Annotated in this window: 54 protein-coding genes and 2 pseudogenes; 24 read left to right on the top strand and 32 right to left on the bottom strand. The window is 67.9% G+C overall.

Annotated elements, in window-relative coordinates; translation table 11 throughout:
• A pseudogene (locus ACMZPQ_RS14900) lies at positions 1-99 on the top strand (IS481 family transposase); the annotation flags it as partial.
• Here the strand turns inward: ACMZPQ_RS14900 and ACMZPQ_RS14895 are convergent.
• Positions 94-258, bottom strand: a pseudogene (locus tag ACMZPQ_RS14895) (GntR family transcriptional regulator); the annotation flags it as partial. The pseudogenes ACMZPQ_RS14900 and ACMZPQ_RS14895 overlap by 6 nt on opposite strands.
• A 133-nt stretch (positions 259-391) precedes the next feature.
• Here ACMZPQ_RS14895 and ACMZPQ_RS14890 point away from each other — a divergent pair.
• The 3 genes from ACMZPQ_RS14890 (at position 392) to ACMZPQ_RS14880 (ending at position 3,214) form a co-directional block, all read left to right on the top strand.
• The gene (locus ACMZPQ_RS14890) at positions 392-1,258 is read left to right on the top strand and encodes a DMT family transporter (RefSeq protein WP_197580289.1); all 867 of its coding nucleotides are present in this window, start codon (positions 392-394) and stop codon (positions 1,256-1,258) included.
• 157 nt (positions 1,259-1,415) lie between these two features.
• Complete coding sequence (locus ACMZPQ_RS14885; RefSeq protein ID WP_197580288.1) at positions 1,416-2,297, top strand: SDR family NAD(P)-dependent oxidoreductase; 882 nt, start codon at positions 1,416-1,418, stop codon at positions 2,295-2,297.
• Positions 2,298-2,335: 38 nt separating this feature from the next.
• A complete protein-coding gene (locus ACMZPQ_RS14880; protein WP_197580287.1) occupies positions 2,336-3,214 on the top strand; it encodes a LysR substrate-binding domain-containing protein in 879 nt (292 codons plus the stop codon).
• 13 nt (positions 3,215-3,227) lie between these two features.
• Here ACMZPQ_RS14880 and ACMZPQ_RS14875 read toward each other — a convergent pair whose 3' ends face one another.
• A complete protein-coding gene (locus ACMZPQ_RS14875) occupies positions 3,228-4,127 on the bottom strand; it encodes a LysR substrate-binding domain-containing protein (protein ID WP_197580286.1) in 900 nt (299 codons plus the stop codon).
• Between the two features lie 106 nt (positions 4,128-4,233).
• On the opposite strand from ACMZPQ_RS14875, the gene ACMZPQ_RS14870 reads away from it, so the two are divergent.
• Positions 4,234-5,751, top strand: coding sequence for an MFS transporter (locus tag ACMZPQ_RS14870; RefSeq protein WP_197580285.1), 1,518 nt, complete (start codon positions 4,234-4,236; stop codon positions 5,749-5,751).
• 438 nt (positions 5,752-6,189) lie between these two features.
• Here the strand turns inward: ACMZPQ_RS14870 and ACMZPQ_RS14865 are convergent, their stop codons facing one another.
• Complete coding sequence (locus ACMZPQ_RS14865; RefSeq protein ID WP_197580284.1) at positions 6,190-6,594, bottom strand: GFA family protein; 405 nt, start codon at positions 6,592-6,594, stop codon at positions 6,190-6,192.
• Between the two features lie 172 nt (positions 6,595-6,766).
• Here ACMZPQ_RS14865 and ACMZPQ_RS14860 point away from each other — a divergent pair, with 172 nt between their 5' ends.
• Together ACMZPQ_RS14860 and ACMZPQ_RS14855 are read left to right on the top strand one after the other, a co-directional pair.
• Entirely contained in the window at positions 6,767-7,741 is a 975-nt protein-coding gene (locus ACMZPQ_RS14860; RefSeq protein ID WP_197580345.1) for an Lnb N-terminal periplasmic domain-containing protein, read from the top strand.
• Positions 7,741-9,762, top strand: a complete 2,022-nt coding sequence (locus ACMZPQ_RS14855; RefSeq protein ID WP_312647580.1) for an esterase/lipase family protein — start codon at positions 7,741-7,743, stop codon at positions 9,760-9,762. The genes ACMZPQ_RS14860 and ACMZPQ_RS14855 overlap by 1 nt, the downstream gene beginning before the upstream one ends.
• An 87-nt stretch (positions 9,763-9,849) precedes the next feature.
• On the opposite strand, the gene ACMZPQ_RS14850 is transcribed toward ACMZPQ_RS14855, so the two are convergent.
• Positions 9,850-11,271 (bottom strand): MFS transporter, encoded by a 1,422-nt coding sequence (locus tag ACMZPQ_RS14850; RefSeq protein ID WP_197583703.1) that lies wholly within the window; start codon positions 11,269-11,271, stop codon positions 9,850-9,852.
• 29 nt (positions 11,272-11,300) lie between these two features.
• Between ACMZPQ_RS14850 and soxR the strand changes: the two genes are divergently transcribed.
• A complete protein-coding gene (gene soxR / locus ACMZPQ_RS14845) occupies positions 11,301-11,735 on the top strand; it encodes a redox-sensitive transcriptional activator SoxR (protein WP_008267329.1) in 435 nt (144 codons plus the stop codon).
• A 42-nt stretch (positions 11,736-11,777) separates the two neighbouring features.
• Here the strand turns inward: soxR and ACMZPQ_RS14840 are convergent, their stop codons facing one another.
• Positions 11,778-12,380, bottom strand: a complete 603-nt coding sequence (locus ACMZPQ_RS14840) for a short chain dehydrogenase (protein ID WP_197583702.1) — start codon at positions 12,378-12,380, stop codon at positions 11,778-11,780.
• Positions 12,381-12,478: 98 nt separating this feature from the next.
• Here ACMZPQ_RS14840 and ACMZPQ_RS14835 point away from each other — a divergent pair, with 98 nt between their 5' ends.
• Entirely contained in the window at positions 12,479-13,354 is an 876-nt protein-coding gene (locus tag ACMZPQ_RS14835) for a LysR family transcriptional regulator (RefSeq protein ID WP_197583701.1), read from the top strand.
• A 59-nt stretch (positions 13,355-13,413) separates the two neighbouring features.
• Here the strand turns inward: ACMZPQ_RS14835 and proC are convergent, their stop codons facing one another.
• Both proC and ACMZPQ_RS14825 read right to left on the bottom strand, forming a co-directional pair.
• Complete coding sequence (gene proC, locus ACMZPQ_RS14830) at positions 13,414-14,235, bottom strand: pyrroline-5-carboxylate reductase (protein WP_197583700.1); 822 nt, start codon at positions 14,233-14,235, stop codon at positions 13,414-13,416.
• Between the two features lie 18 nt (positions 14,236-14,253).
• Entirely contained in the window at positions 14,254-14,931 is a 678-nt protein-coding gene (locus ACMZPQ_RS14825) for a YggS family pyridoxal phosphate-dependent enzyme (protein WP_197583699.1), read from the bottom strand.
• 87 nt (positions 14,932-15,018) lie between these two features.
• Between ACMZPQ_RS14825 and ACMZPQ_RS14820 the strand changes: the two genes are divergently transcribed.
• The 3 genes from ACMZPQ_RS14820 to ACMZPQ_RS14810 all read left to right on the top strand — a co-directional run bounded on the left by ACMZPQ_RS14820 (position 15,019) and on the right by ACMZPQ_RS14810 (position 18,466).
• Positions 15,019-16,056, top strand: coding sequence for a type IV pilus twitching motility protein PilT (locus ACMZPQ_RS14820; protein WP_004147099.1), 1,038 nt, complete (start codon positions 15,019-15,021; stop codon positions 16,054-16,056).
• Between the two features lie 100 nt (positions 16,057-16,156).
• Positions 16,157-17,299: a PilT/PilU family type 4a pilus ATPase gene (locus ACMZPQ_RS14815; RefSeq protein WP_197583698.1), complete on the top strand. Its 1,143-nt coding sequence runs from the start codon at positions 16,157-16,159 to the stop codon at positions 17,297-17,299.
• A 183-nt stretch (positions 17,300-17,482) separates the two neighbouring features.
• The gene (locus ACMZPQ_RS14810; RefSeq protein WP_197583697.1) at positions 17,483-18,466 is read left to right on the top strand and encodes an aldo/keto reductase; all 984 of its coding nucleotides are present in this window, start codon (positions 17,483-17,485) and stop codon (positions 18,464-18,466) included.
• Positions 18,467-18,541: 75 nt separating this feature from the next.
• On the opposite strand, the gene ACMZPQ_RS14805 is transcribed toward ACMZPQ_RS14810, so the two are convergent.
• Positions 18,542-19,441, bottom strand: a complete 900-nt coding sequence (locus ACMZPQ_RS14805; RefSeq protein WP_197583696.1) for a LysR substrate-binding domain-containing protein — start codon at positions 19,439-19,441, stop codon at positions 18,542-18,544.
• A 93-nt stretch (positions 19,442-19,534) separates the two neighbouring features.
• Between ACMZPQ_RS14805 and ACMZPQ_RS14800 the strand changes: the two genes are divergently transcribed.
• Both ACMZPQ_RS14800 and ACMZPQ_RS14795 read left to right on the top strand, forming a co-directional pair.
• A complete protein-coding gene (locus tag ACMZPQ_RS14800) occupies positions 19,535-19,747 on the top strand; it encodes a DUF4287 domain-containing protein (protein ID WP_197583695.1) in 213 nt (70 codons plus the stop codon).
• 111 nt (positions 19,748-19,858) lie between these two features.
• On the top strand, positions 19,859-20,566 hold the full coding sequence (locus ACMZPQ_RS14795; protein WP_197583694.1) for a YitT family protein: 708 nt from the start codon (positions 19,859-19,861) through the stop codon (positions 20,564-20,566).
• A gap of 73 nt (positions 20,567-20,639) precedes the next feature.
• Here the strand turns inward: ACMZPQ_RS14795 and ACMZPQ_RS14790 are convergent, their stop codons facing one another.
• Together ACMZPQ_RS14790 and ACMZPQ_RS14785 are read right to left on the bottom strand one after the other, a co-directional pair.
• On the bottom strand, positions 20,640-21,182 hold the full coding sequence (locus tag ACMZPQ_RS14790) for a DNA-3-methyladenine glycosylase I (RefSeq protein ID WP_197580853.1): 543 nt from the start codon (positions 21,180-21,182) through the stop codon (positions 20,640-20,642).
• A complete protein-coding gene (locus tag ACMZPQ_RS14785) occupies positions 21,179-22,975 on the bottom strand; it encodes a DUF4153 domain-containing protein (protein ID WP_197580852.1) in 1,797 nt (598 codons plus the stop codon). The genes ACMZPQ_RS14790 and ACMZPQ_RS14785 overlap by 4 nt, the downstream gene beginning before the upstream one ends.
• Before the next feature lie 80 nt (positions 22,976-23,055).
• On the opposite strand from ACMZPQ_RS14785, the gene ACMZPQ_RS14780 reads away from it, so the two are divergent.
• From ACMZPQ_RS14780 to ACMZPQ_RS14765, 4 genes are all read left to right on the top strand, one after another.
• The gene (locus ACMZPQ_RS14780) at positions 23,056-23,622 is read left to right on the top strand and encodes a YqgE/AlgH family protein (RefSeq protein ID WP_197580851.1); all 567 of its coding nucleotides are present in this window, start codon (positions 23,056-23,058) and stop codon (positions 23,620-23,622) included.
• Positions 23,615-24,109, top strand: coding sequence for a Holliday junction resolvase RuvX (gene ruvX, locus ACMZPQ_RS14775; protein WP_197580850.1), 495 nt, complete (start codon positions 23,615-23,617; stop codon positions 24,107-24,109). The genes ACMZPQ_RS14780 and ruvX overlap by 8 nt, the downstream gene beginning before the upstream one ends.
• Before the next feature lie 16 nt (positions 24,110-24,125).
• On the top strand, positions 24,126-25,076 hold the full coding sequence (locus ACMZPQ_RS14770) for an aspartate carbamoyltransferase catalytic subunit (RefSeq protein WP_197580849.1): 951 nt from the start codon (positions 24,126-24,128) through the stop codon (positions 25,074-25,076).
• Positions 25,077-25,344: 268 nt separating this feature from the next.
• Positions 25,345-25,836 (top strand): REP-associated tyrosine transposase, encoded by a 492-nt coding sequence (locus tag ACMZPQ_RS14765; protein WP_197580848.1) that lies wholly within the window; start codon positions 25,345-25,347, stop codon positions 25,834-25,836.
• Positions 25,837-26,003: 167 nt separating this feature from the next.
• Here the strand turns inward: ACMZPQ_RS14765 and ACMZPQ_RS14760 are convergent, their stop codons facing one another.
• From ACMZPQ_RS14760 to ACMZPQ_RS14685, 16 genes are all read right to left on the bottom strand, one after another.
• Positions 26,004-26,819, bottom strand: a complete 816-nt coding sequence (locus ACMZPQ_RS14760) for a carboxylesterase family protein (protein ID WP_197580847.1) — start codon at positions 26,817-26,819, stop codon at positions 26,004-26,006.
• Between the two features lie 71 nt (positions 26,820-26,890).
• On the bottom strand, positions 26,891-27,157 hold the full coding sequence (locus tag ACMZPQ_RS14755) for a hypothetical protein (RefSeq protein ID WP_053449002.1): 267 nt from the start codon (positions 27,155-27,157) through the stop codon (positions 26,891-26,893).
• A gap of 106 nt (positions 27,158-27,263) precedes the next feature.
• Positions 27,264-28,625: a magnesium transporter gene (gene mgtE, locus ACMZPQ_RS14750; protein WP_008266103.1), complete on the bottom strand. Its 1,362-nt coding sequence runs from the start codon at positions 28,623-28,625 to the stop codon at positions 27,264-27,266.
• 157 nt (positions 28,626-28,782) lie between these two features.
• Positions 28,783-30,552 carry a phosphoenolpyruvate--protein phosphotransferase gene (gene ptsP / locus ACMZPQ_RS14745; RefSeq protein WP_197580846.1) on the bottom strand — a complete coding sequence of 590 codons (1,770 nt, stop codon included), beginning with the start codon at positions 30,550-30,552 and terminating at the stop codon, positions 28,783-28,785.
• Between the two features lie 2 nt (positions 30,553-30,554).
• Positions 30,555-30,824 (bottom strand): HPr family phosphocarrier protein, encoded by a 270-nt coding sequence (locus ACMZPQ_RS14740; RefSeq protein ID WP_005408385.1) that lies wholly within the window; start codon positions 30,822-30,824, stop codon positions 30,555-30,557.
• Complete coding sequence (locus ACMZPQ_RS14735) at positions 30,817-31,209, bottom strand: PTS sugar transporter subunit IIA (RefSeq protein ID WP_197580845.1); 393 nt, start codon at positions 31,207-31,209, stop codon at positions 30,817-30,819. The genes ACMZPQ_RS14740 and ACMZPQ_RS14735 overlap by 8 nt, the downstream gene beginning before the upstream one ends.
• Before the next feature lie 409 nt (positions 31,210-31,618).
• Positions 31,619-32,503: an RNase adapter RapZ gene (gene rapZ / locus ACMZPQ_RS14730; protein WP_197580844.1), complete on the bottom strand. Its 885-nt coding sequence runs from the start codon at positions 32,501-32,503 to the stop codon at positions 31,619-31,621.
• A gap of 25 nt (positions 32,504-32,528) precedes the next feature.
• Positions 32,529-33,479 (bottom strand): HPr(Ser) kinase/phosphatase, encoded by a 951-nt coding sequence (gene hprK / locus ACMZPQ_RS14725; RefSeq protein WP_004147299.1) that lies wholly within the window; start codon positions 33,477-33,479, stop codon positions 32,529-32,531.
• Entirely contained in the window at positions 33,476-33,928 is a 453-nt protein-coding gene (locus ACMZPQ_RS14720) for a PTS sugar transporter subunit IIA (protein WP_312647323.1), read from the bottom strand. The genes hprK and ACMZPQ_RS14720 overlap by 4 nt, the downstream gene beginning before the upstream one ends.
• A 21-nt stretch (positions 33,929-33,949) precedes the next feature.
• Positions 33,950-34,267 (bottom strand): ribosome hibernation-promoting factor, HPF/YfiA family, encoded by a 318-nt coding sequence (gene hpf, locus ACMZPQ_RS14715; protein ID WP_005415556.1) that lies wholly within the window; start codon positions 34,265-34,267, stop codon positions 33,950-33,952.
• 58 nt (positions 34,268-34,325) lie between these two features.
• The gene (locus ACMZPQ_RS14710) at positions 34,326-35,747 is read right to left on the bottom strand and encodes an RNA polymerase factor sigma-54 (protein ID WP_197580842.1); all 1,422 of its coding nucleotides are present in this window, start codon (positions 35,745-35,747) and stop codon (positions 34,326-34,328) included.
• Positions 35,748-35,787: 40 nt separating this feature from the next.
• Positions 35,788-36,507 (bottom strand): LPS export ABC transporter ATP-binding protein, encoded by a 720-nt coding sequence (lptB, locus tag ACMZPQ_RS14705; RefSeq protein WP_197580841.1) that lies wholly within the window; start codon positions 36,505-36,507, stop codon positions 35,788-35,790.
• Positions 36,507-37,076, bottom strand: a complete 570-nt coding sequence (gene lptA / locus ACMZPQ_RS14700; RefSeq protein WP_197580840.1) for a lipopolysaccharide transport periplasmic protein LptA — start codon at positions 37,074-37,076, stop codon at positions 36,507-36,509. Before lptA ends, lptB begins: the two co-directional genes overlap by 1 nt.
• 101 nt (positions 37,077-37,177) lie before the next feature.
• Positions 37,178-37,753, bottom strand: coding sequence for an LPS export ABC transporter periplasmic protein LptC (gene lptC / locus ACMZPQ_RS14695; protein WP_197580839.1), 576 nt, complete (start codon positions 37,751-37,753; stop codon positions 37,178-37,180).
• The gene (locus tag ACMZPQ_RS14690) at positions 37,750-38,298 is read right to left on the bottom strand and encodes a KdsC family phosphatase (protein WP_197580838.1); all 549 of its coding nucleotides are present in this window, start codon (positions 38,296-38,298) and stop codon (positions 37,750-37,752) included. Before ACMZPQ_RS14690 ends, lptC begins: the two co-directional genes overlap by 4 nt.
• Positions 38,299-38,364: 66 nt before the next feature.
• Positions 38,365-39,366: a KpsF/GutQ family sugar-phosphate isomerase gene (locus ACMZPQ_RS14685; RefSeq protein WP_197580837.1), complete on the bottom strand. Its 1,002-nt coding sequence runs from the start codon at positions 39,364-39,366 to the stop codon at positions 38,365-38,367.
• Between the two features lie 54 nt (positions 39,367-39,420).
• Between ACMZPQ_RS14685 and ACMZPQ_RS14680 the strand changes: the two genes are divergently transcribed.
• The 3 genes from ACMZPQ_RS14680 to ACMZPQ_RS14670 are packed head-to-tail and all read left to right on the top strand — an operon-like array spanning position 39,421 to position 41,255.
• A complete protein-coding gene (locus ACMZPQ_RS14680; protein ID WP_021202589.1) occupies positions 39,421-39,651 on the top strand; it encodes a BolA family protein in 231 nt (76 codons plus the stop codon).
• A 21-nt stretch (positions 39,652-39,672) separates the two neighbouring features.
• Positions 39,673-40,944 (top strand): UDP-N-acetylglucosamine 1-carboxyvinyltransferase, encoded by a 1,272-nt coding sequence (gene murA, locus ACMZPQ_RS14675; protein ID WP_197580836.1) that lies wholly within the window; start codon positions 39,673-39,675, stop codon positions 40,942-40,944.
• Entirely contained in the window at positions 40,941-41,255 is a 315-nt protein-coding gene (locus ACMZPQ_RS14670) for an EF-hand domain-containing protein (protein ID WP_197580835.1), read from the top strand. Before murA ends, ACMZPQ_RS14670 begins: the two co-directional genes overlap by 4 nt.
• Positions 41,256-41,375: 120 nt before the next feature.
• Here the strand turns inward: ACMZPQ_RS14670 and ACMZPQ_RS14665 are convergent, their stop codons facing one another.
• The 6 genes from ACMZPQ_RS14665 to purM form a co-directional block, all read right to left on the bottom strand.
• Positions 41,376-42,059 (bottom strand): DUF3108 domain-containing protein, encoded by a 684-nt coding sequence (locus tag ACMZPQ_RS14665; RefSeq protein WP_197580834.1) that lies wholly within the window; start codon positions 42,057-42,059, stop codon positions 41,376-41,378.
• A 2-nt stretch (positions 42,060-42,061) separates the two neighbouring features.
• Positions 42,062-42,883 carry a DUF3108 domain-containing protein gene (locus ACMZPQ_RS14660; RefSeq protein ID WP_197580833.1) on the bottom strand — a complete coding sequence of 274 codons (822 nt, stop codon included), beginning with the start codon at positions 42,881-42,883 and terminating at the stop codon, positions 42,062-42,064.
• Positions 42,884-42,950: 67 nt separating this feature from the next.
• On the bottom strand, positions 42,951-43,604 hold the full coding sequence (gene purN / locus ACMZPQ_RS14655) for a phosphoribosylglycinamide formyltransferase (protein WP_197580832.1): 654 nt from the start codon (positions 43,602-43,604) through the stop codon (positions 42,951-42,953).
• Positions 43,601-44,038, bottom strand: a complete 438-nt coding sequence (locus ACMZPQ_RS14650; protein ID WP_197580831.1) for a hypothetical protein — start codon at positions 44,036-44,038, stop codon at positions 43,601-43,603. Before ACMZPQ_RS14650 ends, purN begins: the two co-directional genes overlap by 4 nt.
• Before the next feature lie 7 nt (positions 44,039-44,045).
• Positions 44,046-44,537 (bottom strand): hypothetical protein, encoded by a 492-nt coding sequence (locus tag ACMZPQ_RS14645; RefSeq protein ID WP_197580830.1) that lies wholly within the window; start codon positions 44,535-44,537, stop codon positions 44,046-44,048.
• A 21-nt stretch (positions 44,538-44,558) separates the two neighbouring features.
• On the bottom strand, positions 44,559-45,617 hold the full coding sequence (gene purM, locus ACMZPQ_RS14640; RefSeq protein WP_197580829.1) for a phosphoribosylformylglycinamidine cyclo-ligase: 1,059 nt from the start codon (positions 45,615-45,617) through the stop codon (positions 44,559-44,561).
• Positions 45,618-45,729: 112 nt separating this feature from the next.
• On the opposite strand from purM, the gene ACMZPQ_RS14635 reads away from it, so the two are divergent.
• The 3 genes from ACMZPQ_RS14635 to hda are packed head-to-tail and all read left to right on the top strand — an operon-like array spanning position 45,730 to position 48,730.
• Entirely contained in the window at positions 45,730-46,857 is a 1,128-nt protein-coding gene (locus tag ACMZPQ_RS14635) for a DUF2066 domain-containing protein (protein WP_414486225.1), read from the top strand.
• Positions 46,854-48,023 (top strand): AI-2E family transporter, encoded by a 1,170-nt coding sequence (locus ACMZPQ_RS14630; RefSeq protein ID WP_197580827.1) that lies wholly within the window; start codon positions 46,854-46,856, stop codon positions 48,021-48,023. Before ACMZPQ_RS14635 ends, ACMZPQ_RS14630 begins: the two co-directional genes overlap by 4 nt.
• Complete coding sequence (gene hda / locus ACMZPQ_RS14625) at positions 48,023-48,730, top strand: DnaA regulatory inactivator Hda (protein ID WP_197580826.1); 708 nt, start codon at positions 48,023-48,025, stop codon at positions 48,728-48,730. The genes ACMZPQ_RS14630 and hda overlap by 1 nt, the downstream gene beginning before the upstream one ends.
• Positions 48,731-48,788 lie beyond the last annotated feature (58 nt).

The raw sequence follows: 48,788 nt of genomic DNA, 5'->3' as shown, positions 1-48,788 counted from the left end.
CTGCATCACTACAACTGGCACCGACCCCACATGGGGATCGGCAGCCAACCGCCTATTTCCAGAATCCCGCTGAACAACGTGGTGGGTTTACACAGCTAGGCGCTCGTAAGCCTCGACCACGGTGGAGACCGATACGCCCATCGCCGCCGCCTGCGCGCGCACCGACGGCAGGCGCGAGCCGGGGCCATCCACGCGCGCGCTGATGCGGCTGCGGACGCTCTGGATGACCGATTCGATGCGGGTAGGCGGCTGCGGCATGGCGGGACTGTAGTGGACGTGTGGGCAGTACAGTTACTTGCGACTGTACTGGATTGTAGCTGGGGCGCACCCGGCGATGGATGTTCCCATGCAGTTTCCGCCGGGCGATGCCCGGCATGACAGGAATACAGGTGTGGAACGGTCAGCGAGCGGTTGGATCAATGGCTTCATCGGTGTGGTGATCTTCGCCGGCTCGTTACCGGCCACCCGCCTGGCGGTGCTTGAACTGGACGCCGGGTTCGTCACCGCCGCACGCGCCACCATCGCTGCAGTGCTTGGCCTTGGCCTGTTGCTGCTGTTGCGCCAGCCCTGGCCGCGGCGCAGTGACCTGCCGGGGCTGGTGGTGGTCAGCTTGGGCGTGGTGGTCGGTTTTCCGCTGCTGACCGCGTTGGCGCTGCGCCATGCGTCATCGGCGCACACCATCGTGTTCGTCGGCCTGCTGCCGCTGAGCACCGCACTGTTCGGGGTGCTACGCGGCGGCGAGCGTCCGCGCCCGGCGTTCTGGCTGTTCTCGCTGCTGGGCAGCGCCTGCGTGGTCGGCTACGCGATGCGCAATGGCATCGAGGCCTCGCTGCAGGCCGACCTGCTGATGCTGGCCGCGATCCTTGCCTGCGGGCTCGGCTATGCCGAAGGCGGCCGGCTGGCCCGCCATCTCGGCGGCTGGCAGGTGATCAGCTGGGCACTGCTGCTGGCCTTGCCGGTGATGCTGCCGCTGAGCGTGGTGATGCGGCCGGCCTCGTTCGCCGCGGTGGGCGCGCCTGCGTGGTGGGCGCTGGGCTACGTGGCGGTGTTCAGCATGCTGGTCGGCTTCCTGTTCTGGTACCGCGGGTTGGCCCAGGGCGGTATCGCCGCGGTCGGCCAGCTGCAGCTGCTGCAACCGTTCTTCGGCCTGGCGCTGGCGGCGCTGCTGCTGCTGCACGAAGCGGTCAGCGCCGGCATGGTGCTGGTAACACTGGGCGCGGTGGTCTGCGTGGCAGGCGCGCGCCGCTTCAGCCGCTAGAAAAAAGGGGACGGAGGGGATTAAGTCGCTATTGCCCCTTGTGTGCCTGAAACGACTTAATCCCCTCCGTCCCCTTTTCGGGTGATAGCGCGGGCGTATCGTAGGGTGTGGTCAACGGTATTGGCAGGTGCCCCCGCCCGTGGTTGAAGCTGTGCGGATGCAACCTGTTTCCCGAATTTCCTTTGAAGGCCAAGTGGGGCTGGTGACCGGTGCCGCCGGTGGACTGGGCCTGGCCTACAGTCGCCTGCTGGCCCAGCGTGGTGCGCACGTGGTGATGCATGACATCGGTGCCGGCACCGATGGGCGTGGTGCCGACCCGCAACGCATCCAGCGCAGCGTCCAAGCGCTGCAGGGGCAGGGCCTGCCGGTGCAGGCAGCAGGCAGCCGCATCGATCATCGTGCCGGTTGCCACGCCCTGGTACAGGAGATGCTGCAGCAACATGGCCGCATCGATTTCCTGATCCACAACGCGGGCTGGGTGGAGTACCAGGCGTTGGAAGACATCGAGGATGACGCGCTGGAGAAGATGCTGTGCCTGGCCGCGAAGACACCGCTGTGGCTGGCGCAGGCCGCGTGGCCGGCGATGCGTTCTGCGGGCGGTGGGCGCATCGTCATCACCACGTCTGATCGCGCGTTGTATCCGCAGTACGCGCAACGCGGCCTTGCCGCCTATGCGATGGGCAAGCTGGCCGCGCTCGGCCTGGCCAATGTGCTGGCGCTGGAAGGCGCCGGGCACGGCATTGTGGTCAACGCGGTCTCGCCGGTGGCGAAGACGCGGATGTGGGGCGTCGACGGGGAGCCGGACGAACTGCATCCGGAAACGGTCGCGCACGGCGTGGCCTACCTGGCCTCCCGGCGCTGCCTGCAGGGCGGTTGGGCACTGCGTGCGAGCAATGGCCAGTTCCACGCGCTGCGACTGCAGGAGGCCGAGCACGTGGCCTACCCGCGCGATCTGCGCGCAGTCACTGCCGACAGCATTGAATCAGTCGCCCTGCAGTGGCCGGCGATTGCACGCGCCAGCGTCGATATGCGCAGCTGAGCGCGTACCCTAGGCAGGTTTCCACTGCCTGCATCGAGATGATCGACCTGCGCCTGCTCCGCCAGTTCGTGGCCGTGGCCGAAGAACTGCACTTCCACCGTGCCGCCGCCCGGCTGCACATGTCGCAGCCACCGCTGACGGCGGCAATACGTCGGCTGGAGGATGTGCTGGGCAGTGAGCTGATCGTGCGTGGCAACCGCACGCTGGGCCTGACTGTCGCCGGGCAGACCTTGCTGGTCGAAGCGCGCGCGACGCTGCAGCAGGCCGAACAGGCGCTGCAGCGCACCCGTGAAGCCGCCGCAGGGCAGAGCGGCAGCCTGCAGGTGGGCTATGTCGGCAGCGCCTTGTACGGTCGGCTGCCCGGTTTGATCCGCCGCTTCCGCCAGCAGTATCCGCAGGTGCGGCTGCATCTGCAGGAGGCGACCTCACGCCAGCAGCAGCTGTGGTTGAGAGAGCAGCGCATCGATGTGGGGGTGTTGATTCCACCGATTCCTGCCGCCGAACTACAGCTGCACGACTTCGACCACGACCATCTGGCGATTGCGCTGCCGCGTGCGCATGCGCTGGCCGCGTTGCCCGAAGTGAGCGTGGCGATGCTGGCCGATGAACCCTTCGTGTCGTGGCCAGCGGGCGAGGGCATCGGCTTCCACGCACAGGTGCTGGGCCTGTGCACCGCTGCGGGATTCACTCCGCGCGTGGTGCAGGAGGCGCAGGGCATGCATGCGGTGCTGTCGCTGGTGGCGGTGGATGCGGGCGTGGCGATCGTGCCGGCCAGCATGAGTAGTTTCCGTCCGGAGGAGATCGTCTACCGGACGGTGGCCGGCGACGCAGCGCGCTTCGCCCTTCAGTTCTGCACGCGCCCGGAGCAGCCGTCGCCGGTGCTGCGCAATTTCCTGGAGGCCGCGAACGCGAGCTGATCCTGCTGGCCGCTTAGGCGTGTTCGCCCTGGAACAGATGCGCCACGGCGTAGTCGATGAATACCCGCAGCCGCGCGCTGGGGTGGCGTCCACCCGGCCATAGCAGCGAGAACTGCCCCTGGTGCGTGGGCAGTGCAGGCAGTACCCGTTGCAGGCGGCCATCGGCCAGCGCGTCGGCGGCAAGGAAGTCCGGCATCCAGGCCAGGCCCATGCGCCCGATCGCGGCGGCCAGCAACGCTTCCATGTTGTTGCAGGTCATCGCCGTCGGCAGGCCCGCTCCGGCATCGCCTTCGATGCCTGGCAGCTGCCACGGATGCAGCTTCCCGGTGGTCGGGTAGCGGAAGCGGAGCGCGGTATGCCTGCCCAGGTCGCCCACCGTGCCGGGAGTGCCATACGCCTGTAAATAGCCGGGGGCCGCACAGAGCATGAAACGAAACCCGCCCAGCCGCCGCGCGGTCATGCTGGAGTCGGCCAGCTCACCGCTGCGTATCACCGCGTCGAGGCCTTCGCTGACCACATCGACGATGCGGTCATTGAAATCCAGTTCCAGCTGTACCTGCGGATAGCGCTGCTGGAAACCGGGCAGCACCGGCAGCAGGAAGCGATAGCCGATGGTCGGCAGCCCGATGCGCAGCAGTCCACTGGGCGCGTGCTGTCGCTGCGCCAGGTCCGCCTGCGCTTCGGACAGCTCGTCCAGGGCACGCCGGCAGCGTTGCAGGAGCAGATCGCCCTCATCGGTGAGGTGTACGCGGCGGGTGGTGCGATGGAACAGGCGCGTACCCAGGTCCTGCTCGAGGCGGGCGATGCGCTTGCCGACCGCCGACGCGGACAGGCCGAGCACGCGGGCGGCACCGACGATGCTGCCCGCCTCCGCAGTGCGGACGAAGGCGAGCAGGGCAGAGATGGAGTCCATGCCCGAATGATTGCGGAACATCAGGCCGCAATCAACGTCCATGGAGCCTGTTTTTCATGAATAACGGCCTGTCCATCATCAATGCCCCTGATGGATGGAGGCCCGTATGGCCCCGGTTTCGATGCTCCCCTTACCTGTCCGTGCGCAGCAGCGCTGGACGCTGCTTGCCGTCTGCCTGGCCGCGCTGGCGTTGCCGTTGTCCTTCTCGGCCGGTGCGGTCGCGGTGCCGGTGCTGGGGCGTTCCGCGGCGGCGTCTCCCACCGCGCTGGCGTGGGTGACCAATGCGTTCATGCTCACCTTCGGCAGCCTGCTGCTTGCTGCCGGTGGCCTGGCCGACCGCTATGGCCGGCGGCGGCTGTTCCTGCTGGGCACGGTCGGGTTCACCGCCGCCACAGCCGTCGTCTGCGTGGCTCCCACGCTGCTGTGGCTGGACCTGGCGCGCGGGCTGCAGGGCGTTGCCGCTGCTGCGGCGCTGGCATCGGGCACCGCTGCGCTGGCGCAGGCCTGGCAGGGACCGGCACGCACCCGCGTCTTCGCCCTGCTGGGCACGACCTTCGGTGCAGGGTTGGCACTGGGGCCGCTGCTTGCCGGCCTACTGCAGCAGGCACTGGGGTGGCGCAGCGTGTTCGCGGCCGGGGGTGTGCTGGCGTTGGCGGCCTTCCTGCTGGGCGCGCGCGTGTTGCCTGAAAGTCACGGCGAGCGCGGACACCTGGACCTCGGCGGCATGCTCGGCTTCAGCCTGATGCTGGCAGCGCTGACCCTGTCCCTGCTATGGCTGGGAGAATTCGGCCTGCAGGCCCTGCGCGTGCAGCTGGCGCTGCTGGCGACGCTGTTGTTGGGGGGGGTGTTCGTCTGCATCGAACGGTTGCACCACGCACCGCTGCTGGACCTCTCATTGTTCTCGCAGCCGGCGTTCCTCGGTGTCCAGCTGCTGCCGGTGGCCACCTGCTTCGGCTACGTGGTGCTGCTGGTGGTGCTGCCGCTGCAGTTGCTGGGGGGGCACGGGCAAAGCGCGACCGCGGTCGGATTGCAGATGCTGGCCCTGTCCACGCCGATGCTGGTACTTCCGATGCTGGCCGCGCGCTGGGCCGAGCGCATCGGAAGTGCGCGGCTGTGCACGCTGGGCCTGCTGGTCTGTGCCCTCGGCCTGTACCTGCTGTCGCGCCACGCGTCGCACCCGTCGCCCTCGCAGTGGGTGCCGTTGCTGATGCTGATCGGTGCCGGAACGGCGTTGCCGTGGGGCTTGATGGATGGTCTGTCGGTCAGCGTGGTGCCGGTGCAGCGTGCGGGCATGGCCGCCGGCATCTTCGGAACGGTGCGGGTGGCCGGTGAAGGCATCGCCTTGGCCGCAGTGACCGCCTTGCTTGCGCTGCTGATCGGCCAGCGGCTGCAGGGCGCGTCGCCCGCGTCGCTGGCCAGGGCCGGGGCCTATCTGGCGACCGGTGCGCATGCGCAGGCGCAGGCGCTGCTTCCGGCGATGCGCGGCGAACACCTGCAGCAGGCCAGTGCCGAAGCGCTGGCGATACTGCTGCGGGTGCTGGCGCTGCTGACCGCTGCCTGTGCCGTGCTGCTGCACGGACTGCTGCGGCGGCCAGCGTTGGCTGCGGTCAGAACCGATAGGTGATGGTGCCGGCGCCCCCGTGGGTAGCCTACGTCGGCCAATGCGGCGTGCGCGACGAGGCTGCCGGGCAGGGCGAGGGCAAGCGAGAGCCGGGTGCGGCGGGCGGGCATGGCGGTCGGTCCACGGAAGATCGCCGCGGATTATCGGGACTGCAGTCCGTTGTTGCAGATGATTCGCAATAACGTGTCATCGCCGAGACTTCGTCGCCTCACGCCCCCTATGCCGGCCAGCGCCTAGTCTCGATCGTCCCCGTCCCCCACGGAGACCCGCCATGTGGCTGCTCGATCATCTCTGGCCCGGCCGTAGACCCCTTCCTCCCCCGGTCGCTGTCGAGCCGCAGGCAGCACCCCGCCGGCCCTGGCTGAAGCGCCCGGCGCGGGCCGGTCGCAGCGGCATGGCGCCCTGGCAGAAAGTGGCGGCACCGCTGCGACGCACGCGGCACTAGGCGATGCGGTCGGCCGGGTGGTTGACCCCGTCGTTGACCGGGATCACCCCCAGCGCGAACGGGTCGATGCCCTCCAGGCAGGCCACGTTGTAGCCGTACTGCTCGGGATTGGAACGACGGCGGTGGTGGGTGTAGATGCCACACACACCGCAGAAGTAGTGCTCGGCCACATGCGTGTTGAACTGGTACAGCCGCAGGTGATTCTGCCCGCGCACGACCTGCAGGCCCTCGCAGGTCACGCTGGCGGCGATGGCGCCACGGCGCCGGCACATCGAGCAGTCGCAGCGGCGTGGGTCGACGATGCCGTCCGGCAGATCCAGCAGCAGTTCGACCGTGCCGCAGTGGCAGGTTGCGCGGTGCTGGGGTTGGACCGGAACGCCGGCCACGGAGGTGATGCCCATTGTTGCTCCTGTGTGGTGGAACGCGGCTGCATGGGCCGCCAGCGGCCCTGCGGCGACCCGCCTGAACGGACCGTAGATGCCACGCTGATGCGGCTTGTGGCTAACTATGCGGCTTGAATACCGCCACAGGATGCCAGTGAACACCGCAGGACGTTGGATGACAGGAAGTGCCATGGCGCTGGCGGCGCTGTGGGTGACCGGGCTGCTGGCCTACCAGTTGCCGGGGCCGGGTTGGCTGGCGACCAGTGTGGCCCTGCTGTGGCTGCTGGTTGCGCTGTGGGCATCGTGGCGGGTCGCACGCGGCCGAGGCAATCGCCGGCTGGGCCTGGCGTTCGGTGCATCGCTGGCGCTGGCCGCGCTGTGGTGGCTGCTGCTGGCGCCGCGCCAGGATCGCGTGTGGGCCGATGATGTGGCCCAGCGCCTGCACGTGGTGTCCTTCGACGGCCGCCATGTGGTGCTCGACAACGTGCGTGATTTCACCTGGCGCAGCGAAACCGACTATGACGCGCGCTGGGTGCGCCGCGAGTACGACCTGGACCAGCTGCGCTCGGCCGATATGGTGCTGTCGTACTGGATGGGCCCGGCGATCGCCCACACGCTGATCTCGTTCGGCTTCGACGATGGCCGCCACGTGGTGTTCTCGCTGGAGATCCGCAAGGAGCGGGGTGAATCGTTCTCGGCGCTGGGCGGCTTCTTCCGCAAGTTCGAAATGACCCTGGTGGCGTCCGAGGAGACCGACATCATCCGCACCCGCACCAATGCGCGGGGCGAGGATGTCTATCTGTACCGCCTGCACGGCATGGACCGCACGCAGCTGAAGGAACTGTTCGCCGCCTACATCGAGCAGGCGCGCGAACTGGATGCAAAGCCAGGCTTCTACAACACGCTGACCAGCAACTGCACCACCATCGTCTTCGACTTGGCCCGCCACATCGCCCCGCGCCTGCCGCTGGACTATCGCCTGCTGCTGTCGGGCTATCTGGCCGAGTACGCGCAGGAGGTCGGTGCGCTCACCCCGGGCGTGCCGTACGCCGAGCTGCACGACAAGGGCCGCATCACCCAGCGTGCGCTGGACCTGGGCGATGGCCCGCACTTCTCCACCGTGATCCGCCAGGGCGTGCCCGGCACCGAGCAGGACCCGCAGTAATGACCCACTTCTTCTCGCCCCGCTGGCAGCGCCTGCTGCCGGTGTTGTTCGCCGCCTTCCTGCTGCTGGGCAGCAGCGGCTGCGCGATGGTTACCGTGAAGCAGGTCACGTCCAGTGATTCGCTGGTCAACAAGCGCGCCGACGTGCTCAACACCGGCAAGCTCAGCCCCGCCGCGCGCGAGACGCTGAGCGCGGCAGGCCTGGACGAATCGCAGTGCGAGAAGGACTTCCTGGTCTGCCGCAGCACGCTGCTGATGACCGACGACCTCAATGTCGAGCAGCGGCTGTCGGCGCTGTCCGAACTGTGGGTGAAGGCGGCACTGGCGCTGACCCCGAAGAAGACCGCGGCCGGCGATCCGCCGATGAGCGATGCCGCACTCGACGCCTGGCTGGAAGCGGCCCGTTACGCCTATGCCTACCTGTTCTACAGTGGTCGTTCGCCGTCTGACCGCGCCTTCGAGGACCGGCAGACGCAGGTGCGCGACTACTACAACTACGCAGCCGAAAAGGCGGCGGTGGTGCTGTTCGTGCGCGCGCGTGCGGCGGCACTCGCCGGCGAGGACTACACCAAGCCGGTCTCGGTCGGCAGCTGGTCGCTGGCCTCCAACTACCAGCAGTTGAACCTGAAGAGCATCCCGGCGCAGCTGGTGCCGGCCGGCACGGTCAGCTTCGTTGGCCTGCGCAGCACCTATCGCCGCGATGGCTTCGGTGCCGAGCTGGTGATGGTGATGGACCCGCCAAAACTGGTTGCGCCGGTGATCGCACCGGATGGCCCGAAGGCTGAAACCGCTCCGGATGATGAGGATGACGCGCGTCGTGGCCGCCGCCATCGCCATGACGATACGGTGCCCGAGTTCAGCGAGATGTCCTCGATCAACGTTACCGCGCTGCTGCGCTTCGAGGGCAGCAGCCTGGACGACGTGATGCGCACGCGCCGGGTCGAGCTGGATGCCTACTCGCCGGAAGCCACCGAGCGCATCACCCTGCACGGCGAGCAGGTGCCGTTGGCCGGCAATTTCACCGCCGCCTACGGCCTGTGGCTGGCGCAGAGCGGCTTTGCCCGGCAATCGCTGCGCACCCTGTTCGGCATGAGCGAGGGTATCGGCGAGCCGCATATCTACCTGATGCAGCCGTGGGATCCGAACCGCCGCATCATCTTCATGCTGCATGGCCTGGCCAGCAGCCCGGAGGCCTGGGTGAACCTGGCCAACGAGATCATGGGCGACCCCGAGCTGCGCCAGCAGTTCCAGGTGTGGCAGGTCTATTACCCGACCAATGCACCGATCGCACTGAATCGCTATGAGATCGCCACTGCGTTCAATGACACGCTGAAGCACTTCGACCCCGATGGCAGCACGCGGGCATCGAAGGACATGGTCTACATCGGGCACAGCATGGGCGGCGTGCTGGCGCGCCTGCTGGTCAGTGATTCCGGCGATGTGCTGTGGAATGACCTGCTGGCCAACTACGACCTGAAGGGCGAGCGCCTGAAGCGCGTGCAGACCAAGCTGGGGCCGCTGCTGCATTTCAAGGCGCAGCCGAACGTGGAGCGCGCGATCTTCATCGCCGCACCACACCAGGGCACCGATATCGCCGGCAACAAGGTCGGCCGCCTGATCGGCCGGCTGGTGCGCCTGCCGCTGACGATTCTCGGCAAGTTCGAGGATGTGTTCATGGCGCTGGCGCAGGCCGAGCAGCAGGTCGATGGCACCGCCAAGCCGAAGATTCCCAACAGCATCGACAACCTCAAGGCCAGCGATCCATTCGTGAAGGCGGCCGCGCAGCTGCCGATCGAGACCGGCTTGAAGTACCACTCGATCATCGCCCAGCGCAAACCGGAACTGCCGGTGGAGAAGTCCGATGACGGGCTGGTGCCGTACTGGAGCGCGCACCTGCCGGGCGCGCTGTCGGAGAAGGTGATCATATCCGGCCACAGCGTGCAGGAGACCCCGCAGGCGGTGCTGGAAGTGCGGCGCATCCTGCACCGGGACATCGACGACGTGGGCACCGGTAGCCGGTAGTGCCGGCCGCTGGCCGGCAGCTTTCACGCACACAGGAATGCCGTGGTGATGCCGGCCAGCGGCCGGCACTACCGGAATCCCGGCGGCCTACACCCGTCGCGCGATTACCGTCGCCAGCACCGCCAGCCCGCAGGTGATCGCCAGGCACAGGACATAACCGGTGTGCGGTGCGGTTTCCACGAACAGCGCGAACAGCGCGCCGGACACCGCCAGCGCGGTGGTCACCGACAACGCCTCGCTCAGCTGCAGGGCCGAGGTGTTGGCGCCCTGTTCATGCGGCGCCGACAGCGAAAGCGTCAGCACCGACAGGCTGGCGTAGATCATGCCCATGCCGAAGCCGGTCATGGCCCAGCCGACCAGCGATACCGGCAATGGCACCCCGCTGAACAGCACCGCCAGCGTGGCGACGATGCCGACGGTCATCATCACCGTGCCCACGCGCAGCAGCTGCTGGCGTGACCAGCCGCGTTGCTGGTGGCCCTGCAGCCATGAGCCAGCGAACCATCCCAGCGCGCCGAGGCTGAGCACCGCGCCGGCCCAGCTGGGCGAGAGCCCGCGCTCGCGTTGCAGCAGCAACGGCAGATAGGCCTCGCAGGCGAAGAAGGCCGCAGCGGCGATGCCACGCAATGCGATCACACTGGGCAGGCCACGGCGCAGCACCAGCGTTCCGGCCGGAAGCAGGCGGTGCACGCAGAACAGCAGCGCCAGCATCGCCGCGCCGATGCAGAACAGCGCCGGCAGGCCCTGCTGCTGGCCGCCGAAATACAACAGCAGCGCAGCCAGCGAGGCACCGCTGGCCCAGCGCACCACGTTGCCGCGCCCATCGTCGCTGTCGCCGGCGACGGTGGACTGCATGCGCGCCAGTGCCGGGCGCAGCAGCAGGGCAGCGGGAACCGCCAGCAGCGGCACTGCCAGGAACACCCAGCGCCAACCCAGATGCTGCACGATCAGCCCGCTCAGCGCCGGGCCGATCATCGACGGCACCACCCAACCCGCGGAGAAGGCCGCGAAGACCTTCGGCCGCAGGTGCTCGGGGTAACTGCGGCCGACCATCACATACAGCGAAACCGAGATCGCGCCTGCACCCAGCCCCTGCAGCAGGCGCCCGGCGACCAGCATGCCCATGCGCATTGCAAAGCCGGCCAGCAGCAGGCCCAGCACGAAGCAGGCCAGGCCGTACCACAGCGGTCGCGCCGGACCGTGGCGATCGGCCCAGCGCCCGGCCAGGGTCATGCCGATCACACTGGTGGCGAGGGTGCCGCCGAACGCCAGCGCATACAGGCGCAGGCCATCGAGCGCTTCGGCCACGGTGGGCATCGCAGCGGCCACGGCCAGCGCCTCGAAGGCGTGCAGCGCGACCAGCGCGACCATGCCGATGGTGGTGGCGCGGTAGCGGGGGGACAGGATCGAAGTATCGGCCGGCACAGGGGTATCGGCAGGGGAGAGCATGGTAGTCATACGGATGGGCTGCGGGCCGCGCTTGTCAACCGGCGGCGAAGATAGCAGCATGACACCTCAACCGTAGTTGAGGTCAAGTGATGGCGTCCCAGGAACTGAGCGTTGGTGAAGTCTCCCAACGCAGTGGCGTAGCGGTTTCCGCGCTGCACTTCTACGAGCGCAAGGGGCTGATCAGCAGCCTGCGCACCTCCGGCAACCAGCGTCGCTACAGCCGTGACGTGCTGCGCCGGCTGGCGGTGATCCGCGTGGCACAGCGCGTGGGCATGCCACTGGAAGCGGTGGGCCGTGCCTTCGAGAGCCTGCCCGAGGGCCGTGCGCCGACCAAGGCCGACTGGGCCAAGCTGTCCGCGCGCTGGCGGACCGAGCTGGAAGCGCGCATCCACATGCTGCAGCTGCTGCGCGATGAACTGACCGGCTGCATCGGCTGCGGCTGCCTGTCGCTGAAGCGCTGCCGCCTGGCCAACCCGGAAGACATCCTCGGCGAACGCGGCGACGGCCCGATGCGCTGGGAATGAAAAGCGGAACGGAGCAGGTGCCGACCTTGGTCGGCACGCGTGTTACCAGACGGTGATCGTCTCGCCGCTCTGGATGCCTTCCACCGCGCGCTGGAAGGCCAGCGCGGCGCGCTGCGCGCTCACCGGCTCGAAGCCGGGGAAATAGGGTGCGTAGGCGGCCATCGATTCGGCCAGGACATTGGGGCTGACCACATTGATGCGCAGCCCGCGCGGAAGAAGCTCAAGCGCGGCCGCACGCACGAAGCCCTCCAGCGCTGCATTCACCGACGTGGCATTGGCACCGTCGCGGATCGGCTGGGCGCTGATGATGCCGCTGGTGAGCGTGATCGAGCCGCCGGCGCTGAGGTGATGCTGCGCGGCGAGCGCCAGCCGTACCTGGCCCAGCAGCTTGTCCTGCAGGCCGGTGTTGAACTGCGCCGGAGTCATCTCCCGCAGCGGGCCGAAATGCACGGCGCCGGTGGTGGAAATCACCGCATCCACTGCACCGGTACGCGCGAACAGCTCGGCGACGCTGGCGTCGTCGGTGAGGTCCACGCGCAGTTCACCACTATGGCGACCGGCGGCGAGGATCTGGTGTTTCTGGCCAAGCTGGCGGGCGACTGCCTGGCCGAGGGTGCCGTTGGCACCGACGAGGAGGATCTTCATGGCCGTTCCTTGCAGGAGGGGATGAGCGCAGTCTGCGCGCTCACGGCGTGGTTAGGTAAGTGGCGTATGCTTCGCACATTCCTAACCCTGGTTTAGCAATGGACACCTTGCGCTGCATGCAGGCCTTCGTCGCCGTGGCCGAGCGCGGCAGCTTTGCAGGCGCCGCAGAACAGCTGCAGGTGTCGGCGGTGATGGTTGGCAAGTACATCCAGCAGCTGGAGGCGCACCTGGGCACCGCGCTGCTGCAACGGAACACCCGCCGCCAACGCCTGACCGAGGCCGGCAGCGCCTACCTGGCCGGGTGCCGGCAAGTGCTGGAACAGGTGCAACAGGCTGAGGCCGATGTGGCCGGGTTGCAGGTGCAGCCCCGCGGCCTGCTGCGGGTCAGCGCGCCCACCACCTGGGGCAGCTGCGTGCTGGCGCCAAGGTTGGCCGGGCTGCTGCGCGCGCAGCCGCAGTTGAACATCGAGCTGGACCTCAGCAACCGCCGCGTGGACCTGATCGAGGACGGCTTCGACGTGGCGATCCGGGTCGGCCCGCTGCCGTCGCAGGAGGTGGTGGCGCGGCCGCTACCGCCGTACGCGATGAGCCTGTGCGCGGCGCCGTCGTACCTGCGTCGGCGCGGCACGCCGCGTACGCCTGCCGACCTGGAAGGGCATGATTGCCTGAGCCATCTGGCCTGGCGCGGTGGCCATGGCTGGCAGCTGTCCAACGGCGAGCAGGTGGACTGGGAAGCGCGCCTGACCTGCAATGATGGTTTCGCATTGCGCGAAGCTGCCGTGGCCGGAGCGGGCCTGGTGCTGCAACCGACGGCGCTGCTGGCCGGAGAAATCGCCGCCGGGCGCTTGAAGCCGCTGCTGCGCGACTACCTGCCCGAACCACGGCCGATGCACCTGATCTATCTGCCGGATCGACGGCCGCGGCCACGGTTGCAGTGTTTCGTCGATTTCGTCATGACCACATTGGGGCATTGAGCATCCACGCCATGCGTGGATGACGGTGGGTGCCGACAATGGGTCGGCACACATCGAGATCAATCATTCGCCGCAGACAACTGCTGCCCACGCACCTGCGCGGCACGCAACGCCTTGTCCACCAGCGCTTCGAACCCCCCAGCCTGGAAGCTCTCGATCGCGGCCTGGGTGGTGCCGTTTGGCGAAGTCACGCGGCGGCGCAGTTCGGCCGGGCTTTCGCCGGCTTCATCCAGCATGCGCGATGCCCCCAGCAGGGTCTGCACCACCAGCGCACGCGCGGCATCGGCCGGCAGGCCTTGCGCGATGCCCGCCGCTTCCATCGCTTCGGCCAGCAGGAACACATAGGCCGGCCCGCTGCCTGAAACGGCGGTGACCGAATCCATCAGCGCCTCGCTGTCGATCCACACCGTGCGCCCGGCACTGGCCAGTACCTGTTCGGCGCGCGCGTGCTGCTGCGCATCCACCGACGGCGTCGCGTACAGGCCAGTCACGCCGGCACCGAGCAGGGCGGGGGTGTTGGGCATCGCCCGCACGACTGCCAGATCGCCGCCCAGCCAGCGCTCCAGTTGCGCGCTGGTGATGCCGGCGGCGATCGACACCACCAGCGGGCGATCAGCCTGTGCCAGCGCCTGCAGCGACTGGCAGACCTCGCGCAGTACCTGCGGCTTCACCGCCAGCAGCCAGGTGCGGCCCTGCGCGGCGGCATCGGCGGCGTTGTCATGCACCTGCACGCCGAAGTCGGCGGCCAGCGCCTGGCGCAGTTCGGCCACCGGTTCGGCCACGTGGATGTGGGCGGCGGGCATGCCCTGGCGGATCAGGCCGGCAATCAGGCTGCGGGCCATGTTGCCGCCGCCGATGAAGGTGATGGAATCAGCTGCCATGGAAGTCTCCTTGGAAAGTCAGGCCGGGCGCGGCCGCGCGCCGAACAGGGCGGTGCCGATGCGCACCAGGGTGGCGCCCTCGGCGATGGCCTCGGCGTAGTCGCCGCTCATGCCCATCGACAGGGTGTCGACCTGCGCGTACTGGGCCGCCAGCGCCTGGAAAAGTGTGCGCATGCGCACGAATGCGTCGCGGCGTCGCTCGGCCTCGGGCCATGGCGCGGGAATCGCCATCAGGCCGCGCAGGCGCAGCCCAGGTTCGACGGCAATCGCCGCAGCCAGTGCATCGACCTCGTCCGGCACGCAGCCGTGCTTGCTGGATTCGTCGTCGATGTTGACCTGGATCAGCACGTTCAGCGGGCCGCGCGCGGCCGGACGATGGCGCGCCAGCGCGCTCACCAGCTTGAGCCGGTCCACGCTCTGCACCCAGTCGAAGTGGCTGGCCACGGCATCGGCCTTGTTCGACTGCAGGTGGCCGATCAGGTGCCATTCCAGCGCCAGGTGCTGCAGCGCCTGCATCTTGGCCAGCGCTTCCTGCACGTAGTTCTCGCCGAAGGCATGCTGGCCCTGCGCGGCCAGCGCAGCCACGGCTTCGGCCGGCTGGGTCTTGGACACTGCCAGCAGGCGTGGGTCGGGCCTGCCAGCGGCCTCGGCGGCGGCATGCAGGTTGCTCAGGATCTGGGGCAGGGGAGTGGCCACGTAACGCGTTCCGTTGAATCAGGAGGCTATACTGCCGCCCGGGGAAAGATCCTTCCAGTCGAAGCCGTTATTGGGGAGTAGCCGCTCATGGATATCGCCGAACTGCTGGCGTTTTCCGTAAAGAACAAAGCGTCCGACCTGCACCTGTCCGCAGGCCTGCCGCCGATGATCCGCGTGGACGGCGACGTGCGCCGGATCAACATTCCAGCCCTGGACCACAAGCAGGTCCACGCGCTGGTGTACGACATCATGTCCGACAAGCAGCGCCGCGACTACGAGGAATTCCTCGAAGTGGACTTCTCTTTCGAGATTCCGTCGCTGGCGCGTTTCCGTGTCAACGCGTTCAACCAGAACCGTGGCGCCGGTGCGGTGTTCCGTACCATTCCGTCCGAAGTGCTGACCCTGGAAGACCTGGCCTGCCCGCCGCTGTTCCGCGAAGTGATCCAGCAGCCGCAGGGCCTGATCCTGGTGACCGGCCCGACCGGCTCGGGCAAGTCGACCACGCTGGCGGCGATGATCGACTACATCAACAAGAACGAATACGGCCACATCCTCACCGTCGAGGACCCGATCGAATTCGTGCACACCTCGCAGAAGTGCCTGATCAACCAGCGCGAAGTGCACCGCGATACGCACGGCTTCAACGAAGCACTGCGCTCGGCGCTGCGTGAGGACCCGGACATCATCCTGGTCGGCGAGTTGCGCGACCTGGAAACCATCCGCCTGGCACTCACTGCGGCGGAAACCGGCCACCTGGTGTTCGGCACCCTGCACACCAGCTCGGCGGCCAAGACCATCGACCGCATCATCGACGTGTTCCCGGCCGGCGAAAAGCCGATGGTGCGCTCGATGCTGTCCGAGTCGCTGCGCGCGGTGATCTCGCAGGCGCTGCTGAAGAAGGTCGGCGGTGGCCGTACCGCAGCGTGGGAAATCATGGTCGGCACCCCGGCCATCCGCAACCTGATCCGCGAGGACAAGGTGGCGCAGATGTATTCGGCCATCCAGACCGGCCAGCAGTACGGCATGATGACCCTTGACCAGCACCTGCAGGACCTGGTCAAGCGCAGCCTGATCACCCGCAACCAGGCCCGCGAGTACGCCAAGGACAAGCGTCTGTTCGAGTAAGCCAGGGTAGCAACGGAACGGCGGGCGCCCACGCGCGGCCGTTCCCGTGTTGTCTCCTGCACCGACCATCAGCTGCTACACGCCTTTCCGGGAGCCCGCCGTGAACACCACCGCGACCACCATCGATTTCACTTCATTCCTCAAGCTGATGGCGCACCAGCGCGCCTCGGACCTGTTCATCACCGCCGGCATGCCGCCGGCGATGAAGGTCAACGGCAAGATCTCGCCGATCACCCAGACCCCGCTCACGCCGCAGCAGAGCCGCGACCTGGTGCTCAACGTGATGACCCCGGCGCAGCGCGAGGAATTCGAGAAGACCCACGAGTGCAACTTCGCCATCGGCCTGTCCGGTGTCGGCCGCTTCCGTGTCAGCTGCTTCTACCAGCGCAACCAGGTCGGCATGGTGCTGCGTCGCATCGAGACGCGCATTCCGACCGTGGAAGAGCTGAGCCTGCCGCCGATCATCAAGACGCTGGCGATGACCAAGCGCGGCATCATCCTGTTCGTCGGCGCCACCGGCACCGGCAAGTCGACCTCGCTGGCGGCGATGATTGGCTACCGCAACCACAATTCGACCGGCCACATCATCACCATCGAAGATCCGATCGAATTCGTGCACAAGCACGAGGGCTGCATCATCACCCAGCGCGAAGTCGGCATCGATACCGACAGCTGGGAGGCTGCGCTGAAGAACACCCTGCGCCAGGCGCCGGACGTGATCATGATTGGCGAGGTGCGCACCCGCGAAGGCATGGACCACGCCATCGCCTTCGCCGAAACCGGCCACCTGGTGCTGTGCACGCTGCATGCCAACAATGCCAACCAGGCGATGGACCGCATCGTCAACTTCTTCCCGGAAGACCGCCGCAACCAGCTGCTGATGGACCTGTCGCTGAACCTCAAGGGCGTGGTCGCGCAGCAGCTGGTGCCGTCGCCCGATGGCCGCTCGCGCAAGGTGGCGATGGAGATCCTGCTCGGCACGCCGCTGGTGCAGGACTACATCCGCGACGGCGAGATCCACAAGCTGAAGGAAGTGATGAAGGATTCGGTCCAGCTGGGCATGAAGACCTTCGACCAGAGCCTGTTCGAGCTGTACCAGGCCGGTGAGATCAGCTATGAGGACGCGCTGCGCTACGCCGATTCGCAGAACGAAGTGCGCCTGCGCATCAAGCTCAGCCAGGGCGGCGATGCGCGCACCCTGTCGCAGGGGCTGGACGGGGTGGAGATCTCCGAGATCCGGTGATCCACCGATCTGTAGAGTCGAGCTTGCTCGACTACAGGAACAGTCGAGCAAGCTCGACTCTACGAGCACAGTCCGGGCGCGCGGGCGATTGATGAATTCCAGTCATGACCGACTGCCATCCCGTCGGTTCAATCCTGCGCCCGTGCAGGCGTATCGTCAGCGCTCCCCCTCTGGAGCACGACGATGCAGACACGTGAACTCGGCCGCAGCGGCCTGAAGGTTTCCGCCCTGGGCCTGGGCTGCATGGGCCTGAGCCATGGCTATGGCCAGCCGGTCGAGCGCAGCCAGGGCATCGCCCTGCTGCAGGCCGCCGTCGAACGCGGCGTGACGTTCTTCGACACCGCCGAAGTGTACGGCCCGTACACCAATGAAGACCTGCTCGGCGAGGCACTGGCGCCGTACCGCGACACGCTGGTGATCGCCACCAAGTTCGGCTTCAAGGATGCGCGCGTCGACACCGGGCTGGACAGCCGCCCGGAGAACATCCGGGCAGTGGCCGAGGCCAGCCTCAAGCGGCTGCGCACCGACCACATCGACCTGTTCTATCAGCACCGCGTCGACCCGAACGTGCCGATCGAGGATGTGGCCGGCACCGTGCGTGACCTGATTGCTGAAGGCAAAGTCGGCCACTTCGGCCTGTCCGAGGCCAGCGCGGCCACCGTGCGGCGTGCGCATGCGGTGCAGCCGGTCACCGCCGTGCAGAGCGAGTACTCGCTGTGGTGGCGCGAACCGGAGCGCGAGCTGCTGCCGACCCTGCAGGAACTGGGCATCGGCTTCGTGCCGTTCAGCCCGCTGGGCCGTGGCTTCCTGACCGGCGCGATCAACGCCGACACTACCTTCGACCCCAACGATTTCCGCAACACCGTGCCGCGTTTCGAAGTGGAGGCACGCCGCGCCAACCAGGCGCTGGTCGATCGCATCAGCACGATTGCCGCCGCACGCGGTGCGACCCCGGCGCAGGTGGCGCTGGCCTGGCTGCTGGCGCAGGCACCGTGGATCGTGCCGATTCCGGGCACCACCAAGATCCACCGCCTGGACGAAAACCTGGGCGCGGCCGCGCTGCAGCTGGCGCCGGAGGAACTGCAGCGCATCGCACAGGCGCTGGACGAAGTGTCGATCGTCGGCGAGCGCTACAACGCGCAGCGTGCCGCCCAGGCCAAGGGCTGACCACCCGGTGGGTGCGGACCATTGGTGGTGGGTGCGGACCGTTGGTGGTGGGTGCGGACCGTTGGTCCGCACTCATCAACTGGCCATCGGCCCACGCAGCGCATCAAGCACCGTGCGCATCGCCACGGTGACGTGGCGGCGCGACGGGTAATACGCGTAATAGCCGTCGAAATGCGGGCACCAGTCGTCCAGCACCGACTGCAGCCGCCCGTCGTCCAGCATCGGCTGCACCTGGTCTTCCGGCAGCCAGGCCAATCCGCTGCCGGCCAGCGCGGCGGCACGGGTCATGCCCATGCTGTTGAAGATCCACTGGCCACTCACGCGTACGCTCAGTTCGTTGCCGTCCTGGCCGAAGTCCCACGGCATCAGGCCGCCATGGGTGGGCAGGCGCAGGGTCACGCAGTTGTGCTCGGCCAGGTCGTGCGGATGCCGCGGTACCACGTGCTGGCGGAAGTAGGCGGGCGCACCGACCACGCGCATGCGCAGCGGCGGGCTGATCGGCACCGCGACCATGTCGCGTGCCAGGCGCTCACCCAGGCGGATGCCGATGTCGTAGCGTTCGGCAACGATGTCGGCCAGCCCGTAGTCGGCGGCCAGCTCCACCCTCAGCTCCGGATACTGCTGCAGCAACGGTGCCAGCCGCGGCCAGGCGATGTACTCGGCGGCATGGCCGGTGGCGTTGATGCGGATGGTGCCGGCCGGGCGTTCGCGGTACTCGGCCAGTGCGGCCAGCCCGTCCTCGATCTCGGCCAGGCGCGGGGCGAGCGTCTCCAGCAGGTGGGCGCCGGCTTCGGTGGTGGACACGCTGCGGGTGGTGCGGGTCAGCAGGCGCACGCCCAGGCGCTGTTCCAGGCCGCGCATGGCATGACTGAGCGCGGACTGGGAGACACCGAGCTGGGCGGCGGCCTTGGTGAAGCTGCCCACGCGGGCGACGTGGACGAAGGCCTGCAGGTCGTTGAGGTTTTCACGGGGCATGAGGGGATGATACGGCCGCCGGATTGAACGGCGCTGTCGATTTCCAGCGCCCCGGTTCGTTGTACCGGTACATCCAACAGAAGGAGCTTGTGCATGAGTACTGACACCACGCCGAAAGGCCCGGCCTCGTACTTCCCCTCCATCGAGAGGACCTACGGCCAGCCGGTGGCGCACTGGCTCGGTCTGCTGTCGAAGAAAAAGGGGCTGAAGCACATGGAACTGGTCAGCTTCCTGAAGAGCGAGCATGGGCTGGGCCATGGCCACGCCAACGCGCTGGTGGCGCACCATCTAGCCGGAAAAGGGTGATCCGCGGCCGGCCTGGCGCAGGGCGGGGTGCATTCAGCTGAACGATTTCATCTGCAACTGTCATGCAGATCGTGTCTAATACCGCTCCCCACCCGCTGTTCCCCCACCTGCATGTCCCTTGAATCCCATGGCCCCGCGCCGTGCGACGACGCTGACGGCCACCTGGTCACCGCCGGTCCGCTGACTCCGCCGCCCGACAGTGCCGGTACCACCGCCGACGAAAAAGCGCTGCGCCACTCGATCGCCGAGGACGTGCAGGGCATGGTGCTGGCGACGATGGTGGCCTCGCTGGGCCTGGCGATCTTCGCCAAGGGCGGGCTGATGATTGGTGGCATGGCCGGCATGGCCTTCCTGCTGCACTACGCGATGGGCTGGAACTTCGGCCTGGTGTTCGTGCTGGTCAACCTGCCGTTCTACTGGGTGGCACTGCGCCGCATGGGCTGGGAATTCACCCTGAAGACCTTCGCCGCGGTCACCGCCTGTGGCCTGCTGACCGACCTGTTGCCGCGCTGGATCGACTTCTCGCACATCAATCCGCTGTACTCGGCGATCGTCGGTGGCGCGTTGTCCGGCCTGGGCATCCTGTTCTTCATCCGCCATCGTGCCAGCCTCGGCGGCATCGGCATCCTGGCGGTGTACCTGCAGCGCACGCGCGGCTGGAGCGCAGGCAAGGTGCAGATGTCCTACGACGCCTGCCTGATGGTGGCGGCGTTCTTCGTGTTGTCGCCGTCGAAGGTGCTGTACTCGGCCATCGGCGCGGTGGTGCTCAGCCTGGTGCTGATGTTCAACCACCGTCCCGGCCGTTACATGGGCGTATGACGATTCGGCGGTAGTGCCGGCCGCTGGCCGGCAACACCTGAGGCCTTCGGAGGCTGCCGGCCAGCGGCCGGCACTACCTGGAGGCCTGCATCCACGGCGGCGACAGCGCCAGCAGCCGCGCCTGCACCGGACAGTCCGCCGCGTGCGCGCCGGGCAGGTAGCCCAGGCTCATCAGGAACTCGCCGGTGATCTCGCCACCGGTGAAGCGGAACGTCTTCTTGAACAGCTTCACCCAATCGGCCTTGCTGCGCGGGTGATGCGCGTCCAGCCAGCCGGCGAAGCTGCCGTGGCTGGCCCGCAGCTGCTGGATCACCTGCGCGTTGTGGATCGCCGCCAGTACCTTCAGCCGGTTGCGGATGATGCGCGCATCCGACAGCAGCCGCTCGATGTCCTGCTCGGCGTAGGCGGCGACACGGTCCACATCGAAGCCGTCATAGGCCGCGCGGAAGCCCTCGCGCTTCTTCAGGATGGTCTCCCAGCTCAAACCGGCCTGGTTGATTTCCAGCACCAGCCGCTCGAACAGTTCGCGCTCGTCGCGCTGCGGGAAGCCGTACTCGTTGGCGTGGTAATAGTCATGCACCGGGTGGCCCGGGGCGATGAGGCAGTATCCGCTCATGGGGCAGCCGCCTCCTCGCGGCCTTCGTCTTCATCAAGGGAAAGCTGTGCAGGCACGCCGAGCAGGCGCATTTCGGGCCAGCGCGGTGGCCGTGTTTCCAGCCGGCCCTCGCGCAGTGCGCGGGTCAGCGTCTGCGCCTCCGCGCTGCTGTGTCGTGGGAACGATACGCTTCCCGCCGAACGCCATGAACCGTCCTGCAGCACGTGCAGTGCGCAGTCGGGCGGCAGATAGGGCGAAATCCGGCACAGCAGCACCTCGTCCTGGCCATCATGATCGAGGTCGCGGCGCACCGCGAGGCATTCTTCATCGCGGTCCAGGCAGCGATCGGCACTGATTGCGCGGGACTGCAGCAGGGCCTGCCACCAGTCAGGGGCGGGGGCTGCACTTCCCTTGACCACGATGATGCGTGCATGCAGCTGGTCCAGCGAGCGCGGGGCAGAGGGGGCAGGCACATCGTGGCCCCAGCTGGGACGCGGCAGCGCTTCGGCAAGCACGCTGCGCGCGTGCGGGTCGGCAATGACGCCCGGCTGCTGCTGCAGTTCGCGCAGCGCGCGCACACCGCGTATCCCCAGTTCGTAGCGCAGCATGCTGGCATCGCCACCGGTGATCTGGTCGGGCTGTGCGCTCAGCCGCGGCAGCTGGCTGGCCAGGGTCAGCCGTATCGGGTCCAGCAGTGGCGAGCAGCCCAGCACCGCTACCGCCAGTACCAGCCCGCACATCCAGCGGTTGACCGGTTCCAGCCAATGCAGCCACCGGCCACGCCGCTGCAGCACGGCCAATGCATAACCCACGGCGTAGCCACAGATGAGCAGTGCCGTCGCCAGGCCCCAGAAACGCTCCACGGTCAGGCCATGCTGGCTCAGCCGCAGGCCGATGGCGTACAGCGCCAGCGCCGCATACACCGGCAGTGTCAGCAGGCCGGCGTCCACCAGTCGGCGCACCCAGCGCGGATAGACCGCGGTGTCGCCGTCGTGCTGGTAGACCGCATTGGCGAAGGCGATCAGCAGGATCGCCATGGCCAGCAGCAGGCTGGCCGCCGAACGGGTGCCCCACAGCGGCGCCAGGCCGGTGAAAGGGAGCGCGGACACGAACAGCAGCGCGATCAGCGCCAGCAGTGGCAACAACCCGCGACCGACCGCGAACAGCACCTGGCGGGTGATCTGGATGGCACGGTGCTGGGTGCGGCCGAGCAACAGCCCGAACCCGGCCAGCAGACCGGTGGCCAGAGCAAGGAACGCCGGCTGCTGGAACAACTGCTGGAAGAAGTCGACGCGAAGCAGGGTGAACAACGCCGCGCACAGCCACAGCAGTGCCCAGGTCAATCCGGTGAATGCGGCCGCCAATGCCAGCGTAAGCCCATTCTGCCAGGCGCGCTCGAACAGCGCGGCGTAGCTGGCATGCCAGTGCCCGTACTGCAGGCGGAACTGCCACCAGGGCAATGAGATGAACACGCCGATGCCCACGCAGATGGACAGCGGCATCAGCACCGGCGTCGGGTTGAGTCCGGACGCACCGCGCAGATTCCACCCCGCCCACGCCCCCAGTCCAAGGACCAGTAGCGACGCCAGCCCGGCATGCAGCCACAGGCGGCGGTCCTTGACCTCGACCACGGTCAAGGCCAGTGCCGAGGGAATGCTCAGCACCCAGACATACGCGCAGTAGCGCCAGACGCCATCGTGGACCGGCCAGCGCTCGGCCAGCTCCTGCAGTACATACAACGCCAGGCCCTGCAGCAGCGCGATCAGCACGATCATGCGGCGCGTGGCCCGGGCCAAGGGCACGTCCTGTTGCATGGGTCATCCTCCTTGAAAGGGCGCCATCCTAGCCGATCCCTTCGCGCCCGCGTCCCGGTCGCAGCGGGTAGAATGGGGCCATGCCTGTAACGCCGACCTCTCTCGCCGATCACCTGCTCGTCGCGCTGCCGTCGCTGCTCGACGCGACCTTTGCCCGCAGCGTCGCGCTGATCTGCCAGCACGACGAGAACGGTGCGATGGGCGTGCTGGTCAACCAGCCGTCCGAATACACCCTGGGCGAGGTGCTCGCGCAGATGGATATCGACACCGGCGATGGCGACCTGCAGGCCCGCGTGGTGCTCAATGGTGGCCCGGTGCACCCCGAGCGTGGCTTCGTCATCCATGACGACGCACGCGCGTGGGATTCCAGCCTGACCGTGGGCGAAGGCCTGTACCTGACCACCTCGCGCGACATCCTCGAAGCGATGGCGCGTGGCCATGGCCCGGCCAATGCCGTGGTCACCCTCGGCTGCGCCGGGTGGGGCGCCGGCCAGCTGGAGAGCGAACTGGCCGAAAACAGCTGGTTGACGGTGCCGGCCGATGCCGAACTGGTGTTCCAGCTGCCGCTGGAGCAGCGCTGGCAAGGCGCGGCTTCGCGCATCGGCGTCGATCTGTTCCGGCTGACCGATTACAGCGGCCATGTCTGAGCCGGCCGTCCCCGCTTCTGCCGCGCCTGCTCCTGCCATCCGCCGTGATGGCACCGTGCTCGGTTTCGACGTCGGCTCGCGACGGATCGGCGTGGCCATCGGCAGTGCGTTCGCGGCACATGCGCGCGCGGTGGCGGTGGTCGACGTGCACGGCAACGGGCCGGACTGGGCGTCGATCGAGCGCCTGCTCAAGGAATGGAAGCCTGATGGCCTGGTGGTCGGCGATCCGCTGACCCTGGATGGCCAGGACCAGCCCAACCGCAAGCGTGCGCAGGGCTTCGCCCGCCAGCTGCGGGAACGCTTCAAGCTGCCGGTGGTGATGATCGACGAGCGTTCCAGCTCGGTCGAGGCCGCCCGCCGCTTCGCTGTCGAGCGCGCCGAAGGGCGCAAGCGCCGCCGCGATGCGGCCGCCCTCGACGCCGTGGCCGCGGCGGTGATCATCGACCGCTGGCTGTCGTCGCCGGACGACGCCACCCCCATTCCCTGACTGCACGACTCCCGCCATGACTGCCCAGCAAATCGATGCCTCCGGACGCCTGCGCCACCTGCTGACCCTGGAGGGCCTGCCACGCGAAACCCTGCTGCAGCTGCTCGACCGGGCCGGACAGATCCGCGACGCCGCCGTGGGCCGCGTCGGCAACAAGCGGCACGTGCTGGCCGGTTCGGCGGTGTGCACGCTGTTCTTCGAGCCGTCCACCCGCACCCGCAGCTCGTTCCAGCTGGCCGCGCAGCGCCTGGGCGCCGACGTGCTGAACTTCGATGCCTCCACCTCGTCCACGCGCAAGGGCGAAACCGCCTGCGACACCCTGCGCAACCTGGAAGCGATGGGCGTGCGCGGCTTCGTGGTACGCCACCCCGATGATGGCGCCGTCGCCGCACTGGCTGAAGCGGCGGGCGAGGGCACCGCACTGATCAACGCCGGTGACGGCCGCAGTTCGCACCCGACCCAGGGCCTGCTGGACATGCTGACCCTGCGCCAGGCCAAGGGCCCGGATTTCTCGAAGCTGAAGGTGGTGATCGTCGGCGACGTGAAGCATTCGCGCGTGGCGCGCACCGACCTGCATGCGCTGCGCACGCTGGGCGTGGGCGAGATCCGCGTATGCGGCCCGCAGTCGCTGCTGCCGGACGACGAGACCTTGAAGGGCTGCGTGGTCGGCGATGATTTCGACGCGATGCTGGAAGGTGCCGATGCGCTGATGATGCTGCGCCTGCAGCGCGAGCGCATGGAAGAAGGCCTGGTGCCGTCGCTGGAGCAGTACCACGCCGAGTACGGCCTGACCAACGAGCGCCTGGCGCGCGCCGGCAAGGATGCTGCGGTGCTGCACCCGGGCCCGATCAACCGCGGCGTGGAAGTGACCGACGAGGTGGCCGACGGCCCGCAGTCGTGGGTACTGCGCCAGGTCGCCAACGGCGTCGCCGTGCGCATGGCCGTGCTGGAAACCCTGCTGGGCTGATCTGCCGGGTGGGTGCCAACCTTGGTTGGTACTGCTGGTGCGGTGGGTGCCAAGCTTGGTTGGCACTGCTGGTGCGGTGGGTGCCAACCTTGGTTGGCAATGCTGGTGCGGTGGGTGCCAACCTTGGTTGGCACTGCTGGTGTGGTGGGTGCCAACCTTGGTTGGCACTGCTGGTGTGGTGGGTGCCAACCTTGGTTGGCACTGGCCTACCCGGGCGAAGGTGACTTCCCGATGTTCAGGGAACATGCGCCCGCCCATGCTCCTCCGCATGAACAGCACCCGCCTCCTGCTAGGCCGTCATTCCAGTATCGGCCAGAGCTACGTCCTCACGACGAACGTGCATGGCCGGGCGGCTCTGTTCGCCAATGACGCCGTTGCGGTTACCGCCATGCAGGAGTTCCAGCGTCTGGATCTGGAAGGTCTGACCCATTCGATCGCCTACGTGGTCATGCCGGATCACGTCCACTGGTTGATGCAGCTGCGCGCGGCATCGCTCGACGTTGTCATGAAGCGCTTCAAGTCGCGTACGGCGGTGTACGCAAACAGGGTACTGGGCAGGGTAGGGCGCTTCTGGCAGTCCTGCTATCACGATCACGCGATCCGCTCTGATGAATCGCTGTACCGGCACGCAATGTATGTGATGGCAAATCCGATCAGGGCGGGGTTGGCAACGCAGCTTGGCGAGTACCCGCATGCCTGGTGCGAGTGGGAACTTGAAGGTTCCTGTGCCAAGGCGGAGTTCATGGGGGCGGACAGATAGTGCCAACCAAGGTTGGCACCCACCGAAAGCAGGTTCCAACCTTAGTTGGCACCCACCGAAAGCAGGTTCCAACCTTAGTTGGCACCCACCGAAAGCAGGTTCCAACCTTAGTTGGTACCTACCCAAACCAGGCTCCAACCAGGTTGGCAGCTACCAGAAGCGGCGGCTTACCGCTTCTGCGCGAACAGCCACGCCCACAGGGCCGGGTCGGCATAGGTGGCATCCCAGGCGTTGTGGTTGCCGTCGGGATACTCGGTATAGCGCACGTCGCGTGCGCGGGCGGCCTGGAAGGCACTGTGCAGCCTGCGGTCGTCGTCCGGCGGCACCACATCATCCAGTGCGCCGTGGAAGATCCAGATCGGTGCGTGCTGCAGGCGCTCGGCGATCACGGCATACGGATCGGACTCATGCGCGACCTGCTCGACAAACAGGGTTGGCCGCTTCGCGCGTGGAGCCAGCACAGCACCGCAAACCGGCACGATCGCGGCAAAGCGGTGGGGGTCGTCCAGCGCGATGTTCCAGCTGCCGTAGCCGCCCATCGACATGCCGGTCAGGTACTGGCGTGCCGGGTCGGCGCCGAATTCGGCGACGGTCGCGTCCAGTGCAGCCAGCGCCGTGCGGTTGTTGCGGCCACTCCATTCGGAATGACGCGGTGCCTGCGGAAACACCACCAGCGCCGGGAAATCCGGATGCTCGCGCAGATAGGGCCCCAGCCCCGAGTAGGTCTGCTTGACGCCATCGACGCCGCGTTCGCCCGAGCCGTGCAGGAACAGGATGACCGCTGGCCCGCCTTGCGTGGCCGCGCTACCCGCGGCGGAGGCGCGGGCGCCGGCAGGAATGAACACCTGGTAGTAGGTGGTCTCGCCATCCACCTTCACCGCGCGGCCCTCGAAATGCCCGCGCGCGTTGTCCGGCACCGAAGCGCAACCGGCGATCATCAGAACGGCCAGCAGCGGCAGCCAGCGCGACATCGAACGGACCATGGGACATCCCGAGGCAATGGGGTCACCTGCATCGTAGTCCGCGCGGGGTCAACGCGGCATCATGCGCCGCGTCACTGCGGGCGCGGGAAACTGGCGATGATGTCCAGCTGCTCCTGTGCTTCGGCATTGCCCTCAGCGGCGGCGGCCTGCACCTGCGCCATGTCCGGGTGCAGCACCACCAGCAGTGGGTTCTCGCAGACCGGGCAGTCGTACTCGGTAGCGTCCTCGTCCAGTTCCATCTCCATGCCGCGCGAGCTGCCCTTCCATTCGCAGGCCGGGCAGGTGTGCTGCTGGTCGCGCCAGCCGGGCTGGAAGTAGTTTTCGATCGTCGTCGCCATGGGGGATCCAGTTGGGATCGGGTCAGGGCCCCGCGCAGCGGGGATCCGACCCTGGGTTTGGAGTGGGCCGGAGCTCCGCGTTGCGGGGGATCCGGCCGGGCAGGGATCAGTGCAGCAGCACCAGGGTGGCGAGGCCGAGGAAGGTGAAGAAGCCCATCGAGTCGGTCACCGCGGTCAGGAAGATGCCGCTGGCCAGCGCCGGGTCGAAGCCGAAGCGTTTCAGGGTCAGTGGCACCAGCACGCCGGCCAGCGCGGCGAACAGCAGGTTGCAGGTCAGCGCGATGGCAATCACCGCGGAAAGCCCGGGCGAGTGGAACCAGGCCAGCACGATCAGCCCCAGCACCGAACCCAGCATCACGCCGTTCAACAGGGCGACCCGCACTTCCTTCCACAGCAGCGTGCGCGCGTTGGAGGCGCCCACCTGGCCCAGCGCCAGGCCGCGCACCATCAGTGCCAGCACCTGGGTACCGGCGTTGCCGCCCAGCCCAGCCACGATCGGCATCAGCACGGCCAGCGCCACCAGCTTGTCGATGGTGCCTTCGAAGTGGCCGACCACGCTGGAGGCCAGGAAGGCGGTGCACAGGTTCACCGACAGCCACATCAGGCGCCGGCGCATCGCGCGCCAGACCGGGCTGAACAGATCCTCGTCCTCGTCCAGGCCGGCGGCGCCCAGCGCCTGGTGCTCGGCCTGGCCGCGGATGATGTCGACCACGTCATCGATGGTGATGCGGCCGATCAGGATGTTGTTGTCATCCACCACCGGCGCGGAAATCCAGTCATGGTCGGAGAACTGGCGGGCGACTTCCTGGTCGCTCTCGCCGACGTCGATGGCCGGCTGCTCATCGTCGATCAGGCGGTTGATCGGGGTGGTGTCCTCATGGGTGACCAGCGCGGCGAGTGAGACCCGCCCGAGGTACTGGTGGCGGCGGCTGACCACGAACAGGTGGTCGGTGTGGTCAGGCAGTTCGCCGCGCAGGCGCAGGTAGCGCAGCACCACATCGACGTTGACGTCGGCGCGCACGGTCACCACGTCCGGGTTCATCAGGCGGCCGGCGCTGTCCTCGGGGTAGGACAGCACCTGTTCCAGGCGCTCGCGGTTCTCGCGGTCCATCGACTTGAGGACTTCGTCGATGACCGTGTCCGGCAGGTCTTCGACCAGGTCGGCCAGATCGTCGATGTCCAGGTCTTCGACCGCGGCGATGATCTCGTCCGGGTCCATGTCCGCGAGCAGGCTTTCGCGCACGTCCTCGCCGACGTGGACCAGCACCTCGCCGTCATCTTCCGGATCGACCAGGCCCCACACCACCTCGCGCTTGCCCGGCGGCAGCGATTCGAGCAGGTTGCCGATCTCGGCCGGGGCCAGGGTGTTGACCAGCCGACGCACCGGACCCAGCCGGCCGCTGTCCAGTGCATCGGACAGCATCCGCAGTTGGCGCGCAGTCTTGTCGTGGCGTACAGCTTCAGCCATCGCAGCTCCCGCGGGGATAAGAAAAGCCGCGATCCCGGCAAGGATGCGGCAACAGGGGTGTTCAGCGCGTCATTATCGCAAGGGGATGTTTCACTGCACAGTCCGGGGGGATCTGACCCCACGCGTGCCGGCCAGCGGCCGGCACTACCCTGGGTGCTCAGGGCGTATCGGCCACCAGTGCCAGCCAGCGCTCGATGGCGCGGCGGTCGCGCGCGGCCAGCAGCTTCGGCGCGCGAGCGCGCAAGGCACCCAGGTCGGCCTCGCGGATCGCACGGCGCACCTCCAGCAACGTACCGGGATGCAGGCTGAACTCGCTCAGGCCCAGCGCCAGCAGCAGTGGCGCCATCCGCGCATCGCCGGCCATCTCGCCGCAGACCGCCACCGGGATGCGGTGGCGCGCGCCGGTGTCGATCACCATCTGCAGCAGCCGCAGCACGGCCGGGTGCAACGGCGAGTAGAGCTCGCCCAGCGCCTCGTTGTTGCGGTCGGCGGCGAGCAGGTACTGCACCAGATCGTTGGTACCGATCGACAGGAAATCGACCAGATCGATGAAGCTCTCCAGCGCCAGTGCGGCCGCGGGGACTTCGATCATCGCGCCCAGCGGCACATGCTCGGACACCATATGGCCCTCGCCGCGCAGCTGTTCGGTCAGCTTGAGCATGCGCCGGCGCACCGCCAGCAGCTCCTCGCGGGTGCTGACCATCGGTACCAGCACGCGCAGCTTGCCGTAGGCCGATGCACGCAGGATCGCGCGCAGCTGGGTGTCGGCCACCTTCGGCCGCGCCAGCGACAGGCGCACGCCGCGCAGGCCCAGCGCCGGATTCTCTTCGTTGCTCAGGGTCAGGCCGGTGCGATCGGCCTTGTCCGCGCCCAGGTCGAGCGTGCGGATGGTGACCGGACGCCCGCTCATGCCCAGCGCGGCATCGCGGTAGGTCTGGAACTGTTCTTCCTCGTCCGGCAGTTCGTTGCGCTGCAGGAACAGGAATTCGGTGCGGTACAGGCCCAGCCCCTGCGCGCCCAGCGCATGTGCCTGGGTCACGTCCTCCAGCGATTCGGCGTTGGCGAGCAGGGCGATATCGATCTGGTCGCGGGTGCGGCTGGGCTTGCTGCGCAGGCGGCCCAGCTCGCGCTGTTCGCGCGCATGCTCTTTCAGCCGCGCGCGGTAGTCGCGCAGGTTGTCGGCCAGCGGGTTGGCGGTGATGCTGCCATCGGCGCCGTCGATGATCAGCACGTCGCCGTCGGCGATGCGGCTGAGCAGCTGCGGCACGTTGACGATCAGCGGCAGGTGCAGGCTGCGCGCCAGGATCGCGCTGTGCGACAGCGCGCTGCCGGCGGCGGTGACGATGCCGACCACGCCCTGGGCCTGCAGCTGCGCCAGTTCGGAAGGCGCGATGTTGTCGCAGACCAGGATCTCGCCGGCCAGGCCCTTCATCGCCGGTGGGCGTTCCGGTTGCAGGAAGGCGTGGATGCGGCCGATCACATGGTCGAGGTCGTCCATGCGGCTCTTCAGGTAGGCATCGTCCATGCCATCGAAGACCTTGGCCAGCCGGTCACGTTGCAGGCGCAGCGCATAGCCGGCGCTGTACGGGCCGCTGCGGATCAGTTCGTCCAGGCCATACAGCAGCTCGGGGTCGTCCAGCAGCAGGGCGTGCAGGTCGAGGAACTCGCCCACTTCCTGGTTCAGTGCGCCATGCAGGCGCTGGCGCAGCTCATGCATTTCCGTGCGCGCCGCATCCACCGCACGGTGCAGGCGGGCCAGCTCGGCCTCGACCTGGTGGATCGCGATGCGTTGCTCGGCTACTTCCAGTGCATGCGGCAGCCGCACGCGGGCGCGGCCCATGGCCGTGCCACGGGCAGCACCGTGGCCGGCCAGCAGCTGCACCGGCCGTTGGCCGGAGGGAAGCTGGCCGGCGCGTGCGCGTGGCACGCTCAGCTGTCCTCGTCGAAACGGCGTTCGAACAGGCCCACCACCGCCTCCATCGCGGCAGCTTCGTCCTCGCCGTTGATGCGCACGGTGACCGGGGTGCCCTGGCCAGCGGCCAGCAGCATCACGCCCATGATGCTCTTGGCGTTGATCTCACGGCCCTTGGCGGCCATGGTCACGTTGCAGCGGAACGGCGCCAGGGTCTGCACCAGCTTGGCGGTGGCCCGGGCATGCAGGCCCAGGCGGTTGCTCACGGTGAGTTCTCGTTCAAGCATCGTCGACTATCGCTCCATTACGGGTACCCGCCGCGGCTGTGGCGGGCAGTTGATCCAGTCCCTGTTCCGGATAATTCATCACCCGCAGCAACATCGGCAGGCTCAGCGCCGACACCCGGCGAACCGGGGTCCCCAGCCGGGCCAGCTGCCCGGCAAGGTTGGCGGGGCTGGCGCCGTACAGGTCGGTCAGGATCAGCACGCCATCACCGCCGTTGACCCGCCGCAGGGCGGCCGAGGCAAGCGGGAGCAGGGCGTCCAGGTCTGCGTCGAACGGTACTTCGAAAGCTTCGGTTTTCAGCGGCAATTGCCGCAGGAGCCGGGTCGCCACGTCAAGCAGGGCGGTCCCGACCCCGGGATGTGTTACGAGGAGAATGCCACAGGTCATTACCGCACGTTAACAGGTCAAGGTGAATCGGCGATAGCAGCAGGAGAGGGGCACTGTGTCCCGTATTCAGCGTTACCGGGGTCAGAGCCCTTTTCCCCTGGAAAAGGGCTCTGACCCCACGCGTTTTTCGATGCCTGACAGAAATTCATCCACGCATGGCGTGGATCTACCGTGTCGACCAAGGTCGACACCCACCAACAGCACACGGAATCTGTCAGAGGCGGGGCGGTGTGGGTAGGCAGGACCGTTGGCGCCATGGATGGCGCCATCGAGCCCCCAAGGACGGGTTCACGGCGTGTCCTGCCTACCCACACCGCCCTGCCATTCCACGGAATGCCGCTGTTGCTGTTGCTGCTGCCGGCCAGCGGCCGGCACTACCGCGGGTGCCGGGCGCAGTCCGGCCGTCCCCTCAATCCTGTTCGCGGTGGTACGTTGCCACGTCTTCCCAGCCCATTTCGCGCGCGTGGCGGGCCATGCGTTCGGCCAGGAACACCGAGCGGTGCTTGCCACCGGTGCAGCCGAACGCCACGGTCACATAGCTGCGGGTGCCATCGCCGAGCTTCGGCAGCCAGGTATCGAGGAAGTCCATCAGCTGGGCCAGGTAACGCTGCACGTCCGGTTGTGCTTCCAGGTACTCGCGTACGCCGGGCTCGCGGCCACTCAACGCGCGCAGCTCCGGGTCCCAGTGCGGATTCGGCAGCACCCGCGCATCGAACACGAAGTCCGCCTCGGCCGGCACGCCACGCTTGTAAGCGAACGATTCGAACAGCAACGACAGACGGGTGGCATGGTCCAGGGTGAACTCGGTGATGATCCGGCGCCGCAGCTGGTGCACGTTCAGCGCACTGGTATCGATCACCGTGTCGGCCTCGCGCCGCAGCGGGGCGGTCAGTTCGCGTTCGCGGGCGATCGCTTCGGGCAGCGACAGGCCCAGCTGGCTCAGCGGATGGCGGCGGCGGGTGTCGGCGTAGCGCTTGAGCACGGCTTCGTCGCTGGCCTCGAAGAACAGCACCTTCACTTCCACGCCGGCATCGCTGGCCAGCTGCCGCCAGTCGCCCAGCTGGCTCAGGTCCGCCTGCCCGCGCACGTCGATGCCCACTGCCAACCGGCGCGGTGCACTGCCGTCATGGTTGGCCAGCAGGCTGCGCACGAAGTCGGGCAGCAGATTGATCGGCAGGTTGTCCGAGCAGTAGTAATCCTGGTCCTCGAAGGTCTTCAGCGCGACGGATTTACCCGAGCCGGACAGGCCGCTGACGATGATCAGGGTCGGGGCGGAAGGGTTGACGGTGCTCATGGACAGGCTCTTCGAAAGGCAGGGGTCAGGGAGTTCGCCGTTCCAGCAGGTTGCTGTGGCGGGCGATGAACATCGCCGCAGGATCGATGCCCTTGGTGCGCAGGATATGCAGGCGGGTGGCCGCCTCGGTCAGCACGGCCAGATTGCGGCCGGGCATCACCGGCAGGGTGATCAGCGGCACATCCAGGTCCAGCACATGGCGGGTGCCGGAATCGCCGGTGAGGCGTTCGTAGCCATGCGGGGTGGGTTCGGTCATCGGCTTGGTCAGGTGCACGATCAGCCGAAGGTACTTGTTCTTCTTTACAGCGGTGTCGCCGAACATCTCGCGCACGTTCAGCACGCCCAGGCCGCGCACTTCCAGCAGGTCCTGCAGCAGTTCCGGGCAGGTGCCATCGAGCACGTCGGGGGCGATCTGGGTGAATTCGGGGGCATCGTCGGCCACCAGGCGATGGCCACGGCTGAGCAGTTCCAGCGCCAGTTCGCTCTTGCCCGAGCCGGCCTCGCCGGTGATCAGCACGCCGATGGAGTAGATCTCCATGAACACGCCATGCAGGATCACCCGCGGCGCCAGCGTGCGCGCCAGGTGGTAGGACAGGTGGTTGAGCAGTTCGTGGCCACGCTTGGGCGACAGCCACAGCGGCGTGCCGGATTCATCGGCCGCCGCGCGCAGGTCTTCCGGGCAGGGCTGGTTGCGGGTCAGCACCAGCGCCAGCGGATGCGACTGCATGATCTTTTCAATGGTTTCCCAGCGCTGGCGCGGTTCCAACGCATCCAGCCAGGACAGTTCCTCGGTGCCGAGGATCTGCACCTTGTTGGGGTAGATCGCATTGAGGTAGCCGGCCAGCGAGGGGCGCCGCGAGACCGTGTTGCCGGCTTCGAGTTCGCGTTTCTCGCCGGACTTGCCTGCGGCCCAGCGCAGACCCAGCCGCTCGCGCTGCTGTTCGAACAGTTCACGGGCAGTGATGCTGGTATTCATGCGGCACTCGCAGGCGGGGTCATGTCCAGCGCTGCACGCAGCGCCTGCGCATCGCGCGCATCGCGCAGCGCCTGGCGGATGTCCGGCGCGGAGAACAGCTCGGCCAGCTCGGACAGCAGCATCAGGTGCTGGTGGGTGTAATGGGCGGGGACGGCCATCGCGAACACCAGGTCCACCGGCTCGTCGCCACCGAAGTCGACCGGGCTGGCCAGGCGCAACAGGGCGCCGCGGGGGCGATCCAGGGTGGGCGCACGGCCATGTGGAATGGCGATGCCGTAGCCGATCGCGGTGCTGCCCAACGCCTCGCGCTGGCACAGGTTCAGGTAGATCTGTTCGGCATTGGCCTGGCGGCAGGCCAGCAACCCGGCCGCGGCCTGCAGGACGCTGTCACGGTCGGTGGCCGTGCAGAGCTGGGTCTGCACGGCCGCCAGAAGGTCAGTCAGGGGCATGTCTGCGGGGAACGGTGGCGATCAGCCGCCATTGTCGCCCACCGGCAGCGGTGCGTGCTGCTGTTTTTTCTCCTTGTGCTTGATCACCAGGCGGTCAAGCTTGTCCGCAAGCAGGTCGATCGCGGCGTACATGGTCTGGCCGCCGGCCTCGGCGTGCAGGGTCTGCCCCGGGATGTTGAGGCTGGCGTCGACGTGGTGCTCGGTCTTCTGCAGCTTGAGGGTCACCCGCGCTTCGCAGTGCTGGTCGAAGTGTTTTCCGATCCGGGCCAGCTTCTCCTCTACATAGGACTGCAGGGCCGGGGTGACTTCGACGTCTTTGCCAAACGTTTCGATGCGCATCGGGTTTCTCCTGTGTTCGGATGTGCCAATGAACCTCTCCGCCGGGCGCGGCGGCGCGTCAAGCGATTCTGACCCTTTCGTGCGAGGCGGAGATGTTCATGGCTTCACGATACTTCGCCACGGTGCGTCGCGCTACTGGAATTCCCGACGATTTGAGCAGGTCAGCCAGCTTGGCGTCAGAAAGCGGCTTGCGCGGGTTCTCGTCGTCGATCAGGCGCCGGATCATCGCCTGGATGGCCGTGCTGGACGCCTCGCCACCGCCCTCGGTATCGATGCCCGAGGCGAAGAAGGCACGCAGTGGCAGGGTGCCGCGCGGCGTGCGCACGTGCTTGCGGGCGATCGCGCGCGACACCGTGGATTCGTGCAGGCCGAGTTCGGCGGCGATCTCGCGCAGGGTCAACGGGCGCAGCGCCTGTTCGCCGAATTCGAGGAAGCCGGCCTGTTGCAGGATCAGGCTGCGCACCACCCGCAGCAGGGTCTCGCCACGCTGCTGCAGCCCCTTCAACAGCCAGCGCGCTTCCTGCAGCTGCGCGCGCAGGTAGCCGGCATCGGCCTCGCCACAACGGCGGATGAGCTGTTCGTAGCCACGGTGGATGACCACCTTCGGCCCGGCGTGGCCGGCCAGTGCCGCGCGCCAGACGCCGTTCTGCCGCCACACCACCACGTCGGGCACCACGTAGGTGTCCTGCGAAAGCGGTGCAATCTGCGTACCCGGGCGCGGGTCCAGCGAGCGCAGCAGGGCGACGGCGGTCTCGACCTCGGCCAGCGGCAGTTTCAGTTCGTGGGCGAGGCCGGCCACGCCACTGCGCGGCAACCGTTCCAGCGGGCCTGCGGCAATCTGTCGCGCCAGCGCCAGGCCGGGCGTGTCGCCAACCAGCACGTCCAGTTGCAGCTGCAGGCATTCGCCCAGCGTGCGTGCGGCCACACCGACCGGGTCGAAACGCTGGATGCGGTGGAGTACCGCGAGGATCTCATCTTCGTCGGCATGGATCGCCGGCAGCAGCGTCTCGGCGATGGTGGCCAGGGGCTCGCGCAGGTAGCCGTCTTCGTCGAGCGCATCGATCAGGGTGGCGCCGATGCTGCGGTCACGTGCCGACAGATGCGACAGGTGCAGCTGCCACAGCAGATGGTCGGCCAGCGTTTCGGTTTCAGCCACGCGCTCGGCGGCGCTGCCGGTGTCGTCGTCATCGTCGAAGCTGCCCCCGCTGCCAGCGGCGCTCCAGTCCAGTTCGGCAGGCGCCCAGTCGTCGCCATTGTCAACGCGTTCGCTGGGGGCTTCGCTGTCGTTGCCATCGCTGCCTTCGTTGGCGGCAGGGCCGTCGTTGCTTTCGGCCCAGTCCAGCAGCGGATTGCTCTCCACCGCCTGGGCGATCTCCAGCTCCAGTTCGGTGGTGGACATCTGCAGCAGCTTGATCGCTTGCTGCAGCTGGGGCGTAAGCACCAGCTGCTGTCCCAACGATGTCTGCAGCCGAGTCTTCATACCTGTGCCGAAAGGAAGAAAAGTGCCCCGGCGCCCGCAGTCACAGCTTGAAGGAATCCCCAAGGTAGACGCGGCGCACATCGGCGTTGTCCAGGATCGCCTCCGGCGAGCCCTGGGCCAGTACGGTGCCCTCGGCGAGGATATACGCGCGGTCGCAGATTCCCAAGGTCTCGCGCACGTTGTGGTCGGTGATCAGCACGCCGATGCCACGCTGCTTGAGGTGGGTGACGATGCGCTGGATCTCCCCGACCGAAATCGGGTCGACACCGGCGAACGGTTCGTCGAGCAGGATCAGGCGCGGCTGTGCGGCCAGTGCACGGGCGATCTCGCAGCGGCGGCGTTCGCCACCGGACAGGCTGGCACCGAGCTGGTCGGCGACGTGGCCCAGCTGCAGTTCGTCGAGCAGGCTGTTCAATTCGCGCTCGCGGCCGGCCGAATCCAGGTCTTCGCGCAGTTCAAGCACCAGGCGCAGGTTGTCGGCCACGGTCAGCTTGCGGAACACCGACGGTTCCTGCGGCAGGTAGCCCACGCCCTGCTTGGCGCGGGTGTACATCGGGTCGCCGGTGATGTCCTTGCCGTCGAGCACGATGCTGCCGGCATCGGCGGCGACCAGGCCGACGATCATGTAGAAGCAGGTGGTCTTGCCGGCACCGTTGGGGCCGAGCAGGCCCACCACTTCGCCGGCGTCGAGGGTCAGCCCGAAGTCCTTGACCACTTCGCGCTGCTTGTACTTCTTGCGCAGGCCCTTGGCGACGAGCATTACTTCTTGCTCCCCGCCGGCTTTGCCGGCGTGGTGGCCGGTGCCGCCTTCGGCGCTGCCGCCGACGGCTGCGCGGCCGGATTCTTGTTCTTCGGCGGGATGACGGTGCGCACGCGGCTGCCGTCACCACCGGAGTTCATTTCACCGCTGCGGGTGTTGTAGACCATGCGCTGGCCGGCGTTGGTACCGCGCGCGCTGGTGACCTTGTAGTTGCCGGTCAGGGTGATGATCTCGGTCTTGATGTCGTAGTCGATGCGATCAGCGACGGCGTCCATCCAGGTGCCGTCATCGAGCTGCTGCTTCATGGTGGCCTGCTTGCCGGTGAACACCGCGCGCACCGCCTCGCCATCCTTGAGGTAGATCTCGGCTTCGGACGAACGGATGTCCAGCGACCCCTGGGTGACGGTCACGCCCTGCGACAGCACGGTCTTGCCGTCACCGGTAAGCACGCCCGACTGGGCGCCGGAGTCGATGTTCATGTTCTCGTTGCGGTCGGTCGACTTGGCGAAGGCGGCGCCGGGAACAAGAAGAGCGAACGCGAATACGGCTGCTGCAAAGGGAATCTTCATCGGGGTCCGTTCTACCGGTGGGGCCTCCCGGGAGACCGGGGGCGGGTGGGTGGGCTGCCGGCCTTGCGCCTGTCCGGGGACGTCGCAGGTGGGCGGCGGAATCAGTGCCTGGGCGTGTAGCGGCCCTTGGACTGGCTGAGGAAATGATACGTGTTGTTCTTCGAATCCACCTCGAAGCCGACGCCGGACTGCTCCATGCCCGGGCGGGTCATGGTCACCAGTGCATCGGTGCGGGCGCGGCTTTCCTTGGGGAACACATCCAGGTGGTCGGTGCGGAAGGTCGTGGGCACCACGCCCGGGCCGGCCGGGCTGTCGCCGGCGACGTTGCCGCGCAGCTTCATCTCATCGCCCTTGGCGCTGAGCCAGCCGGTCTCCGAGCGCAGGGTCCAGTGCTTGCCATCCTTGTCCGGCATCTCGAACAGCGGGGTGGCGATGTTGATGGTCTGGTCGCCGCGCTGGCGCTCCAGCAGCGGCGCGCGCAGCGTGGTCGATTCCTTGCCCTGCTCGTCGAGGGCGACGATCTGGAAGTCGTGCAGCACGTAGTCCACGCCGACCTCCTCGCCGCCCTGTTGCGGGCCCTTGTCGCGGTTGCGCAACGCCGCCCAGCTGCTGAGCAGGGCCGCCAGCAGCAGGACCACGCCGAGCACGGTGCGCCAGTTCATCGCGGGAGCATTCATGCGCCGAACCTCGCCAGCACGGCATCGACGCGGCCCTGTGCGGCCAGCAGGATGTCGCACAGCTCGCGCGCGGCGCCGCGCCCGCCCTCGGCGCGGGTCTGCCAGTGCACGCGCTCGGCGATCCACGGATGGGCGTTGGCCGGCGCCACCGCCAGGCCGACCGCGCCCAACGGCGCCAGGTCCGGCAGGTCGTCGCCCATGAACGCCACCTGCTCCAGGCCGACCCCATGCTGGGCGCACAGCGCCTGCACGCTGGCCAGCTTGTCGCCCACGGCGATCTGGGTGTCGATGCCGAGGTCAGCGCCGCGCTTGAGCGCGGACTGGCTGTTGCGCGCGGTGATCAGCACGGGGTGGATGCCATGCTGTTGCAGCAGTTTCAGGCCCAGGCCGTCCTGCACGAAGTACGCCTTGCTCTCGTTGCCGTCCTTGTCGTAGTACAGCCGACCGTCGGTGAGGGTACCGTCCACGTCGAAGCAGGCCAGGCGGATCTCGGCCGCGGTGGCATGCAGGTGGGCAGGGAAGGCGGGCAGGGGGGACCAGGGCATCAGGGCAGCAGGCTCGGTGGGGACGGATGCGGCATTACAGACTGAATGGGGTCTACGGACTGTCGGTTAAACCACCCGCGCCCGCAACAGGTCATGAATGTTCAGGGCGCCGACGGCACGGCCCTGGCCATCAACCACGATCAGGCCGTTGATTTTCTGGGTTTCCATCTGCCGGGCGGCCTCCACGGCCAGCTGGTCGGCGCCGATGGTGCGCGGGTTGCGGGTCATCACATCGGCGATCTTCGCGGTGCGCACGTCCAGCGCGCTGTCCAGCGCGCGGCGCAGATCGCCATCGGTGAACAGCCCGATCAGCACGCCGTCGGCGTCGACCACGGCGGTCATGCCAAGCCGTTTGCGGCTCATCTCCACCAGCGCCTCGCTGAGGCTGGCCCCGGCCGGGACCTTGGGCAGGTCGTCGCCGGTGTGCATGACGTCGGTGATGTGCAGCAGCAGGCGGCGGCCGAGGCTGCCGGCCGGGTGCGAGCGGGCGAAGTCATCGGCGGTGAAACCGCGCGCATCCAGCAGGGCCACGGCCAGGGCATCGCCCATCGCCAGCGAGGCGGTGGTGCTGGAGGTCGGCGCCAGCGCCAGCGGGCAGGCCTCGGCCGGCACGCTCACGTCCAGGTGGACGTCGGCGGCGGCAGCCAGGCTCGACTGCGCGCGGCCGGTCATGGAAATCAGCACGTTGCCCTGGCGCTTGAGCACCGGCAGCAGCATCAGCAGCTCGTCCGACTCGCCTGAGTAGGACAGGGCCAGCACCACGTCATCCTCGGTGATCATGCCCAGGTCGCCGTGGCCGGCCTCGCCCGGGTGCACGTAGAACGCCGGGGTGCCGGTAGAGGCCAGGGTGGCGGCGATCTTGCGGGCGATGTGGCCGGACTTGCCCATGCCGGTGGCGACCACCCGGCCGCGGCTGCGCAGGATCGCCTGGCAGGCCTGCTGGAAGGGCTCGCCGAGGCGGGCGGCAACCGCATCCAGAGCCTGCTGCTCGATCTCGAAGACGCGACGGCCACTGGCGACCAGACTGGCCGGATCGACGGAACGGGGGGGCAGGGGGGACTCGGCCATGCGGACGCCACGCAGCGGAAGTAGAATGAGCGCTCATTTTATTAGGAAAGCCCGTTGGACGCTGACACCATCCGCAATCTGATCGAAACCGGCCTGCCGGGCGCCCGCGCCGACGTGCGTGGCGACGATGGCGTGCATTTCGAAGCGACCGTGGTCTGCGAGGCCTTTGCCGGCAAGATGCCGCTGGCCCGCCACCGGATGGTCTATGCCACCCTGGGCGACCTGATGGGCGGCGCGATCCACGCGCTTGCGCTGAAAACCGTGACCCCGGCCGAAGCCGGCTGAACCGCAGAAGATCCCGAATACATGGCCAAGATCGTTGTGACCGGCGGCGCTGCGCTGCACGGTGAAGTGAGCATCTCCGGCGCCAAGAACGCCGTCCTCCCCATTCTCTGCGCGACCCTGCTGGCCGATGCGCCGGTGGAGATCACCAACGTGCCGCACCTGCACGACGTGGTCACCACGGTGAAGCTGCTGGGCGAGCTGGGCGCCAAGGTCACCATCGACCAGGGCACGCTGTCGCGCGGCAGCGCGATCGTGGTCGACCCGCGTCCGGTCAACCAGCACGTTGCGCCGTACGAACTGGTCAAGACCATGCGCGCCTCGATCCTGGTGCTGGGCCCGCTGCTGGCCCGCTTCGGCGCGGCCGAAGTGTCGCTGCCCGGCGGCTGCGCGATCGGTTCGCGCCCGGTCGACCAGCACATCAAGGGCCTGCAGGCGCTGGGTGCCGAGATCGTGGTCGAGAACGGCTTCATCAAGGCCTCGGCCAAGCGACTGAAGGGGGGACACTTCACCTTCGACATGGTCAGCGTCACCGGCACCGAGAACGTGCTGATGGGCGCGGTGCTGGCCGAAGGCACCACCATCCTCGACAACTGCGCGATGGAACCGGAAGTGACCGATCTGGCGCATTGCCTGATCGCACTGGGCGCGAAGATCGAAGGCCTGGGCACTGCCCGCCTGGTCATCGAAGGCGTCGAGCGCCTGTCCGGTGGCCGCCACGAAGTGCTGCCCGACCGCATCGAAACCGGCACCTTTCTGGTGGCCGCGGCGATGACCGGTGGCAAGGTCACTGTGAACCGTGCGCGCCCGAACACCATGGACGCGGTGCTGTCCAAGCTGGCCGAGGCCGGTGCGAAGATCGAGACCACCGAAGATTCGATCACCCTGGACATGCAGGGCAAGCGGCCGAAGGCGGTCAACCTGACCACCGCGCCGTACCCGGCGTTCCCGACCGACATGCAGGCGCAGTTCATGGCGCTCAACTGCGTGGCCGACGGCGTCGGCGTGATCAATGAAACGATCTTCGAGAACCGTTTCATGCACGTCAACGAACTGCTGCGACTGGGCGCGGACATCCAGGTCGAAGGCCACACCGCCATTGCCCGCGGCCACGAGCGCCTGAGCGGTGCACCGGTGATGGCCACCGATCTGCGTGCGTCGGCATCGCTGATCCTGGCCGGCCTGATGGCTGACGGTGACACCACCATCGACCGCATCTACCACCTTGATCGTGGCTACGAGAACATCGAAGAGAAGCTGTCTTCGCTCGGCGCCACCATCCGGCGCGTGCCATGATCCTGCGCGGGAAATTCAGCCCGCGTCGCAAGGCGCTGCTGGCGCTGGTGTTGATCGTGCTGGCATGGCTGGGTTACGCCTGGTACGCCAACATCGCCATCACCCAGGGCATCGAGCAGAAGGACATGGACTGGAACGGCGACGGCACGGTCTCGCGCGACGAGATCATCCAGTCGTTCTACGCGGTGTCGGTGAACGACAGCCAGGACGGCAGCCGGCATTGCCGCACCTTTGTCTGGCGCGGCACCGGCGAGCAGATCCGCGTGGACTGCCGCACCGAGTTCAAGCCTGCGGAAGAAGCGAAGAAATAAAAAAACGCCCGCGAAAGCGGGCGTTTTCCTTGCGGGACGTGAATCCACGCATGGCGTGGATCCACTGGGGTCGGGATTTGAAGTAGATCCACGCCATGCGTGGATGACGTGCATCCGCGATCAGTTCATCGCCCGGATGGTCAGGTCCAGCGCATCGCGGCCACCCTCGCGCTGCAGCATGCGTGCCGGCACCGGGAACTCCGGCACGATCCACGCAATCAGCTCCTTGTTGCCGTCGGCACGCGAGACCTTGGTGGCTTCGTAGCTCTTGCCGGCAACGGTGATCGATTCCTTGCCGATCACGCGGTAGGTCATGTTCTTGATGCGCCCCTCGTCGACCATGCGGTAGGTGAGCGGCTTGCCGGCGGCCAGATCGCGGGCGATCGCCAGATTGATCAGCAGGGCGTCCATGTCACCGGTCTTCAGCGCGATCGGGCCGGCGCGGTCCGGCTTGATATCACCCGTCCAGGTGGCCTGGTTGCTGGTCCAGTTGTAGTTGGCCTGCACGTTGCGCTTCTTCACCAGCAGTGCCGAACGATCCTGGCTGCTGAGCGGGCGCAGCTGGCCGCGCACTTCCTCGAACACGGTGCTCTGGCTGAGGTCGGCCAGCTGGTTCTTCACCTGCAGGCTGTAGCGCCACTTGTTGGCGCCTTCGCTGGCCAGGGTCATCGTGCCGTTGGCCTGCATGCCCATGTAGCTGGCCAGGTAGTCGGCCTTGAACGGCTCCAGGGCCATCGCGGGCAGGCTGGCCACGGTCAGCGCGGCCGCGGCGATCCAGGTCAGGGGGCGGGTCAGGGTGCTCATGCTCAGACTCCTTGGTATTCGATCAGGCGGAGGTCGACGCGGTCTTCGCCGTCTTCGCGTTGCAGGATGCGCACCGGGGTAGGGACACCGTTGGCGATCCAGAGGATGGTTTCGTTGTTGCCGCCGTTGGTCCGGTAGACCCGCAGCGCGTTGTAGGACAGGTCGCCGACCTCGACGTTCTCGGTCTGCGGCGCGGCCTGGTATTCATGCTGGCGGACCTTGCCCATGTCCACGTAGCGGTAATGCATGCTGGCGCCCGGACGGGCATCGCGCATGATCGCCAGATTGATCAGCAGCGCGCTCTGGTCGCCGGGCTGCAGCGGGATCGGCTGCGCGCGGTCCTTCTTCACATCGCCGGTCCACTGTGCGGTTCCGGCCTGCCAGTTGTAGGTGCCGACCGCCTTCTTGCCCAGGAACAGGCCCTTGCGCACGGTGCTCTGGCTGAGCGGCGCATAGGTACCGCTGCGCTCTTCGAACACGGTGCTCTGCTCGATGTTCAGGCCCAGCACGCTGGCGAAGCCGCGGCGACCCACCACCTGCATATCGACCCGCCACTGGCTGCCGCCGGTGTGGGTGACCTGCATGCTGGCGTCGCCGGCTTCCTTGCCCTTGTAGAAGGCCTGGTAGGTGGCGGTGAACGGCTGCAGGGGCGGCGGCTCCCAGGCCAGCGCGGGCAGCAGCGGTGCCGTGGGCTCGTTCGGTGGCAGCGCGGCGGGCGCCGGTGGCGGCGAAGCGGCAGGCGCCGGCGCCTGGCTCCAGCCCACGCCGGGAAGCACGGCCAGCGACAGCAGCAATGACGTGGACAGCAGGGTCGTGGTCTTCATGGAGTGCGGGGGCTGCGGGAGGAGGCAGGATGCCAGCCCCGCAGTCAGCGGGGCGTGTGCAAGCGGGTTACCGGTTCAGGTTTCCGGCGCAATCTAGGGCCAACGGGCTAAACAGGGGGTGACCGTCCAGCCAGGGCTGTCCGTCCCGTTCAGCCAGGCGGCCGGCACACAGCAGTTGCAGGGTGGCGATCAGCAGCGGGTGCTCCACCGCCAGCACGCGTTCGGCCAGCGCCTGCGCGTCGTCACCGGGCTTCACCGGCACCCGCACCTGCGCCAGCACCGCGCCGGCGTCCAGCTCCGGCACCACCAGGTGCACGCTGGCGCCATGCTCGGCATCACCGGCCTGCAGTGCCCGCGCGTGGGTGTCCAGGCCCTTGTGCAGCGGCAGCAGCGACGGGTGGATGTTGACCAGGCGGCCGTCGAAACGCTGCACGAAGGCAGCCCCCAGGATGCGCATGTAGCCGGCACAGACGATCCAGTCCGGTGCGGACGCCTGCACGGCATCGCCCAGCGCCTGCTCATAGGCGGCGCGGTCGCTGAATTCCTTCGGCGCATGTGCCCAGCGCAGGGCGGGCGCCACCCGTTGCAGCGCTGCGGCACCGGGACGGTCGGAGAACACGCCGACGACCTCGGCCGGCAGGCGGCCAGCACCGATCGCGTCGAGGATGGCCTGCAGGTTGCTGCCACGGCCGGAGGCCAGTACTGCAATGCGAGCGGTCATGCGACCACCGCGCCGCCCGGTTCGGCGAAGCTGGCGGCAACATCCGCGCGCAGCAGCACGATCAGGGCGTATACGCCCAGCGCGATGCCCAGCGCACCGCCCAGGCAGGCGGCACCGGCCGCCACCAGGCACAACGTGCGCTGGCGGCGCTGCCCCAGCCGGTTCGCGGCGGCCAGGCTGAGCGCGCCCAGTGCGCCGATGACCAGTGCCGCGACGGCGAGGATCACCGCCAGCAGCACGGGCGGCATGCCTGCGGTGGGGTTCTGGCTTTCGCTGATGTAGCCGCCCATCGCGGCCATCAGCAGGACAACGGACAGCGCCAGCTGGATGCCGCCGTAGACGTAGAACAGGATCCTGAGCGTGTGCAGGTGGCCACCGATCTGGAGCGCGGTCCAGCCTGGCGGCACATTCAACGGGGGCGGGACGGATGCCATGGGAATCTCAGCTGCGGGAAGGGGCGTCGGCTTCGAAGGCCGCCTTCACCTGCGGACGCAGCAGGATGATCAGGGTGAATACCCCCAGCACCGTGCCGACCGGTGCGAACAGGCAGGCCAGGCCGGCCACGATCAGGCACAACAGGTAGCGGCGTCGGCGTGCCAGGCAGCGTCCGGCATAGGCGACGAATGCACCGAGCGTCACGCCACCGAACACGATGAGGCAGCCGATGATCGTGAACATCCAGCCGAACAGGCGCTGCTCGGCCGGTGACGAGGGCTGGCCACCGGAGTTCATCGGCAGGTGGCCGGTCAGGGCGCTGATGCCCAGCACGATGTGGATGATGAAGATCAGCGAGAACAGCGCAATCAGTCCACCGACCACGTAGTGCGCGATGGACAGCATGCGCAGGTGGTCGGCATCCTGCGCGCTGAACGCCGGTACCGGCGCCAGGGGCGGCGGCACCGGGGTGGGCGTCAAGGGGGGCGTTGCGTCCATGCGGGCTCCTGGTTGCCGGGCTCAGCCGATGTGGACGCGCTCGGCGCCTTCGGCGGTGACCACCTGGCCGATGGTCCAGTGCTCCAGGCCCTGCGCCTTGACCGCCTCGGACACGGCAGCGACCTGGTCCGGTGCGACGATCAGCACGAAGCCGATGCCGCAGTTGAAGGTGCGCCACATCTCGCTGTCGGCCACCGCGCCTTCCTTCTGCAGCCACTGGAACACCGGCGGCAGGGTCCAGGACGACGCCTGGATGTCCAGGCCGAGGCCTTCGGGCACCACGCGGATGATGTTCTCGGTCAGGCCGCCACCGGTGATGTGGGCCATGCCGTGGATGGCCTCGCCGTGCGACTTCAGCAGCGACAGGATCGGCTTGACGTACAGGCGGGTCGGCGCCATCAGCGCATCGACCAGCTTCACGCCGCCTTCCAGCTCCAGCTCGGCCGGGCGGCCAGCACGGTCGTAGATGCGGCGCACCAGCGAATAGCCGTTGGAGTGCGGGCCGGACGAGGCGATGCCGATCAGCACGTCACCGGCGGCGACGCTGGCGCCGTCCTTCAGCTCGCTCTTCTCGACCGCAGCGACGGTGAAGCCGGCCAGGTCGTACTCGCCCGGGGCGTACATGTCGGGCATTTCAGCGGTCTCGCCGCCGATCAGCGCGCAGCCGGCCTCGGTGCAGCCGTTGGCGATGCCGCCCACGACCGCTGCGGCGGTGTCGATGTCCAGCTTGCCGGTGGCGAAGTAGTCCAGGAAGAACAGCGGCTCGGCGCCCTGCACCAGCACGTCGTTCACACACATGGCGACCAGGTCGATGCCGATCGTATCGTGGCGGTTCAGCTGGTGGGCCAGCTTCAGCTTGGTGCCCACGCCGTCGGTACCCGACACCAGCACCGGCTCGCGGTACTTGTTGGACAGGTCGAACAGGGCGCCGAAGCCACCCAGGCCGCCCATCACTTCCGGGCGGAAGCTGCGCTTGACCAGGGGCTTGATCCGCTCGACCAGCTCGTTGCCGGCGTCGATGTCGACACCCGCATCACGGTAGGTGAGGGGGGAGGGGGCGGAAGACGGGCTGTTGGTCACGGGCGTCGGCGCTGGCAGGGGTTGAACGGGCGATTTTAACAGGCCGCATTGGCGCAAAGTCCGTATTCGGGCAACAATTCCCCCCGGATACGTCGAGCCAATGGATGTCCTGATGCGCCGCAGCCTGATTCTGACCCTGCTCATTGCCCTGAGCCTGCCGGTGGCCACGATGGCCCAGAGCGGCCTGCGCACCGAGGGGGATGTCGCCACCGCCACCGGCGCGTACGAGGCCGAAGTGCCCGTCAACAGCCAGGCCGAAGCCGATCGCAACGGCGCCCTGGCCCGCGCGCTGAGCGTGGTTCTGGGCAAGTTGTCCGGCGATCGCAGCGTGATGTCCCGCCCCGGCGTGGTGCAGGCACTGCGCAATGCCAAGGATTACGTGGCCAGCTACGACTACAAGCAGGACCAGAGCGTGAGCGCCAGCGGTGCTCCCAGCTTCCGTACCCTCCTGGTGGCGCGCTTCCGCGAGGATGACGTGGATTCACTGGTGTCGGCGCTGGGCCTGCCGCTGTGGCCGCAGCCGCGGCCGAAGCCGGTGCTGTGGCTGGCCGTCGATGACGGCAGTGGCCCGCGCCTGGTCAGCGTGCAGCAGGCCAATGCCGCCCGCCCGCTGCTGAACCGCGCCATCGAGCGTGGCTACAAGCTGGGCCTGCCCAGTGGCGGCGCCGCCGAACAGGCGCTGGCCGGGGCCATCTGGCGCCAGGACAGTGCCGCGGTGGCCCGCGCCTCCTCGCGCTATTCGCCGCCGATGCAGCTGATCGGCAAGCTGTACCGCGCCAATGGCGGCTGGCAGGCGGACTGGGTGTTCGTGGACAACGGCCGTGAACTGAACAAGTGGACCAGCAAGGATGCCAGCGCCATGCGCGCGATGGCTGCCGGTGCCGATGGCGCCGCCGACGCGCTGGTCAAGCGTTACGCCAAGGCCGGTGTCGCGACCGGCCAGGCCGGGACCTACCGCGTGGTGGTGACCGGCATCAACAGCGCCGACGACTACCTTCGCCTGGCCGCAGGCCTGCGCGACGTGCCGGTGGTGCGCAACGTCACCCCGCTGCACGCCTCGGCCGGCCAGCTGGAGCTGAGCCTGGAGATGACCACCGGCCTGGCCGGCTTCAACCGCATGCTGGGCGACAACGGCGTGCTGGTGCCGAGCGCGCCGCTGCCGGCCCTGCCCACCCCGATCGATGACACCACCGGTACTCCGGTCGCCGCGCCGGTCAGCAACGAGTACCGCCTGCGATGACCCTGACCCCGGAAGCGGAAATCGCGCAGTTCCTGCGCCGCCTGAAGTACATCCTGTTCGCCGGGCTGGTCGGCTGGGTGGTGTGGCTGCTGGCACCGATCCTGACCCCGTTCGTGCTGGCGCTGGCGCTGGCCTGGCTGGGCGACCCGCTGGTGGACCGCATCGAGGCCACCGGCCGTTCGCGCATGACCGGCGTGGTGCTGGTGTTCGCCGCGATGGTGCTGGTGATCGTGGGGTTGCTGCTGGTGCTGGTGCCGATGATCGAGCGCCAGATCACCACCCTGATCGCGGCCGCGCCGCAGGCGCAGGCGTGGCTGATGGAAAAGGGGATTCCCTGGTTCGAGCAGAAGACCGGCCTGGAAGTGATGCAGTGGCTCGACCCGGACCGCCTGATCGAATGGGTGCGCAGCCACTGGCAGCAGGCCGGCGGCTTTGCCACCACCTTCATGGGCTACGTCTCGCGCTCGGGTTTTGCGATGGTGACCTGGGTGGTCAACATCCTGCTGCTGCCGATCCTGGCGTTCTACTTCCTGCGTGACTGGGACAAGCTGGTCGAGCGCGTGGCCTCGGTGATCCCGCGCAACCACATCGGCACCATCAGCGCGCTGGCGCGTGAGTCCAACGAGGTGCTGGGCGCGTTCATCCGCGGCCAGTTCCTGGTGATGCTGGCGCTGGGCGTGATCTATGCCGGTGGCCTGTCGCTGGTCGGCCTCAAGCTGGGCCTGCTGATCGGCCTGATTGCCGGACTGATCAGCTTCATTCCGTACCTGGGCGCCACCACCGGCATCCTGATGGCGGTCGTGGCCGCGCTGGTGCAGGCACAGGGCTTCGACCTGAAGCTGCTGATCCTGGTCGGCGTGGTGTTCACCGTCGGCCAGCTGCTGGAGAGCTACGTGCTGACCCCGCGCATCGTTGGCGACAAGATCGGCCTGCACCCGGTGGCGGTGATCTTCGCGGTGATGGCCGGTGGCCAGCTGTTCGGCTTCCTCGGCATGCTGCTGGCGCTGCCGGTGGCCGCGGTGACCAACGTGCTGCTGCGCTATGCCCACCAGCGCTACCGCCAGAGCGAGCTGTACGTGGGTGAGAAGCCGGCGATCGTGCTTGATGGCGTGGTCGACCAGCCTCATATCATTGTTCCGGATGACAAGGGCCTCGACCTGAAGTGATGGGTGTGCCGCAACTGCCGCTGGCCCTGCATTACCCGCGGGACCAGCGCCTGGAAACCTTCATCGGCGCGCCGGATGGCGCGCTGGCGCAGCTGCGCGCGATCGCAGTCGGCGCCAGCCACGATTGGGTCTACCTGGAAGGTGCGGCGGGTACGGGCAAGACCCATCAGGCGCTGGCGATGTGTTCCAGCGCCGAACAGGCCGGCCGCCTGCCGACCTACGTGCCACTGGCGAGCGCCGCCGGCCGCGTGTGCGCGGCGCTGGACGGGCTGGAATCACGTGAGCTGGTGGCGTTGGATGGCCTGGATGACGTGGCCGGTCATCGCGAGGACGAGATCGCACTGTTCGACTTCCACAACCGCGCGCGCGCTGCGGGGGTGACGGTGCTGTACACGGCGCAGAAGGCGCCGGAAGAACTGGGCCTGCTGCTGCCGGACCTGCGTTCGCGGCTGGGCCAGTGCGTGCGCGTGCTGCTGCAGCCGCTGGACGAGGAAGGCCGCGCTGCGGTGCTGCGTGAGCGCGCGCTGCGGCGTGGCCTGGCGATTGACGAGGCGGCCATCGAGTGGCTGCTGTCGCACACCGGGCGTGAGCTGGGTGGGTTGATCACGCTGCTGGATTGGCTGGACCGTGAATCGCTCGCGGCGAAGCGGCGGATCACCGTGCCGTTCCTGCGCCAGGTGCTGGAAGAAGGCCGGCCGCGCTACTGAGGGTGGGGTTTGTTTGCAGGGCTGCCGCCCTGCACCCGCGGTAGTGGGGGGCGGGGGG

The organism is Stenotrophomonas maltophilia (assembly GCF_047497515.2).
Classification (GTDB): Bacteria; Pseudomonadota; Gammaproteobacteria; order Xanthomonadales; family Xanthomonadaceae; genus Stenotrophomonas.
Note: the sequence above shows the minus strand (reverse complement) of the source record. Positions and strands in the feature narration are given on the sequence as shown.

What these genes read in the sequence shown, in the direction of transcription:
- murA (WP_197580836.1), top strand. Translation starts at nt 39,673, where the DNA reads ATGGCCAAGATCGTTGTGACCGGCGGCGCTGCGCTGCACGGTGAAGTG.
- ACMZPQ_RS14665 (WP_197580834.1), bottom strand. Translation starts at nt 42,059, where the DNA reads ATGAGCACCCTGACCCGCCCCCTGACCTGGATCGCCGCGGCCGCGCTG.
- ACMZPQ_RS14870 (WP_197580285.1), top strand. Translation starts at nt 4,234, where the DNA reads ATGGCCCCGGTTTCGATGCTCCCCTTACCTGTCCGTGCGCAGCAGCGC.
- ACMZPQ_RS14820 (WP_004147099.1), top strand. Translation starts at nt 15,019, where the DNA reads ATGGATATCGCCGAACTGCTGGCGTTTTCCGTAAAGAACAAAGCGTCC.
- ACMZPQ_RS14645 (WP_197580830.1), bottom strand. Translation starts at nt 44,537, where the DNA reads ATGGACGCAACGCCCCCCTTGACGCCCACCCCGGTGCCGCCGCCCCTG.
- ACMZPQ_RS14765 (WP_197580848.1), top strand. Translation starts at nt 25,345, where the DNA reads ATGAACAGCACCCGCCTCCTGCTAGGCCGTCATTCCAGTATCGGCCAG.
- ACMZPQ_RS14690 (WP_197580838.1), bottom strand. Translation starts at nt 38,298, where the DNA reads ATGCCCTGGTCCCCCCTGCCCGCCTTCCCTGCCCACCTGCATGCCACC.
- lptC (WP_197580839.1), bottom strand. Translation starts at nt 37,753, where the DNA reads ATGAATGCTCCCGCGATGAACTGGCGCACCGTGCTCGGCGTGGTCCTG.
- ACMZPQ_RS14805 (WP_197583696.1), bottom strand. Translation starts at nt 19,441, where the DNA reads ATGCCCCGTGAAAACCTCAACGACCTGCAGGCCTTCGTCCACGTCGCC.
- ACMZPQ_RS14760 (WP_197580847.1), bottom strand. Translation starts at nt 26,819, where the DNA reads ATGGTCCGTTCGATGTCGCGCTGGCTGCCGCTGCTGGCCGTTCTGATG.
- ACMZPQ_RS14670 (WP_197580835.1), top strand. Translation starts at nt 40,941, where the DNA reads ATGATCCTGCGCGGGAAATTCAGCCCGCGTCGCAAGGCGCTGCTGGCG.
- ACMZPQ_RS14810 (WP_197583697.1), top strand. Translation starts at nt 17,483, where the DNA reads ATGCAGACACGTGAACTCGGCCGCAGCGGCCTGAAGGTTTCCGCCCTG.
- ACMZPQ_RS14785 (WP_197580852.1), bottom strand. Translation starts at nt 22,975, where the DNA reads ATGCAACAGGACGTGCCCTTGGCCCGGGCCACGCGCCGCATGATCGTG.
- ACMZPQ_RS14800 (WP_197583695.1), top strand. Translation starts at nt 19,535, where the DNA reads ATGAGTACTGACACCACGCCGAAAGGCCCGGCCTCGTACTTCCCCTCC.
- ACMZPQ_RS14780 (WP_197580851.1), top strand. Translation starts at nt 23,056, where the DNA reads ATGCCTGTAACGCCGACCTCTCTCGCCGATCACCTGCTCGTCGCGCTG.
- purN (WP_197580832.1), bottom strand. Translation starts at nt 43,604, where the DNA reads ATGACCGCTCGCATTGCAGTACTGGCCTCCGGCCGTGGCAGCAACCTG.
- proC (WP_197583700.1), bottom strand. Translation starts at nt 14,235, where the DNA reads ATGGCAGCTGATTCCATCACCTTCATCGGCGGCGGCAACATGGCCCGC.
- ACMZPQ_RS14855 (WP_312647580.1), top strand. Translation starts at nt 7,741, where the DNA reads ATGACCCACTTCTTCTCGCCCCGCTGGCAGCGCCTGCTGCCGGTGTTG.
- ACMZPQ_RS14755 (WP_053449002.1), bottom strand. Translation starts at nt 27,157, where the DNA reads ATGGCGACGACGATCGAAAACTACTTCCAGCCCGGCTGGCGCGACCAG.
- ACMZPQ_RS14710 (WP_197580842.1), bottom strand. Translation starts at nt 35,747, where the DNA reads ATGAAGACTCGGCTGCAGACATCGTTGGGACAGCAGCTGGTGCTTACG.
- ACMZPQ_RS14850 (WP_197583703.1), bottom strand. Translation starts at nt 11,271, where the DNA reads ATGCTGCTATCTTCGCCGCCGGTTGACAAGCGCGGCCCGCAGCCCATC.
- ACMZPQ_RS14880 (WP_197580287.1), top strand. Translation starts at nt 2,336, where the DNA reads ATGATCGACCTGCGCCTGCTCCGCCAGTTCGTGGCCGTGGCCGAAGAA.
- ACMZPQ_RS14735 (WP_197580845.1), bottom strand. Translation starts at nt 31,209, where the DNA reads ATGACCTGTGGCATTCTCCTCGTAACACATCCCGGGGTCGGGACCGCC.
- ACMZPQ_RS14840 (WP_197583702.1), bottom strand. Translation starts at nt 12,380, where the DNA reads ATGAAGATCCTCCTCGTCGGTGCCAACGGCACCCTCGGCCAGGCAGTC.
- hprK (WP_004147299.1), bottom strand. Translation starts at nt 33,479, where the DNA reads ATGAATACCAGCATCACTGCCCGTGAACTGTTCGAACAGCAGCGCGAG.
- ACMZPQ_RS14860 (WP_197580345.1), top strand. Translation starts at nt 6,767, where the DNA reads ATGGCGCTGGCGGCGCTGTGGGTGACCGGGCTGCTGGCCTACCAGTTG.
- lptB (WP_197580841.1), bottom strand. Translation starts at nt 36,507, where the DNA reads ATGCTCGTCGCCAAGGGCCTGCGCAAGAAGTACAAGCAGCGCGAAGTG.
- ACMZPQ_RS14795 (WP_197583694.1), top strand. Translation starts at nt 19,859, where the DNA reads ATGTCCCTTGAATCCCATGGCCCCGCGCCGTGCGACGACGCTGACGGC.
- ACMZPQ_RS14835 (WP_197583701.1), top strand. Translation starts at nt 12,479, where the DNA reads ATGGACACCTTGCGCTGCATGCAGGCCTTCGTCGCCGTGGCCGAGCGC.
- ACMZPQ_RS14865 (WP_197580284.1), bottom strand. Translation starts at nt 6,594, where the DNA reads ATGGGCATCACCTCCGTGGCCGGCGTTCCGGTCCAACCCCAGCACCGC.
- ACMZPQ_RS14720 (WP_312647323.1), bottom strand. Translation starts at nt 33,928, where the DNA reads ATGCCCCTGACTGACCTTCTGGCGGCCGTGCAGACCCAGCTCTGCACG.
- soxR (WP_008267329.1), top strand. Translation starts at nt 11,301, where the DNA reads ATGGCGTCCCAGGAACTGAGCGTTGGTGAAGTCTCCCAACGCAGTGGC.
- ACMZPQ_RS14740 (WP_005408385.1), bottom strand. Translation starts at nt 30,824, where the DNA reads ATGCTTGAACGAGAACTCACCGTGAGCAACCGCCTGGGCCTGCATGCC.
- ACMZPQ_RS14875 (WP_197580286.1), bottom strand. Translation starts at nt 4,127, where the DNA reads ATGGACTCCATCTCTGCCCTGCTCGCCTTCGTCCGCACTGCGGAGGCG.
- ACMZPQ_RS14790 (WP_197580853.1), bottom strand. Translation starts at nt 21,182, where the DNA reads ATGAGCGGATACTGCCTCATCGCCCCGGGCCACCCGGTGCATGACTAT.
- ACMZPQ_RS14630 (WP_197580827.1), top strand. Translation starts at nt 46,854, where the DNA reads ATGACCCTGACCCCGGAAGCGGAAATCGCGCAGTTCCTGCGCCGCCTG.
- ACMZPQ_RS14650 (WP_197580831.1), bottom strand. Translation starts at nt 44,038, where the DNA reads ATGGCATCCGTCCCGCCCCCGTTGAATGTGCCGCCAGGCTGGACCGCG.
- rapZ (WP_197580844.1), bottom strand. Translation starts at nt 32,503, where the DNA reads ATGAGCACCGTCAACCCTTCCGCCCCGACCCTGATCATCGTCAGCGGC.
- lptA (WP_197580840.1), bottom strand. Translation starts at nt 37,076, where the DNA reads ATGAAGATTCCCTTTGCAGCAGCCGTATTCGCGTTCGCTCTTCTTGTT.
- ACMZPQ_RS14685 (WP_197580837.1), bottom strand. Translation starts at nt 39,366, where the DNA reads ATGGCCGAGTCCCCCCTGCCCCCCCGTTCCGTCGATCCGGCCAGTCTG.
- ACMZPQ_RS14635 (WP_414486225.1), top strand. Translation starts at nt 45,730, where the DNA reads ATGCGCCGCAGCCTGATTCTGACCCTGCTCATTGCCCTGAGCCTGCCG.
- hpf (WP_005415556.1), bottom strand. Translation starts at nt 34,267, where the DNA reads ATGCGCATCGAAACGTTTGGCAAAGACGTCGAAGTCACCCCGGCCCTG.
- mgtE (WP_008266103.1), bottom strand. Translation starts at nt 28,625, where the DNA reads ATGGCTGAAGCTGTACGCCACGACAAGACTGCGCGCCAACTGCGGATG.
- ACMZPQ_RS14770 (WP_197580849.1), top strand. Translation starts at nt 24,126, where the DNA reads ATGACTGCCCAGCAAATCGATGCCTCCGGACGCCTGCGCCACCTGCTG.
- ACMZPQ_RS14660 (WP_197580833.1), bottom strand. Translation starts at nt 42,883, where the DNA reads ATGAAGACCACGACCCTGCTGTCCACGTCATTGCTGCTGTCGCTGGCC.
- ACMZPQ_RS14885 (WP_197580288.1), top strand. Translation starts at nt 1,416, where the DNA reads ATGCAACCTGTTTCCCGAATTTCCTTTGAAGGCCAAGTGGGGCTGGTG.
- hda (WP_197580826.1), top strand. Translation starts at nt 48,023, where the DNA reads ATGGGTGTGCCGCAACTGCCGCTGGCCCTGCATTACCCGCGGGACCAG.
- ruvX (WP_197580850.1), top strand. Translation starts at nt 23,615, where the DNA reads ATGTCTGAGCCGGCCGTCCCCGCTTCTGCCGCGCCTGCTCCTGCCATC.